The organism is Arthrobacter arabinosi, assembly GCF_054511115.1.
In genome coordinates, this window is the sequence record NZ_JBTNDF010000004.1 from 111588 (window position 1) to 168727 (window position 57140).

Sequence of the window (57140 nt, forward strand, 5' to 3'; positions counted from 1 at the left end):
CCCAGGGAGAGGACGTTCCTCCATCTCCTCAGCATCCGCTGTACCTCCTTCCGATGTCGGAAGCCGGGCATGGGGGATCCCCGACCATGCGGCAGGTCCTGTATCGGACCTGCCGGCGTCAGGGATCCGCCCATGATGAATTCGCCGGAGGCAGGGAATGGTGCGGAGGAATTGTCGGTGAATCGGGCAGGAATGGGCCTGGAATGGGGCATGACGGACTTTCGGCAGGACGGAATTCGGCAGGGATCAGCCATGAATGGCATTGCCGGGGGGAAAAGGATGACAGGAAAGCCGCGCACGGGCACGGGGGACGGTGCTGGGTCGGCCGGCTACCGCCGGTGCGCCGACTTCCTAATGGAGACGGACGACGAAGGCAGGATCGGTCAGGCGGGCAAAGGCTCCGCCGAGCATGGTATTCACGATCTCCACCTCCAGTCCGTCGGGTGACCTGTGGTCATGCGGCCAGGGGTCCCTCGCGGTTCGAGTCCCGAACTGTTCGCGTCGCGAACTGTTCGGGTTGGGAAGACCCAATGGCACGTGGACAAAGCTACCGTATGGAATATGCGCAGGCATAGCCCTTCTGGTGAATTCATCGGGATATTTGCGGGGAGAGGTGGAACCGGGTGCCGGGACCGACGGGTGGGACCTCACGTATCGCGCAGATCGACGCCCTGAGGGGCTTCGCCCTCTTCGGGATCCTCATGGTCAATGTGTGGTTCTTCGCCGACTCGTCCCATCTGGCAGGAGGCCGGGACCCGTCCACCGCCTCACGGGTGGACCTGGGGATCCGGTTCACCGTGGTGATGTTCTTCGAGGGCAAGTTCTACCTGCTGTTCTCGCTGCTGTTCGGCTACGGGTCCGTCGTGCTGGCAGCGGCAGCCGGCAGCGAACGGACGCCCCTCATGACACGGCGCCTCGTCTTCCTCGGGGTCCTCGGCGTCGTTCACGGACTGACCCTGTTCTACGGCGACATCCTCCTGACCTATGCGCTGGCAGGTGTGGTCCTGCTGGCCGCCTGGTCCGCGGCACCGCGTGCACGGCTCGGTCTCGCGCTCGGTATCACGCTGGGGACGGCCCTGCTCCTCGTCGCCACAGCGGCTCTCCTGCTCGTCGATGGTGGGGCCGGTACCGACGCCCCCGGCGCGTCGATCACGCCGACGGCGTCCCCTGCCGCCGCACTCGCCGCCAATGCGGCGACCTACGGCGTCGTCCTTCCGTCCGTCGTGTCCTTCCAGGGGCCGCTCGCCCTCGCGGCCTTCCTGGCGGGTTCCGCCCTGGCGATGCTGGGCATCCTCCGACCGGCGGTGCCGCGGCGTGCCGTGCTGTGGCGCGTCGTCGTCCTGGCCCTCCCCCTCGGCCTGGCCGGCTCGGGATACTCGGCCTACCTCGACGTGTGGGGTGGCGGCGGTGCGGTGCCGCTCCTGTCCACCGCTCTCTCGGTCGTGGTGTCTCCGCTCGTGACCGTGGGCTACGCCGCGTCCCTCCTGCTGGTGCTGGGATCACGCGCCGGACGCGTCGTCACGGCAGTGCTCGCTCCGACCGGCCGCCTGTCCCTGAGCAACTACCTCGCCCAGTCCGCCGTGCTGTGCCTCGTCTTCACGGGCTACGGGTTGGGTCTGATGGACCGCCTCCCGCCCACCGCCGTGGTCGCGGTCGTCGTCGTCCTCTTCGCCGGGCAGGCTGCGGCCAGCTGCGTCCTCCTCATGCGGTACCGGACCGGTCCGCTCGAGTGGGCCCTCCGGCGTGTCGTCCGCGGGCCACCGCACCAGACGTCGGGGCCCGACGGCGCCTAGAGGTTCCAGTGCACGATGGCGGGGGTGTGCTTGTCCCAGCCGAGCGCGCAGACCGCGGCCGTGCCGAGGACGAAGCGCCGGCCCTCGATGCCGCCGAACTGCAGCCAGCGGGCCGCGACGATCCGCAGGAAGTGTCCGTGGGCCACGAGCAGCGCGTTCTGCACGGGCGTCGCCCCGGGATCGTCGTCGGCGGCTGTACCGCACCCCGCCTGGACCCGGGCGATCACGCGGTCCGCCCGCTCAGCCACCTGGTCCAGCGTCTCCCCGTGCGGTGCGCCGTCGTTCCAGATCAGGTAGTCGGGGTTCTCCGCGCGCACCTTGGCACTGTTCAGCCCCTCGTTGTCGCCGTAGTCCCACTCGTGGGCGTAGGGCAGCACCTCGGCGTCGGGGAAGCCCGCGAGCTCGGCCGTGCGGACGGCGCGCTGCAGGGGGGAGGTCACCACGAGGTCGAAGTCGACGCCCTGGAGGTGCTCGCGCGCGGCGAGCGCCTGTTCCTCCCCGTAGCCGGTCAGGGGGAGATCCGTCAGCCCCGTGTAGCGGCCGTCCCTCGACCACTCCGTCTCGCCGTGCCGGAGCAGCCAGAGGCGGGGCAGGGGCGTTCCCGACGGCGTGAGGTCCGGTGCTGCGGCGCCTGACAACGGCTTCATGGTGTGCTCTCCTGGGATTCGGGTTGCTCGCTCCACCACTGCCGGAGCTTGGTCCGTGCGTCGGCGGGGTCCTGCGGCCCGTGCTCCATGCGTTCCTCGAGGAGGAACCGGTAGGCGCGGCCCACCACGGGGCCGGGGCGGACACCGAGCAGCGCCATGATCTGCTCGCCGTCGAGGTCGGGGCGGATCGAGGCCAGCTCCTCCTGGTCGGCGAGCGCGGCGATCCTCGCCTCGAGGTCGTCGTAGGCGAACGCCAACCGTTCGGCCTTGCGCCGGTTGCGGGTGGTGACGTCGGAGCGCGTGAGGCGGTGGAGCCGTTCGAGGAGGGGGCCGGCGTCGTTGACGTAGCGGCGGACCGCGGAGTCGCTCCAGCCCGCCTCGCCGTAGCCGTAGAACCGCATGTGCAGTTCCACGAGGCGCGCGACGGCCTTGATGGTGTCGTTGTCGAACCTCAGCGCCCGCAGCCTCTTCGCGGCGAGCTTCGCGCCGACGGCGTCGTGGTGCCGGAAGCTGACGGCGCCTCCGGGCTCGAACTTCCGGGTCGCGGGCTTGCCGATGTCGTGCAGGAGGGCGGCGAGCCGGAGGACGACGTCGGGCCCCGGGACCGGCCCGGTCTCGTCCGACTCGAGGGAGCACGCCTGCCGCAGGACGGTGAGGGAGTGCTGGTAGACGTCCTTGTGGCGGTGGTGCTCGTCCGTCTCCAGCCGCAGGGCGGACACCTCCGGGATCACGTGGTCCGCGAGACCCGTCTCCACCATCAGGTCGATCCCGGTGTCCGGCGCCCTGCCCTGGAGGAGCTTGACCAGTTCGTCCCGTACGCGCTCGGCGGAGATGATCGAGATCCGCTCCGACATCTGCGTCATCGCCTCGGTCACCTCCGGGGCCACCGCCACACCCAGCTGGGAGACGAAGCGGGCGGCACGCATCATGCGCAGGGGGTCGTCGGAGAACGACGACGACGGCGTGCCGGGGGTGCGGAGGACACCGGCGTGAAGGTCCCGGACCCCGCCGAACGGGTCGACGAGTTCGAGGGAGGGCAGCCTCAGGGCCATGGCGTTGATCGTGAAGTCGCGGCGCTGGAGGTCGTCGTCGAGGTTCGTGCCGAAGGCGACCGTCGGGTTCCTGGAGGAGGGGTCGTAGGCCTCGGCGCGGTACGTGGTGATCTCGATCAGGTACCCGTCCTTGCGGAGACCGATCGTGCCGAACGCCCGGCCGATCTCCCAGTACGCGTCCGCCCAGCGCCTGATGATCGCCAGCGTATGGTCCGGGTCGGCGTCCGTCGTGAAGTCCAGATCGGGCGACACCCTGCCGAGGAAGAGGTCGCGCACCGGTCCGCCGACCAGTGAGAGCTCATGGCCCGCGGCGTCGAAGAGCTCGCCGACCTCGAGGACAACAGGAGGGAGGGGTGCGGTGAGGGTCGAAGTGTCCAGCAGGTGCGCCATAGTCCCTTAAGGGTGCCAGACCCGCACCCGTTTCCCACACCGCGGACCGGGCCGCCCCGGTCCGTGACGCTGCTGCGGAACGGGTGGGCAACGGGCCGTACCGTCATCCCCCGTGGACAAAGATCGTTAGAGTGGTCTGCATGGACCGACCCGTTCCAAGTGCTCCGAAGCGCACCCCGTTGACAGTGTCAATGGGAACCTCGGGCATGCCTGCCGTGCAGCACCAGTTGCCCACGGTGGAGGAGGTGTCAGCGGGGGGCATCGTCGTCGACGCCTCGAAGGACACCCTCGACGTCGCCATCATCGCCCGCCTCAACCGCGGCGGGCGCCTCGAGTGGTGCCTGCCCAAGGGCCACCCCGAGGGCGCGGAGAACAACGAGGAAGCGGCGGTTCGGGAGATCGCCGAGGAGACGGGCATCGAGGGCAGGATCGTCTCCGCGCTCGGCAGCATCGACTACTGGTTCACGGTCAGTGGGCACCGCGTGCACAAGACCGTCCACCACTACCTCCTGATCAGTACCGGCGGGTACCTCACCATCGAGAACGATCCCGACCACGAGGCCGTCGACGTCGCCTGGGTGCCCCTGCAGGACCTCGGCCGCCGCCTGTCCTTCCCCAACGAGCGGCGTATCGCCGATCTCGCCCGCGAGGTCCTGCCCGAGTACCTCTGAACCCGGTGCGCGGCCCCCGCGCCCGGGCCGCGGCGCGCCGTCGTCGTCCCATCGGTGAGACGATGGGGAGCGATGTCTGACACGAACACAGCCTCGGTACCCCTGCAGGACCCCGCCCGCGCCGATCCTTCCGCGCCCCGCGGCGGCTCCACCGCCCGGTCGAGTGCGATCATGGCCGCGGGCACTCTCGTCTCCCGGATCCTGGGCCTCGTCCGCGTGGCCCTCCTGGCGACGGCGATCGGTGCCACCGGGCAGGTGTCGGACCTGTTCACCTCGGCGAACAACCTCCCCAACTTCCTCTATCTCATGCTGGCGGGCGGCGTGTTCAACGCCGTCCTCGTCCCCCAGATCATCCGCGCCAGCAGGCAGCCTGACCGGGGCGCCGACTTCGTCAGCCGGCTCCTCACCCTCACTGCAGCCGCGCTCCTCGTCCTGACCGTGCTCGTCACGCTCGCCGCGCCCGTCATCGTCAGCGTGACCACGAGCTTCACGGGGGCGAACCTCGCCCTCACCACCGCGTTCGCCTTCTGGTGCCTGCCGCAGATCTTCTTCTACGGGATCTACGCGGTGACCGGGCAGATCCTCAACGCCAACGGTTCGTTCGGCCCCTACATGTGGGCGCCCGTCGTCAACAACGTGGTGTCCATCGCGTTCCTGGTGGTCTTCATCGCGCTGATGGGGGGCGAGCAGGCGCAACAGCACCGGCCCGAGACGTGGACGACGGCGCAGACGGCACTGCTGGCCGGCGGGACCACGCTCGGGATCGTGATCCAGGCGCTCGTGCTGCTCGTCCCGCTGAAGCGCCTCGACCTCGGCCTGCGCCCGAAGTTCGGGATCCGCGGGACGGGGCTCGGCCGGACCGGCAAGCTCGCGTCGGTGACGATCGTGACGATGCTCATCGGCAACGGCCTCTACCTCGTGAACCTGCGCGTGGCCACCATCGCCTCCGACGCCCGGCAGAGGTTTCTCGCCCAGGACCCCCCGGTGCAGATCGCCGGCTCCACCAACCTCGAGTTCGGGGCGATGGTGTACCAGCTGCCGCATTCGGTGATCGCGCTGTCGCTGGCCACGGTCATGTTCAACCAGCTCTCGTCCGCGCACGCCGACGGCGACCTGCCGACCGTTCGAACCACCCTCTCCCGGGGGCTGCGCATGATCGGCGTCGCCACCGTCTTCGGTGCGGCGGCACTGCTCACCTTCGCAGGACCCCTGGGGGTCCTGTTCAGCGAGTCCCCGGAGAGCGCCGCCATCAACGGCGTGATCATCGCGATCCTCGCCGTGGGCGCCCCGTTCCTCAGTGCGAACTTCTTCCTCAACCGGGTCTTCTACGCCAGCGAGGACGTCAGGACCCCGCTCAAGATCCAGGTCGTACTGTCCGTCGTCGGGGTCGTCTTCGCCCTCATCGCAAGCACGTTCGACCCCCCGCTGATCGTGCCGATGCTCGCCGTCGCCTACTCGCTCGGCAATGCGATCGCCGTGGTCGTGAGTCATGTGTTCCTCACGCGCGCGATCGGCTCCTATGGTGCGGGGCACGTCTTCGACGTCCATGTCCGCCTCATCCTTGCCGGCATCGTCGCTGCCGTCGCGGGCACCGCGCTGTGCTGGGCGTCCGGCGGGTACAGCGCCGACGGCTTCCTGTGGCAGTCGAAACTCAATGCGTTCGCCGTGCTCGCGCTCGGCGGAGTGCTCATGTCCGTCGTGTACGTCGTCATGCTGAAACTGCTGCGCGTCAGTGAACTCACCGAGCTGGCAGGCCCGCTCCTCGCACGATTCCGCCGGAGCAACGCCTGATCACCAGCCGGGGAATGGGCCGGCCGACCGGTAGCATGGGGACAAATCAGCCAGCGTTTCCGGGGAGGAACACGTGCCAGAAGCAGTAGACGTCGGTTCAGTGCTGGGTGGCCGGTACAAGGTGACCGGCTACGTACTGGCCTCTGCTGAGAAGGATCTCGTGCTCGACGGCGTCGACCAGGTCCTCAACCGGGCCGTCAGCATCCTCGTCGCCTCGCCCGGCAATGCTGCGCAGGTGGCTACGAGCGCCAGGGAACTGGCCACGGGCGACCGCAGTGGAAACATCCAGGTCCTCGACCTCGGTATCACCGACTCCGGCACCTACCTGGTGACCAACCGCGCACCCGCCGCCGACATGCTGGACCTCATCGTCCAGCAGGACGCGCCGTACGTCGAACCGTTCTTCACCGATACGCTCGGTTCCGAGATCTTCGGCCGTCCGCGCTCCACGGAACCCGAGACCTACGACGACGACGACCACTTCGACGATTACGACGACGACCGTCAGCAGCGCCCCTCGCGGCTCGCCGGGCTGGCGCGGCGGTTCAGCCGGCGGACCTCCGGAGACGCGGCGAAGGACGACACCTCCGATCTCCCGCCGGTAACGGCGGGATCTGCCGTCGCGGAGCCGGTCGCCGCGCAGTCGGTCGCCGCGCAGCCCGTGTCCGGCCAGCGCTCGTCCTCGCACCGGGTGCCGCCACCTCCGAGTCGGCGGCCGGGCGGGGCGTCCTCCGCCGGCTCCACTGACGCATCCCGGGAGGACACCCGAGACGGGACCGGTGACGGTAACGGAGGCGGGCGCCTCGGCGCCGCCGCCGTGGCGGCGGGCGCGGGTGCGGTCGGCGCTGCCTCCGCCACCGGGGCGGCCTCCGTCGGTTCGGCTTCCCCCACCGGTACCGCCTCCCCTGCCGATGCCGATTCCCCTGCTCGTGCGGCTTCCCCCGCCCGTGGGCAGAAGGCGGGGCGGGCAGCTTCGATGTTCCCGCTGTCCACGTACAGCGACGAGGACGACCGTTCCTCCGGGTCGGATGATCCCGACGAGTTCGACACGGAGCAGACGGACAGGGACGACGACGACAGCGGTGGGCTGAAGTTCACCCGGATCCTCGTCGGCACGGTGCTCACCGTCGTCCTCGTGGTCGCCGTCGTCCTGGCCGCGACGCATCTGGGGTCCGTCTTCAGCGGTGGAAGTCCCGTGGCCGACGCCGAATCCACCCCCTCCGTGAGCGCACCCGCCGACAGCCCGACGACGGCAGCACCGGCGGCCACACCGTCGGCAGAGCCCACTCCTGCGGCGGTGACTCCCGCGATTGCGGGCATCACCCGACTCGTCCCCGACAATCCCGGACTCGATGCCGGCAACGACGGGACGCTCCCGCTGATCATCGACGGGAACCCCGCCACGTTCTGGGGCAACCAGGTCTACGCAAGCGACACGTTCGGGGGGCTCGCCACGAACCTGGCGCTCGTCGTCGAACTGGAGGAGGAGTCCACCATCACGGAGGTCTCCATCGATCAGTTGAATGCCGCGGGGGGTACCTTCTCGGTGCTCGTGAACGACCGGCCCACCCTCGACGGCGCCGAACAGATCGCGCAGGGCGGGTTCACCGCACCGACCGCGGACCTGCCGATCCCCGCCGGCGCGGACGGCCCCGTCACCGGGAAGTACGTCATCATCAATTTCACGCAGCTGCCGCGGCTCTCCGACATCCAGGCCCAGTTCCCCTTCGGGCTCAGGATCGCCGAGATCACGGTCAGCTGACCCGCCCGTGTGCCGACCGGGGGCATGCTGACAGCACCTCCGGTCATATCCGCATGCCCCGCTCAACGGAATAATCACCTTTGCGGCTCCGTTGACGGAGGTATCCGCGAGAACATCCGGCAGGTCCGGACCAGCGCAGGAGACGACAGAAAGGTCTTTCGACAACGTGACAACGCACACCGAGGTCCAGCTGGAAACACCCACGGCAGACGCCACCGGTGGTGAGCAGAAGATCCACGACGTCATCATCGTCGGCTCCGGTCCTTCGGGTTACACCGCCGCGGTGTACACGGCCCGGGCCAATCTGAAGCCGCTGATGATCGCCAGTTCGGTCAAGGCCGGTGGTGAACTCATGAACACCACCGACGTGGAGAACTTCCCCGGGTTCCCGGAGGGCGTCATGGGCCCGGAGCTGATGGAACAGTTCGAACAGCAGGCCCGTCGGTTCGGCACCGAGATCCTCTACGAGGATGTGGTCTCCGCGGAGCTCTCCGGCGATATCAAGAAGCTCACCATCGCTACGGGCGAAGAATTCCTCGCCCGGGCCGTCATCATCTCGACCGGTTCCGAGTACCGGGAGATCGGGCTCGACGACGAGAAGCGGCTGTCCGGGCACGGGGTGAGCTGGTGCGCGACGTGTGACGGCTTCTTCTTCCGCGACCAGGACATCGCCGTGGTCGGAGGCGGCGACTCGGCGATGGAAGAGGCCCTCTTCCTGACGAAATTCGCCCGTTCCGTGACGGTGATCCACCGACGCGACACCCTTCGAGCATCGAAGATCATGCAGGACCGGGCGTTCGCCCACGAGAAGATCCGTTTCCTGTGGAACTCGGAGGTCGTCGGGATCCACGGCGCGGACAAGGTCACCGGGGTCAGGGTCGCGAGCACTCTCGACGGGTCGACCAGTGACGTGGACGTCACCGGCATCTTCGTTGCCATCGGCAATGACCCACGGGTGGAGCTCGTCAAGGATCAGCTCCAGCTGACCAGCGAAGGTACCATCGCGGTGCTCGGTCGTACGTCCAAGACATCGCTTCCCGGCGTCTTCGCCGCCGGCGACGTCATCGACCCGACCTACCGCCAGGCCATCACGGCCTCGGGAAGCGGCTGTGTCGCGGCCCTCGACGTGGAACACTATCTGGCCGACACCGTCAGCACTGCGATGACCGCCGCTACCGTACCCACCCCGCCCGCCGAAGCCGTGTCGGAGTCGGTCACCCTCTGATCAACCACCTACGCAAGGAGTAACACCATGAGCAACGCAAAGGATGTGACGGACGCGTCGTTCGACGCCGACGTCCTCAAGGCCAGCAAGCCGGTCATCGTCGATTTCTGGGCGGAGTGGTGCGGACCCTGCCGCATGCTCTCGCCGATCCTCGACGACATCGCGGCGGAGCACAGCGAGAAGGTCGACGTCGTGAAGGTCAACGTCGATGACAACCCCGCCATCGCTGCGAAGTACGGCATCACCTCGATCCCCGCGGTGTACGTGTTCAAGGGCGGAGAGGTGGCAGCCACCTCCATCGGCGCCAAGCCGAAGCAAGTCCTCGAGCAGGAATTCGCCGCGTTCATCAACTGATCCATACGCATGTCGTGGGGCCCGCCGGATTGATCCGGCGGGCCCCTGCTGTGTGCACCGAGACGTTCGTGCCTTCGAGGGGCACACCCTCCCTCCCCGACGGGCCCGCCGTGCCTCTTTTGCCTGGTGCGGAGAGCCGGACACCCTCATCCTCCGCAGCGACCCGGATCGGCAGGTAACGGACGGTCGGCGCAGCCGCGCAGACGCACCGGAGCCCGCCGGCACAACCGTCCGATGGAGGAGGAATGAACACGGCGGGGGCAGGGGCCGATCGTACGATCGGGATCGCGGTTCCACGTGAAACCTCCGGCCGCCATCTCGCTCGCCGGGCTCAACCCATATGAGTTGATGATCTGCGATTTTCGGCGCGAAGGATCGCTCCATCAGGGTGGCCGCGCCAGATCGACAGGGACTGGGGGCCGACTATTCGCCACCCGGCGACGTCAGTGGATCCTGACGACTCGCGTCCGAACGGCACGCGAGAGCGCTCGGAGAAGGGTAGGCCGGCCGTTCGGCACCTGATCCTCCCTGACACCCACTGACCGTACGTATGAATCGACGCGGGCGTTTCACGTGGAACGATTGCAGGCGGGCTGCACAGATCGGTCGTCATTCCGCTGCCCCTCGTCCACGGCCGCAGCGGCCTCGCGCTTCCCGGAGCCCCGGATCCTCACGCACGCCGGAGCGTGCATCGCGGCTCCGCACATCCTGCCGTTCCCATAGATCCGTGGTGGGACAGCCCGCAGGAGAGCCGAGCGGCATTCGGTCCGGTCGCAGTAGTGTCCGAGGACATCGTGCCTGGACCACGCCGTCGCGGTTCGTCCCTGAACCACCGCCGTCGCGGTTCGTCATGGGGCAGTGTCGAGGACGCGGGCATCGGCTCCCCGGGAGACGAGTTCTTTGCGTCTCCCTCACCTATGCCTTCAGGTGGACTGATCGTTGCTTGCGAACGTGCCCGCAGGAGGGATCCAGACAGCGGAAAAGAATTCACCCCTCTCAGCCACGCGTGGTACCGGCGACTCCTGAACCTCGATTCCCTGAGCGTTCGGCTGCTCTGGCAGCGCAGGCTCGCAACGTAGCGCTCCGCCCGCCGCCGCACACGAAGGCGTCAGGAGGACGACCCCGTTCCACGTGAAACATCCGAACAGGCGCCGGCCACCGCGAAGACCGACCCGCGGAATCTCGCAGACGGTGGCACAGGCTCTCCAGTCCCGATACTCCTCCGCCCGGCCCGGGCTGTCCTTCCACTTTCTCTCTTCCCGGCTAGCGCGATCCTGATCAACGGGCGGGGCTGCCGTGGATGAGCCCGCCTGCCCTGGTGCAACCCTGACTTGCGCGCCGGTCGAGCTGCCAGGCTTAACGACTGCGCCTACTCCCGGCGACCAGACGCGGGCCGCTCGGTTCGGGTACAGCGCTTGTTCTTGCGCGGGTCGGCGCATCGGGCTTCCTCCCACACTGCCGGTCCGAGCGAACGGCCATTCTCGAGATTCCACGTCGGGCGTGGTCGACCGAGATGCTGTCTCCGACCGCCCGCCCTTGGAGCGGAACGGGCAGGGATCGTCAGTCGCGCTTGGCGGGCCGAGAACCCGACGTTTCACGTGAAACGGCGGAGCGCCGCTGGACCGTGTCTTGGGCCTGCTTCTGGGAGCCCACGATGGGGCGGAATCATCTCCTTCAGGTAGGGGGGAACTGTGCGTGCAGGGGGAGGCGGCCGCCCGTGAACCGGGAGGTGGGTGCAAGACGGCACGTCCCTATTGATCTTAGGAGTGAGGAACAGAACCCCAGGGCCGAAGGACGCCCTGGGATCGACGTCAAGATATCCAGCAGCCTACTCGGTGAGATGGAAAGGGGGAGGACGCACGGCCGGGCGTTGTGCGTATCCTGGGCTCCGTTTCACGTGAAACCCCGACCTGCGCGGACGGATCGGTACCGCTCGGCCGGGCAATGAATCAGACGTCGACCGGCTCCAGGCACACACAGTCGGGACTGATCGGACTCACGCCCGTCGGCAAGACGGCATGGCCGCGTGCACGCCCCGGCTCGAACGTCCGCTCGAACCGAGGCGCTCCGATGATGATCACGCGATTGAATCAGATGTCAGAGAGGGGACACACGGGGGTTCCCGGACTCGCGGGCATGCCGTGCCATGACACGCGCGGCGCCGGCCACCAACAGGATGCCCATATGGGCACAGATACACGGTACGGCAGTGAGGGTCCCGTTTCACGTGAAACGGGACCGCGGCTTACTCTCGATCCTTGGAGGGGGAAAGCACGCCGATGATCCGGTTGAGATCATCCACACTGGCGAACTCGATGCTAACGCGACCCTTCTTTGCTCCCAGAGTGATCTTCACACTGGTGTCGAGGCGGTCGGAGAGCGACGACGCCAGATAGTCGAGCCGCTCGTGGCGGGCCCCATCCCGGGGAGTCGCAGACTTGGTGGCCCGTCGGAGTCCTCCACTGAGGGCCACGATTTCCTCCGTGGATCGCACCGACAGTCCCTCGGCCACGATCCTCTGTGCCAGCTTCTCCATCTCGGCGTGATCCGCGAGTCCGAGCAGGGCGCGGGCGTGGCCCGCAGAGAGCACCCCGGCCGCCAGGCGTCGCTGCACAAGCGGCGGGAGCTTCATCAACCGCAGCGTGTTGGATATTTGCGGCCTTGAGCGTCCGAGCCGCCCGGCGAGTTCGTCGTGCGAGCACCCGAAGTCGTCGAGCAGTTGCTGATAGGCAGCGGCCTCTTCCAGGGGGTTGAGGGCGCTCCTGTGGAGGTTCTCGAGCAGGGCGTCCCGAAGCAGATCGTCGTCGAGGGTCGATCGGATGATCGCCGGGATCGTTTCCATTCCGGCCTCGCGCGATGCCCGGAGTCGCCGCTCTCCCATGACCAGTTCGTACGGGGCGTCTCCGGCTTCCTTGGAGGGGCGCACCACGACCGGCTGCAGCACGCCGATCTCCCGGATCGAATGCACGAGCTCCGCCAATTCGTCCTCGTTGAACTCGACGCGGGGCTGCTTGCGATTCGGATGGATGCTGGCGAGCGAGAGCTCCGCGAAGGTCGCTCCCGGCACTTCGAGAAGTCCGCTGTTCGAACCCGTGTCCTCCACAGGTGCAGCGGGCGGCGTTTCACGTGAAACGGCGGCGGATTCCCCTGACGGTGATACGTCCCCTGACGGCACTCCGGTCTCAGGACGCGCCCTCCGGGAAACGGCCTCGTCCCCCGGCGCAGTAGCGGTGACGGGCTCAGCGTCACCCGGGCGCTTGTTCTCCTGCGGCGACGCCCGATCTGCCTTCTCTGCCTCCGGGGGAGAAGGTCGATCGGCGGAGTCGGCACCAGCGCGGCTCTCCTGGTCCTTCGGCTCGTCCCGGCCGGCACCGCCCTTCGCGGAGGAAGCGGCATCGGGCGCGGCCTTCTCCCCGGCGGACGACGACGAGTCCTGCGCTCGACCGACAGTCGAAGCAGGCTTGCGTCCCGAACCCTTCGCAACCCGTTTCGTTTGGGCCTCGAGGACATTCTTGTTGATGCCACTCCGGAGGGCAGAGGAATAGGATCGAGGCTGCTCGGCTACGTCGTCTTCTGTCACGCGCTCGAAGAACAGGTCCACCGGCCTTCCGCCGGAAGTCCGCGCGTTGGAGGCCCTCTCTGGGCCCCGGGACTTCTGCGCCTCCTCCACCCGCTCGGGCTCGACCTGCTCCACTACCTCTTCAGCAGGAGCACTGGGGATCAAAGCGCCCAATCCCCGGCCCAGGCCACGCCGCTTTTCCGCCATGTCATTCCTTCCACGATTTGGAGCTCTGCTCCAGCTCTACGTCTTGCAAGGCCCAGCGGGGTGCCGGTCGGCCTTGTTCAGGACCGCGCGGCGATTTCCGCCGCAGCCTCCTGGTAGGACAGGGCCCCGCTGGACGACGGGTCGTACGTCATGACGGTCTGCTGGTAGCTCGGCGCCTCGGAGATCCTGACCGAACGTGGGACCACGGCCTTCAGAACCTGCTGGGGGAAGTGCTCCCGCACTTCGGCGGCCACCTGGGCCGCGAGGTTCGTACGCCCGTCGTACATCGTCAGCAGGATCGTCGAGACCGCCAGGTCGGCGTTGAGGTGCTTCTGGATCATCTCGATGTTCTTCAGGAGCTGGCTGAGTCCCTCGAGTGCGTAGTACTCGCACTGGATCGGGATGAGCACTTCCTTCGCAGCCACGAACGCGTTGACCGTCAGGAGACCGAGGCTCGGCGGGCAGTCGATGAAGACGAAGTCGAGGCGGGGTTCACCCTTCTCTTCGCGCTGTTTGGCGTAGACATCGATGGCACGGCGGAGCCGCTGCTCGCGGGCCACGAGGGAGACCAGCTCGATCTCCGCACCCGCGAGGTGGATCGTCGCCGGGGCGCAGATGAGGTTCGGTACATCCGGGCACACCACGACGACGTCGCCCAACGGAACGTCGTCGATCAGGACGTCGTAGATCGAGTCCACATCGGCGTGGTGGTCGATGTTCAGGGCCGTCGACGCGTTCCCCTGCGGATCGATGTCGATCACCAGCACCTGGAGTCCGGCCGTCGCGAGGGCAGCGGCGATGTTGACCGTCGTCGTCGTCTTGCCGACTCCGCCCTTCTGATTGCTGATGGTCATGATGCGCGTGCTCTTCGGCTTGGGGAGTTCCTTGCCGAGGAGCTTCTCACGGCGCCTGGTCTCACTCGCCAGCTCTCGCCCGAGAGGGGATGAATCGTCCATCGCCTCCATCACGCTCTTGCCCTTCGCAGCCTTCCTGGCCGCGGGAGCGTCGCCGGACGCCGGGGAAGCAACGGGTGTTTCACGTGGAACGACCCCCGTGTTTGCGGGGTCGGAAAACACTCCCGGTTGTATTGCGCGCAGTCCAACGGAGGGAGGGGATCCCGGAACCTGCAGCGGCCCGGATTTCTTCGCGGGGGCGTCCTTGATGGTCACTCAGTAGCTCACTCTCACATGCCAGACGTCGTTATCTACAAGGGTAACGGGCGGTCCGCCACGCACGGGACGACGACGCCACGCGTGCTCGGCCGGGACTCACGCAGAACGGACCGGGATCCGGACGACGGTGGTGGGTTCCTGGAGGACATCACTCCCGGCCAGGACGATCTCCGCAGTCCCCCCACCCAGCGTCCGGATGACCCTGCGGGCCTTCTCGATCTCCTCGCCGGCGCTGCGTCCCTTGATCGCGAGGACCTGTCCTCCGGCCTTCGTCAGCGGAATCGTCCATCCCGCGAGCGTCGAGAGTGCGGAGACGGCCCGCGCGGTCACGTAGTCACCCCGGAGGGTGCCCACCATCTGCTCCGCGCGCGCCCGGTGGACGCTCACGTTGTCCAGGTCGAGATCGGCGACGACCTCCTCGAGCCAGATCACGCGCCGCTCGAGCGGTTCCACCAGCTCGAGCTGAAGATCGGGCCGCGCGATCGCGATCGCCAGACCGGGCAGACCTGCCCCGCTTCCGACGTCCACGACCGACGCACCAGGGTCCATGAGCTCCGACACCACGGCGCAATTCAGGACGTGACGGCCCCACAGCCGCGGCACTTCCCGGGGTCCGAGCAGCCCGCGCTCGATGCCGGACGACGCGAGATGAGCGACGAAACCGTGGGCCAGGGCGAGCCGGGCACCGAAGACGGAGGACGCAGCCTCCAGTTCCTCGATCGTCGGCTCGGGAACACCGCCGTCAGGGACGACGGATTCAGTCATCGCTGGGGGACACGACGATGTGCCGTGCCTGTCCCTCCCCCTCGGACTCGCTGACGAATCCGAGGTCGGCGACGACGTCGTGCACGATCTTCCGCTCGTAGGCGGACATCGGTGCGAGTGCGAGGTCCTCCCCGGTCTCCCTGACCTTCTCGACGGCGTCCTGCGCGATCTTCGTCAGCTCGCGCCCGCGCCGATCGCGGTAGCCGTCCACGTCCAGGACCAGCCGCGATCGCGTCTCGGTGGCGGTCAGAACGCTGAGCCTCGTCAACTCCTGGAGCGCCTCCAGCACTTCGCCGTCGCGCCCGACGAGCGAACTCAGCCCGGTGTCGGACGTGTCCTCGGACACGATGGAGATGTACGTGCGGCCGCTGCGGACCTCGATGTCGATGTCCCCGTCGATGTCGGCGATGTCGAGCAGTTCCTCGAGGTAGTCCGCCGCGACGTCGCCTTCCTCGTCGAGCCGGGACGCCTTGCTCGCCGAAGGACCCTCGACGTCGTTGTCGGGCTCCGGCTCGTGCTCGGTGATCTGCTCTCCGTTGTCTACCGTCATCGCTTCTTCCTCTTCTTGCGCTGGGGCTGGACACGCTGGATCCGCGGTTCGGACACCGTCTCCACCGCCGGCTCGGCCTTGCGCTCTCCGAGCAGCGGGACCATGGGCAGGCCCTTCTTGGCGCGCCGGTCGGCGAGGGCCTTGGCAGCAGGGGACCCGGGTGTGGGCATCCTGCGGATCACGTAGAACTGCTGCGCCATGGTCCACACGTTGGTGGTGGTCCAGTACACCAGGACACCGATGGGGAAATTGATCCCACCGATGCCGAACACCAGCGGGAGGATGTACAGCATGATCTTCTGCTGACGCATGAAGGGGCTCTGCATGGCCTCTTCGGACATGTTCTTCGCCATGATCTGCTTCTGCGTGATGAACTGCGACGCCGTCATGGCGATGATCATGATCACGGAGAGGATGATGACGCTGAGGTTGCCGTCGGCGCCGAAACTGCCGAGGAAGGTGGAAGAGAGGGGTGCGCCGAAGATCGTCGCGTCATCGAACTCGCGGACCGAGTCCGGCGAGAGCGCGCCGATCCCCTCATTGTCCTCACTGGCCCGCGAGATCCCGTTGAGGACCGTGAACAGGGCGAAGAAGAACGGCATCTGGATGAGGATGGGAAGGCAGGCGGCGAACGGGTTCGTCCCGTGCTTCTTGTACAGGGCCATCTGTTCCTGCGTCATCGCCTGACGCGAGAGCTGGTCCGTCTTGCCCTTGTACTTCTGCTGCAGCTTGCGCAGGTCCGGCTGCAGCGCCTGCATGCCGCGCTGCGCCTTGATCTGCTTGACGAAGACCGGGATCAGGGCGGCACGGATGACGACGACGAGACCGATGATCGACAGCACCCAGGTCCACCCGGATGCGGGATTCATTCCGAGGAACGTGAAGCCCTCGTGGAACATGAACATGATCCACGACACGAGCCACCTGAACGGTGTCAGGATCGTCTCAAAAAAACCCATAATCAGTCTGCTCCTCGGGCCGCGGGGCGGCATTCATCATCGGCCGGAATCACCGGGTGGTTCAACACAACTATCGCGGGCGCGTTCCCCTCGGGAAAACTCCTGCCACCGGGCGGGACGTGGTCCACCCCACCGTCGTTCCAGGGGTGGCACCTCGCCAGCCGCTTCGAGGCGAGCCAGCTGCCGTGCACGACTCCGTGGACGGTCACGGCCTCGAGGGCATAGGCGGAACAGCTCGGGTAGAACCGACACACCTGTCCGTACAGCGGAGAGACGACCTTCCGGTACGCGATCAGGAGTCCGATCACGCCCAGGCGAGGCAGCCCTACGAGGAAGCCCAGCACCTGAACAGCGACTTTGCTCACGATACTCCGCCCTGCCTTCCCGGTGGTTCGGTGCTCCCCAGCTTCCGGGCCACCGCAGACACGGAGGTCGTGAAGTCCTTGGTCAGGGCCGGCCAGTCGCTGTCCGCCGCCGCCGGTAGTGCCCGGACCACGACGTCGTAACCGCGAGGGTTCGCTGCGACCCACTCCGCCGACAAATGGCGGAGCCTTCGCTTAACGAGGTTGCGGGTGACCGCGTTCCCGACGTTCTTGCCGACGATGAACCCGACCCTCGACGGTGCGGAATCCTCTGTCCGGGAGCCGTATAACACAACGTTCCGGCGCCCTGACCGGGCACCGGAACGTACGGTACGTGCAAAGTCCGCTGCCGTTCGCACCCGGTGGATCATCGGGAGCACGGGGGAAACCTGTCCATTGCTGAGAAAGGAGAACCCGTGCCGACGCGATCATCCGAAGGATGCATGGCGAGGGAGGAACCGCTTATGCCGAGAGTTCGGTACGGCCCTTGCCGCGGCGCGCCGACAGGATGGCACGACCAGCGCGGGTGCGCATGCGAAGACGGAAACCGTGCTTCTTGGCACGACGGCGGTTATTCGGCTGAAAAGTCCGCTTGCTCACTGTAGTTACTCCAGAACGATCTTGAGATGCGTCCGGCCCATTGCAACAAGGGGGAAGAACAGACTGACGCGATGAAGGTGTACATCCGACATTCGCGGAAGAGCTGTCACATCCCGAGGCCTCTTAGTACCCGGGAACACCTGTGATGGCATGCGAAATGCAGACATGTTGGACTACATAACGTTAGGGGACAGCGCTGACGGGCGTCAAACTCGTGCCCGGTGCCCTGTGGATCGCGTTGTCACCAGCCTGTGGACAACCCGACCTCGAATCACCCTACACGCCCCTCCAGGGGGCCCCGGTACCAGCCCCGACCCGGGCCCGGAGACCGCGTCAATCCGCTATCTTCTGTACTTTCCATCCTCTAGTCTTGGCTCTGGTCCGTTTATCCACGACATGTGCACAACCCTGTGGATGACGGACATTTTCGAGCGGAAACGCAGTTCTAGAGGGGTGTTCGTGGGTACAGATGAGGTAAACGACGTCGGGAGCTCCTGGCGTAAAGTCATCCGAACCCTCGAACAGGACGACCGCGTCACCCCCCGCCAGCGCGGCTTCATGGTCCTCGCCCAGGCCCAGGGACTCATCGGGACCACGATGCTCATCGCCGTGCCGAACGAACTGACCCGGGAAGTGCTGCAGACACAACTCAAGGGAGCCCTCGACGAGGCGCTGCGCGACGTGTTCCGCGAGGACATCCAGTGCGCGTTCGTGATCGATCCCGAACTGACGCCCGTCGTCGAGGAGGTTCCAGAGCAGGAACCGATGGAGGCGCCGTCGCCGGAGCCGAAGGGGGAGGCCAAACCGTCACCCACGCCGCCGAGCAATTCGCACGAGTTCGGCCGGCTGAACCCGAAGTACATCTTCGACACCTTCGTCATCGGGTCATCCAACCGCTTCGCCCACGCGGCCGCGGTCGCGGTGGCCGAAGCACCGGCGAAGGCGTACAACCCCTTGTTCATCTACGGCGACTCGGGGTTGGGCAAGACCCACCTCCTGCATGCCATCGGCCACTACGCGAGGCACCTGTACACGGGTATCCGCGTCCGGTACGTGAACTCCGAGGAGTTCACCAACGACTTCATCAACTCGATCCGCGATGACGAGGGCTCGAGCTTCAAGCAGACCTACCGCAATGTCGACATCCTGCTGATCGACGACATCCAGTTCCTGTCCGGCAAGGACCGGACCATGGAGGAGTTCTTCCACACCTTCAACGCGCTGCACAACCACAGCAAGCAGGTGGTCATCACTTCCGATCTGCCACCCAAGCAGCTCATCGGGTTCGAGGAACGCATGCGTTCGCGCTTCGAGTGGGGCCTGCTCACCGACATCCAGCCCCCCGAATTGGAGACACGCATCGCCATTCTCCGGAAGAAGGCGATCAGCGACAGCCTGAGCGCCCCGGATGACGTGCTCGAATACATCGCCTCGAAGATCGCCACGAACATCCGCGAACTGGAGGGAGCCCTCATCAGGGTCACCGCCTTCGCCAGCCTGAACCGCCAGCCCGTGGACGTGAACCTGGCGGAGATCGTCCTGAAGGACCTGATCTCCGACGACGGCGCCCAGGAGATCACCTCGACGGTCATCATGGCCCAGACGGCCGACTACTTCCAGATCAGCATGGAGGAACTGTGCAGCAAGTCGCGCACGAGGACCCTCGTGACCGCACGTCAGATCGCCATGTATCTCTGCCGTGAACTGACGGACATGTCCCTGCCGAAGATCGGCCAGGAGTTGGGTGGACGGGACCACACCACCGTCATCCACGCCGATCGTAAGATCCGTGAGCTCATGGCCGAACGCCGCGCGATCTTCAACCAGGTCACCGAGCTCACCAACCGCATCAAGCACAAGCAGCGCGAAGGCTGACCCGGCGAGTAGGCCTCCCGCAGGTACCCGCGTAATTAACAGGTGTGGACACAACTGTGGATAACCGGGGGAACATGGCGGTGCAGACTGAGGATAACCCCCTACTCGCCTGTGGATCCGCGGAATGACAAGAATCCTGTCCCCACCCCGACCCTGTGGGCCGTCGTCTGGACACACACGTTGTCCACAGGCAAAATCCGCGCCGACGCCCGGCCCCAGCCGGTTATCCACAGAATCCACAGCAGTTATTAACACTACGGACCTTAAACTTCAAAAGCTCGTCAAATAACATTCCACGTCCCGCACACCTCCCCGGGCCTTCCCGGTCCCCGCGTCACGGGACCGCTACCCGGCTGGGCTCGGACCCAGTAGGGTTGTAGTTCCCGTGCCGTGGGACCACCCACCCAGGCATCGGACCCGACCATCCGCCGGCGGTTCGCCGGTGGCTGTTTTTTTGATCTGGCGAAAGGCGGCACTGCTCCGTGAAATTCAGAGTTGAGCGGGATGTACTTGCAGAGGCAGTGTCGTGGACCGCTCGTTCCCTCTCACCGAGGCCACCCGTGCCCGTCCTGGCGGGCCTGCTGATCAAAGCCGAGAACGGCACGCTCAGCCTCTCGAGCTTCGACTACGAGATCTCGGCGCGACTCGAGATCCCCGCGGACGTCCTCGAGGAAGGCACGATCCTCGTGTCCGGACGACTCCTGGCCGACATCTGCCGCAGTCTGCCCTCAGCGCCGGTCGAGGTGGCCACCGACGGCTCGAAGGTGACGCTCACATGCCGCAACAGTCGTTTCAACCTCGCAACTATGCCCGAAGGGGAATATCCCGAACTGCCGAAACTTCCCGCTGTCAGTGGCGTGGTCGACGGCGATGCCTTCTCCCAGGCCGTGTCGCAGGTCATCATCGCCGCGAGCCGCGATGACACCCTGCCCATCCTCACCGGCGTGCGGATGGAGATCGAGGACGACCTCATCACGCTCCTTGCAACGGACCGCTACCGGCTGGCACTTCGCGAAGTCTCCTGGAAACCGACCACTCCCGGCATCTCCACGAGCGCCCTCGTGAAGGCGAAGACCCTCAACGAAGTGGCCAAGACCCTCGGCGGGGCCGGTGAACTGAACATCGCGTTCTCGGACAACTCCGAGCTCATCGGGTTCGAGTCCGGCGGGCGACGCACCACCTCGCTCCTCGTGGACGGTGACTACCCCAAGATCCGGTCGCTGTTTCCCGACACCACGCCGATCCACGCCACAGTGCAGACGAGCGCCCTCGTCGAAGCGGTACGCCGCGTCTCGCTCGTCGCCGAACGCAACACGCCCGTCCGCCTCGCATTCACCGACGGACAGGTGACCCTCGACGCCGGTACCGGGGAGGATGCCCAGGCCTCCGAGGCGATCGAAGCCACACTGGACGGCGACGACATCACCGTTGCGTTCAATCCCCACTACCTCAGTGAGGGACTCGGGGCCTTCCACAGCCCCTACGTGCGGTTCTCCTTCACGTCCCCGCCGAAGCCCGCGGTGCTCTCGGCACAGGAGAACGCGTCCGGGGAGGACAGGGAAGACTACCGCTACCTGCTCATGCCCGTCCGGCTCCCCAATCAGTAGCCGCGTGACCAGTTCCTCCACGCCGGCCGACGGCCGGACGAACACGTCGTCAGAAAGAGAGCTCATGCACATCGGTCTCATCGGTCTCGGGAAAATGGGATTCAACATGAGGGAGCGACTCCGGGCGAAAGGGATCGAAGTCACCGGCTTCGACCGCTCCCCTGATCGAACGGACGTACCGAGCCTCGAGGAACTGGTGGCCGTCCTGCCCACGCCGCGCGTGGTCTGGGTCATGGTGCCGGCCGGGGAGATCACCCACGGCGTCGTCACCGAGCTGTCCCAGCTGCTGGCCGAAGGCGACCTCGTGATCGACGGCGGCAATTCGAAGTTCACCGACGACCAGCTCCATGCCACGCTGCTCGCCCAGAAGGGAATCCGCTTCCTCGACTGCGGCGTCTCGGGTGGAGTGTGGGGCCTGGAGAACGGCTACGGCCTCATGGCGGGCGGGACCGATGAGGACGTGGAACTCGCCATGCCGATCTTCGACGCACTGCGCCCCGAAGGGGAGCGCGCCGAGAGCTTCGTCCATGTCGGAGACGTCGGAGCCGGTCACTACGCCAAGATGGTCCACAACGGGATCGAGTACGGGCTCATGCAGTCCTACGCTGAAGGCTACGAACTGCTCGAGGCCAAGGACATCGTGAAGGATGTCCACGGCACCTTCGCGGCCTGGCAGAAGGGCACCGTGGTCCGTTCCTGGCTGCTGGACCTCGTGGTCAAGGCACTGCAGGAAGACCCGGGCCTCGCGCGGATCGCGGGATACGTGGAGGATTCGGGCGAGGGCCGATGGACCGTCGAGGAGGCGATCGCCAACTCGGTGCCCGCTCCCGCGATCACTGCAGCCCTGTTCGCCCGGTTCAGTTCGCGGCAGGCGGACTCCCCGTCCATGAAGATGGTGGCTGCGCTACGCAACCAGTTCGGCGGCCATGCCGTCAGGCCCGCTCAGCCGAAGCCCGAGTAAGCGGCGCTCCGGTGTACGTCGAGCACCTCTCGCTCACCGGCTTCCGGAGCTATGAGCAGCTCGACACCGCCCTGGAGCCGGGGATCACTGTCTTCGTCGGACCCAACGGCGTGGGTAAGACCAACATCGTCGAGGCCATCGGCTACCTCGCGACTCTTTCATCGCACCGGGTCAGCACGGACAAACCACTCATCGCCTTCGGCGAGGAACGGGCGATCATCAGGGGCCGGCTGGTCCGGGGTGCGCAGCGCACGAGCGTGGAAGTCGAGATCAATGCCGACGCCGCGAACCGTGCGCGGATCAACCGGTCCAATCCCGTGCGGGCCAGGGACGCCGCGGGCATCCTGAAGACCGTGCTCTTCGCACCGGAGGACCTGACCCTCGTCAAGGGCGACCCGTCCGTGCGGCGGCGGTACCTCGATGACGTCATGGTGTCACTGCTGCCGCACCACTCCGCGCTCCGGGCGGACTACGAGCGGGTCCTCAAGCAACGTAACGCCCTGCTGAAATCGGCCCGTGCGGCGGGCCGGTTCTCGACGGGGCACGAGGCGACCCTCGATGTGTGGGACCAGCACCTCGCTGAATCCGGTGCCCGCCTCCTGTCCGCGCGGGTGGTCCTCGTCGACAAACTCCGTCCCCATGTCCAGCGGGCCTACCAGGAGCTGACGGACGGTTCGAAATCCGTCGACCTCGCCTACGTCTCCAGCGTCTCGCCGTCGTCGGACCCCACGGCGCACGACGGCGCCGCGGATCCGATGCGCCACGACGAGGACGACAGCCTGCGGGGGCTCGACGAGGCCTCACTCATCCAGTTGTTCCTCAAGGGTCTCCTGCGCCACCGCCGGAAGGAACTGGACCGCGGAATCTCCCTCGTCGGACCGCATCGTGACGAGCTCGCGCTGCTGCTCGGCGGGGCACCCGTCAAGGGTTATGCCTCCCACGGGGAGAGCTGGTCCACGGCCCTGGCACTGCGGCTGGCGTCCTACTACCTCCTGCTCGAGGAGGACCGGACACCCGGGGGTGACCCGGTGCTCATCCTCGACGATGTCTTCGCCGAACTCGATGCCCAGCGGCGCACCCGCCTCGCGGCCATCGTGGCACCGGCGGAGCAGGTCCTGGTCACCGCGGCCGTGGGCGACGATATTCCCTCGGCACTCGTCGGCCGGCAACTCCGGGTCGTTCCCGGGGCCGTCGAAGGGGGCGGCGGCACCCGCGGAAGCGGCGACCCCGCCGTTCCAGGGCCGAACCGTGAACTCCCCGCAGGCGATACACATGCCCTCGGAGGAATAGATGTCTGACGGTTCGTCCGGGGGGAGCCCGCCCGCGGACGGACAGGAGCCGGAATCCACCGGTGCCCGGCCGCCCGCGCCCCGGCAGGAGGGCGGCAACCTGGCGGACACGCCGGATGCCGCAGAGGAATTCCCGGAACAGGACGCGCCGCAGGCCCTGCTCAACCGGCTGCGAAGCGCCTCGCAGGCGAGGGGCACACCACGGGAGGGCGCGTCGAAGCGCACACCGAAGACGAGCCGACGGCGGTACTCCCCGGAGCCGGTGTACGGCGGCCGGGATCCGGAGGGCGTCGGGAATGTCTTCTCGCGGATGCTTGCCGAGCGGGGATGGAAGTCGCCCGTCGCCGTCGGATCGGTGCTGTCACGCTGGAGCGAGATCGTGGGGGTGGACATCGCCGCGCACTGCGTGCCCGAGAGCTTCGACGCGGACACCGTGCTGGTCCGGTGCGATTCGACCGCCTGGGCCACGCAGCTCCGCCTCATCACCCCCCAGGTCCTGCAGCGGTTCGAAGCCGAACTCGGTCCCGGGGTCGTCACCCGGCTGTCGGTCATCGGACCCGCCGCCCCCAGCTGGCGCAAGGGTGGACGCTCCGTGAAGGGCCGCGGACCCAGGGACACCTACGGGTGACATCGGCTCCGAACGGCCATCGGCTGAACGGCCTGTAGGGCAATCAGGGTCCCGGCGGTCGTATCCGGGCTCATGGGCGGGACTGCCGTCCACTCTGACACGGCTTTATTGGCCAGTGAAGGGGTGTTCGCGAAGGACCGCGGCCCTCCCCGGGGTAGAATAGTGAAGATTGTTTTGGTCGATCCAGCTGAGGAGCCGTCTACGCCTGTGGCACACGAGAACGAGTTGAATGCAAGCGACGTGAGAATAGGCGACGGCGAGTCCCCGATCCTCGAGGCGGCCACGGAACACGCCTACGGTGCCAGTGAGATCACAGTGCTCGAAGGTCTGGAAGCGGTCCGGAAGCGCCCGGGGATGTACATCGGATCGACCGGTCCTCGCGGTCTCCACCACCTCGTCTACGAAGTCGTGGACAACTCCGTCGACGAGGCGCTGGCGGGGTACTGCGACCACATCGAGATCTCGCTCCAGTCCGACGGCGGCGTCAAGGTCGTCGACAACGGCCGAGGAATCCCCGTGGACATGCATCCCACTGAGGGCCGGCCGACCGTCGAAGTGGTCATGACCATCCTCCACGCGGGCGGCAAGTTCGGCGGTGGCGGCTACGCGGTCTCCGGCGGCCTGCACGGCGTCGGCATCTCCGTCGTCAACGCCCTGTCCAAGCGCGTCGAGACCGAGGTGCGCCGCCAGGGCCACGTATGGCGCCAGTCCTTCGGGGACGGTGGCAAGCCGGTCGGTGAGCTGCGGAAGGGCGAGGAGACGTCGGAGACGGGAACCACGCAGACGTTCTACCCCGACGACACCATCTTCGAGAGCACGGAGTTCGACTTCGAGACGCTCCGCGCGCGCTTCCAGCAGATGGCTTTCCTCAACAAGGGACTGCGCATCACGCTCACCGACGAGCGCGTCGACGCTGTGGAGACCACCGAGGTCGCGGAGGTCGACAGCGCCCAGGAGTCCGACGGACAGCCGAAGCACCGCTCCGTCGTGTACCTGTACGAGAACGGGCTGCTGGACTACGTCCACCACCTCAACTCCTCCAAGCGCGTGGACGTCATCCACCCCGACGTGATCGCCTTCGAGACCGAGGACACGGACCGCAAGATGGCCGTGGAAGTGGCCCTGCAGTGGACATCGGCGTACTCCGAGAGCGTGCACACCTACGCGAACACGATCAACACCCATGAGGGCGGCACGCACGAAGAGGGATTCCGTGCGGCGATGACCACGCTGATCAACAAGTACGCGCGCGAGAAGAACATCATCAAGGAGAAGGACGACAACCTCACGGGTGACGACATCCGCGAGGGCCTCACCGCCGTCATCTCCGTCAAGCTGTCGGAGCCGCAGTTCGAGGGCCAGACGAAGACCAAGCTCGGCAACTCCGAGGCGAAGGGCTTCGTGCAGCGCGTGGTCACCGACCAGCTCGGGGACTGGCTGGAGCGCAACCCCGGACCGGCCCGCGATGTCATCCGCAAGTCGATCCAGGCCTCGCAGGCACGCCTCGCGGCCCGGAAGGCGCGTGAGTCCACGCGCCGCAAGGGACTGCTGGAGTCCGGCGGGATGCCGGGCAAGCTGAAGGACTGCCAGTCCAAGGATCCCGCGCGGTCGGAGATCTACATCGTCGAGGGTGACTCGGCCGGCGGCTCCGCGGTCCGGGGACGGAATCCCGAGACCCAGGCGATCCTCCCCCTCCGCGGGAAGATCCTGAACGTGGAGCGGGCCCGCCTCGACCGCGCGCTCGGCAACAGCGAGGTCCAGGCCATGATTACCGCGTTCGGTGCGGGGATCGGCGAGGACTTCAACGTGGACAAGGCGCGGTACCACAAGATCGTGCTCATGGCCGATGCCGACGTGGACGGCCAGCACATCACCACGCTTCTGCTGACCCTGCTGTTCCGCTACATGCGGCCGCTCATCGAGAACGGCTTCGTGTACCTCGCACAGCCCCCGCTGTACCGGATCAAGTGGTCCAACGCGAAGCACGACTACGTGTTCAGCGACCGGGAACGCGACGAGGTCATCAGGATGGGCGTCGCGAACAACCAGCGGCTCCCGAAGGACAACGGGATCCAGCGGTACAAGGGTCTCGGCGAGATGGACTACACCGAGCTGTGGGACACCACCATGGATCCGGACCACCGCACCCTGCTGCAGGTGACCATGGACGACGCCGCCGCCGCCGACCAGGTGTTCTCCGTGCTCATGGGCGAGGACGTCGAGTCCCGCCGCAACTTCATCCAGCAGAACGCCAAGGATGTGCGTTTCCTCGACATCTGAGGTCCTACACCCGGCATCCTGCCGGCGCAATGAGATTCGCTCGTTCCCCGCGAATATCAAGGCGCCTCCACAGGACGCCGTGTACCGGCCTGCAGTCGAGCGACCTTTGTGGCTGAAAACCATCACGAACGGAACTGATTCATGAGTGACGACATCACCGGCAACGGACCTGACGAGCCCATCGAGGGCGAGGTCCTGACGGACCGCGTCGAGCAGGTCGACCTGCAGACGGAGATGCAGCGGTCCTACCTCGACTACGCGATGGCGGTCATCGTGGGCCGGGCGCTGCCCGACGTACGCGACGGGCTGAAGCCCGTGCACCGCCGCGTGCTCTACGCGATGTTCGACGGCGGCTACCGGCCGGACCGCTCGTTCAACAAGTGCGCCCGCGTGGTCGGTGAGGTCATGGGCCAGTACCACCCGCACGGCGACTCGGCGATCTACGACGCCCTGGTGCGCCTCATCCAGGACTGGACGATGCGCTACCCGCTCGCGCTCGGCCAGGGTAACTTCGGATCGCCGGGCAACGACGGCGCCGCCGCGCCCCGGTACACCGAGACGAAGATGGCACCGCTCGCCATGGAGATGGTGCGCGACATCGACGAGGAGACCGTCGACTTCCAGGACAACTACGACGGCAAGAACCAGGAGCCGACGATCCTCCCGTCGCGTTTCCCGAACCTGCTCGTCAACGGGTCCTCCGGCATCGCCGTCGGCATGGCCACGAACATCCCCCCGCACAACCTCCGCGAAGTGGCCGACGGCGTCCAGTGGTACCTCGAGAACCCGGACGCCACGAAGGAGGAGCTCCTCGAAGCGCTCATCCTGCGGATCAAGGGACCTGATTTCCCTACCGGCGCCCAGATCCTCGGCCACAAGGGTATAGAGGACGCCTACCGCACGGGCCGCGGATCCGTCACCATGCGCGCCGTCGTCAACGTCGAGGAGATCCAGAACCGGACGTGCCTGGTCGTCACGGAGCTGCCGTACCAGGCCAACCCCGACAACCTCGCCATCAAGATCGCGGAACTCGTCAAGGACGGCAAGGTCAGCGGCATCGCCGACCTCCGTGACGAGACGTCGGGGCGCACCGGCCAGCGCCTCGTGATCGTGCTGAAGCGTGACGCCGTCGCGAAGGTGGTGCTCAACAACCTCTACAAGCACACGCAGCTGCAGGACAACTTCAGCGCGAACATGCTCGCGATCGTCGACGACGTGCCCCGCACCCTCAGCCTCGACGCGTTCATCCGCCACTGGGTGACCCACCAGCTCGAGGTCATCGTGCGCCGCACCCGGTACCGGCTGCGCAAGGCGGAGGAGGAGGCCCACATCCTCCGCGGCCTGCTGAAGGCCCTCGACGCCCTCGACGAGGTCATCGCCCTGATCCGCGCCTCGTCCACGACGGACGAGGCCCGCGACGGCCTGATGGGGCTGCTCTCGATCGACGAGCTCCAGGCCACCGCCATCCTCAACATGCAGCTCCGGCGCCTCGCGGCCCTCGAGCGGCAGAAGATCCAGGACCGCCACGCCGAACTGGAAGCGATGATCACGGAGTTCAACCGGATCCTCGCTTCCGAGGACGTGCAGCGTGGCATCGTCAGCACGGAGCTCACGGAGATCGTGGCCAAGTTCGGCGACGACCGCCGCACCGAGATCCTCAGGGGCTACGACGGCGACATGAGCATGGAGGACCTGATCCCCGAGGAGGAGATGGTCGTCACCATCACCCGCGGCGGGTACGTGAAGCGCACGCGGAGTGACAACTACCGCCAGCAGGCACGAGGAGGCAAGGGCATCAGGGGCGCGCAGCTGCGCGGGGACGACGTCGTCGAGCATTTCTTCGTCACCACCACCCACCACTGGCTCCTGTTCTTCACCAACCTGGGCCGCGTGTACCGCGCGAAGGCGTACGAGCTCGTCGAGGCCGCACGGGATGCCAAGGGCCAGCACGTCGCCAATCTCCTGGCCTTCCAGCCCGACGAGACGATCGCCCAGGTCCTGGACCTGCGGGACTACCAGCAGTCGCCGTACCTGGTCCTCGCGACCAAGCGCGGACTGGTGAAGAAGACCCGTCTCGAGGACTACGACACGAACCGCACAGCCGGCGTGATCGCCATCAACCTGCGGGACAACGACGAACTGGTCTCCGCACAACTGGTGTCCGGTGACGACGACATCATGCTCGTCTCCCGCAAGGGGCAGTCGCTGCGGTTCACGGCCGACGACGACGCCCTGCGGCCCATGGGGCGCGCCACTTCGGGCGTGACCGGCATGAAGTTCCGCGCGGACGACGAACTGCTTGCCGCGAACGTGGTCAAGGACGACTCCTACGTCTTCATCGTCACCGAGGGCGGCTTCGCGAAGCGGACCAGGGTGGACGACTACCGCGTGCAGGGCCGCGGCGGCCTGGGCATCAAGGTCGCGAAGCTGGCCGAGGAGCGCGGGGACCTCGTCGGGGCGCTCGTCGTCCAGGAGGAGGACGAGGTCCTCGTGGTCATGGGCGGCGGCAAGGTGGTGCGGTCGGCGGTGGCCGGCGTACCCGCGAAGGGCCGCGACACCATGGGAGTCATCTTCGCGAAGCCCGACAGGACCGACCGCATCATCGCGGTCGCACGGAACAGCGAACGGAGCGTCGCGGTCGAGGAGGGCCTCATCGAGGATCCCGCCGAGGCGAGCCCGGACGTCGACGTGATCGGCACGCTCACCCCGCAGGACGATCCTGCAGAGTTCACAGCCGATGAAGTACGGTTGTCGACAGAGGAAACGGCTGAGCCAGACGCTGAGTCGCCGGAACACGGAGGTAGCGAGTGAGCTCGGCCAACACCAACCCGCGGTCACCCAGCGGTCAAGTGCGAACGTCCGGGGCGCCGCCGCGCGTGGGTGCTCCCGCTCGCCCCGCCCAGCGGCCAGCATCCGGCGGACAGCCCGTCCGTCCGGGACAGCGCCCCGGCCTCGTGAAGCCGGCCCCGAAGGCCAAGGCCCGCAAGGCGCGGCTGCTCGTCAGCAAGGTCGATCCGTGGTCGGTCCTGAAGATGTCGTTCCTGCTGTCGGTCTCCCTCGGCATCGTCACCGTCGTCGCGTCCTTCGTCATCTGGACCGTCCTCGACCTGACGGGCATCTTCGACGGCGTGAACGAACTGCTCCGCGAGATCGGAGGATCGGAGAGCGGTGGCTTCGACCTCCGCCAGTTCGCCTCACTGCCGCAGGTGCTGTCCTTCGCGACGATCATCGCCGTCGTGAACGTCGTCCTCCTGACCGCGCTCGCCATGCTCTCGGCCGTGCTGTACAACATCTCGTCCACGCTCGTCGGGGGCATCGGCGTCACGCTGACCGACGACTAGGAGACCGGCCCCTTCGGCGCCTGGAGGGCGATTTGAAGAATGCCGAGACACTACTGTAAAGTCGTATCTCGGCCCGAAGAGGTATCGGGGCGTATAGCTCAGGCGGTTAGAGCGCTTCGCTGATAACGAAGAGGTCCCAGGTTCAAGTCCTGGTACGCCCACGGATCCACCACTCGCAGGTGACTGCAAGGAGACTGTCGTGAAGAAGTTGCTCGTTGCAGCAGCGGCTGCCGCAAGTGTCCTCGTGTACAAGCGGTGGATGGATTCGGAGAAGAGCAAGAGTGTCTGGAGCAATGCGACGGACGAGGTCGCTTAGCTCCAGGGAACGACGTCCGATGTGAAGACATCGGGCGGAGCCGCATTCGGGGGCATGGCGCAATTGGTAGCGCACCTGCTTTGCAAGCAGGGGGTTCGGGGTTCGAGTCCCCGTGCCTCCACCGAAGAGGAAAGTCCCGGCCGGTGGCCGGGACTTTCCGCGTTCAGAGGGTGAGTGACGGGCTGCCGACGCGTTGCCCTACAGTTGCCGGGTGACCATTTTCCTCTCGATCCTCGGCGTCATCGGGGTGTCGGCTTCCGGACCGATCATGGCGGCGACGGCGGCCCCGGTCCTCGCCATCGCGTTCTGGCGCAACCTGCTCGGCGCCGTCCTGATGGGAGGGCCGGCGGTCATCTCCCGGAGGTCCGAATTCGCCTCGCTGACCCGGGCGGAGTACCGACAGCTGGGCATCGCGGCCGTGGCCCTCGCCCTCCACTTCGCGTGCTTCATCACGGCTTTGAAGCTGACGTCCGTCGCGGCAGCCACGGCCCTGGTGTGCCTGCAGGTCGCATGGATCGCGCTGTTCAACGCCCTGCTGGGATCCAAGCCGCAGGCGGCGGTGGTGGCAGGGCTGGGAGTGGCCTTCGTCGGCGTCCTCATCATCACCGGCTTCGATCTCTCGCTCTCGCGGGAGGCTCTCCTGGGCGACCTGCTGGCCCTCGCCGGGGGCGCCCTCGCCGCGGTCTACCAGATGGCCGGGGCGTCCGCCCGACGCACCATGTCCACGGGAACGTACACCACGCTCTGCTACGGCGCCTGCGCGGTGATCCTGGTGGTCCTGTGCGCCGCCACCGGGCAGCCCCTCGTTGGTTTCAGCCCGGCGGCCTGGCTGGGGATCCTCGGTGTGACGCTGCTGGCGCAGATCATGGGACACTCCGTCTTCAACCATCTCCTTGCAGTCATGAGTCCGCTGGTGGTCTCGATGATCATCCTGCTCGAGATCCCGGGAGCCGCCATCCTCGCCGCCGTGTTCCTCGATGAGCAGCTTCCGGTGGGGACCTACGGCGGGCTCGTCCTCATCCTGGTGGGTCTCGCCGTCGTCATCCGGGGCCAGCAGCGCCGGAAGGCACGGCGCCTGTCCGCCGAAGCAGAGGCGGCGACCCCGCCGCCGGGCCTGGGCGGCGAGTAAAATGTCTCCCACGGAATATACGATGCCGTAACCGCCATCGGGCAGAAAGGAACCCCCGGTCGACGACCGGGGGTTCCTCGATGCAGGGTGTGCTCGGGTCAGGCCTTCGGCTCGTCCGTCGTGGCGGAGCGCTTGGCCGTCTCCGTGACGTCCTTCGCCTTGTCGGCGACCTTCTTGGCGGCGTCAGCGGCATTCGCCTTGGCGTCATCCTTGGCGTCGTTCGCGGCCTTGGCCTTGTCGTCGCTCTTGGCAGTGGTCTTGCTCTGACCCTCGGAGGTCGCGGCGCGGTCGGCCGCCTCCTTGATGGAGGTGACGACATCCTTGGGCTCTCCGGTCTTCCCGCTCGACACGGGGGCAGACGTCGGCTTGACCGGTGCCGGCGTCGCCTTGATGGGAGCCGGTGTCTTCCAGGGATCCTCGACCGGCTTCGATGCCCGCCAGGCGGCGACCCCGGCAATCACGGCGCTCGCGATGATCCCGAAGAGCAGCCAACCCTTGCCCTTCTTCTTGCGGGAGCCGCTCTTCTTCAGGTCCTTGGACGCCTGGAGTGTGGCGGCGACCAGGCGCTTCTGCGCATTCTTGACCGCCTTCTTGTCACCCGTGATCCTGATGACGACATTCTCGACGGCGGTCGGAACCTCCGCGGAGGCGAGCGAGCGGGACGCGGTGTCCGCCGCCTCACCCAGCCTGGTGGACAGGGCAGGCAGGTAACCGTCGACCACCTTGACCTTCGCCGAGTTGAGCGCCGGGGTGGCCTTGTCCAGAGTTCCCTGGATCTTCGGCGTGGTGTCATCGATGACCTGCGAGATACGCGGGCCGACCTTGTCGATCCCGTCCTGGATCTTCGGGGTCACGACGGCGATTCCGCCGACGATACCGTCCGTGGCCTTGCGGACGGTGTCCTGGAGTGCGGGCCCGGCGGTCTCGATGCCCTTGTCCCACCGGGGCTTCGCCCAATCGTAGGCGGCATCGACGCGAGGCGTGGCCCAATCCCGGGCGGCTGCCAGGCCGGCAGCGGCCGCCAGGCCGAGAGCGACGCCTTCCTCGAGTTCGTGGGTAGTGCGTACGTTCTTCTTCACAAAAACCTCCAAGGGGTGGTTACTCGTTTTGATCAGCCTACGTTGCATGGGCAGAGCGTGCTATCCGGCGGCAGGCGGGGCGCTCCGCGTGATGGCCGTTTCACTGTGCGCTGAAAGGCCACACCCCAGCTTATTGTCAGATACCGCATGGAAGAATGGCCTGATGACTGCTATTCCGACAGCTAAAGCGACCATCCATACCAACCAGGGCGACATCGAGGTGAACCTCTTCGGCAACCATGCGCCGAAGACGGTCAGGAACTTCGTGGGACTCGCGACGGGCGAGATCGCCTGGACCCACCCGCAGACCGGCGAGGAGAGCAGCGCTCCCCTGTACAACGGGACCATCTTCCACCGGATCATCAAGGATTTCATGATCCAGGGCGGGGACCCGCTGGGCCAGGGCGCCGGCGGCCCCGGCTACAAGTTCGACGACGAGATCAATCCGGATCTCTCCTTCAAGGAGCCCTACAAGCTGGCGATGGCCAACGCCGGCACCCAGGGCGGGCGAGGTACGAACGGCTCCCAGTTCTTCATCACCTCCGTCCCCACCACGTGGCTGCAGGGCAAGCACACCATCTTCGGTGACGTCACCGACGAGGCGTCGCGCTCGGTGGTCGACAAGCTGAACGCGATCGCCACCGACATGCGGGACAAGCCCCTCGAGGACGTCGTCGTCAAGAGCATCACCGTGGAACAGCTCTAACCCTGATGTCCTACGGTGTCCCCGCGCCCGACGCCGGCAGTCGGCAGGCACCGGTCTGCCCGCGGCACCCTGATCGCACCAGCTATGTGAGGTGCCAGAGGTGTGAGAGGCCTGCGTGCGCCGAGTGCCAGCGGCCTGCGGCGGTCGGGTTCCAGTGCGTGGACTGCGTGCGGGAGCAGGCTGCCCGTGCTCCGGTCCACAGGACCGCCTTCGGCGGCGTCGTGCGCGGGGACGGAACCGTCGTGACCTACACGCTGATCGGGATCTGCGTGGTGGTCTTCCTGCTGCAGCTGGTGCTGCCGGGGATGACCAGTGCCTTCGTCTACGCTCCGTTCTTCACCGCCGGGGTGGACGGTGCGGTTCCGGCCCAGCCCTGGCGCATGCTGACGGCGGCGTTCCTCCACTCGCAGGGTTCGTTCCTGCACATCGCCTTCAACATGTATGCGCTCTACATCCTCGGCAGGGTCCTCGAGCCGGCTCTGGGACGGGCGAGGTTCCTCGCCCTGTACCTGATCTCGGCCGTCGGCGGATCCGTCGGCGTCCTGCTGTTGTCGGGGAATCCCGTCCAGGGGGTGGTCGGCGCCTCCGGCGCGGTGTTCGGCCTGTTCGGGGCGCTGTTCATCGTCCAGCGGAAGCGTGGCGGGGACGTGCGCCAGATCGTCGTCCTGATCGCGATCAATGCGGCACTGGGGTTCCTGGTGCCGTCGATCGCCTGGCAGGCACATCTCGGCGGCCTCGTGGTCGGCGCTGCGTGCGCCGCAGTGATCGCCTACGCCCCGCGCGGTCCGCGTCAGGCGGGCCTCCAGTGGCTGGGACTCGGGGTCGTCGTCGTGTTCCTGGTCCTGCTCACCCTCCTGGGGGTCTCGCTCCTGCCGTTCTAGGCGGGTGCCTCGGTGGACGGATTCGGGGAGGGTCGGTGCGTACAGCACCGGCCCTCCCCGAGTTTTCCACAGGGCTTATCCACATAGGGGATAACTTACACACATGTAATTCCACACCTGTGGATAAGCGGCGCCCGGATTTTCGGGGCTATCCCTGAACCATCAACAATCCTGTGCACATCTGTGGATAACTTTCTGCACACCGTGTGCACAACGCGGGGAGGGGACCGGTGCCCCACGGCGGAACCGCCGGCACGGCGTCGCTAGCGCCAGCGCGTCGTCATGAGGAACCCGACGATCGCGATGCCGAAACCGGCGAGGATGTTCCACGACCCCCAGGCCTCGACGGGGAAGCGCGATTCCGAGATGTAGAACGTGATGATCCAGAGCAGCCCGATGATCATGAGCCCGAACATGACGGGCTTGTACCAGGCGGGGTTCGGTTTGGGCTGTGAGGACGTCACGGCGGGGACCGCGGCTCGGGCTCTCTTGCGGGGCTTCGATTCGGGCACTGTTTCTCCTCGACAGGGCACGGCTGCGATCAGCCGCGCCGGTGGTCATACCGGCCGCCGCGGCGTGCCCGGACCCGCAGGCTATCCTGAAGGAGAACAACGTCCGGCGGCCCGGTCATCCCCCTGATTCTAGCCAAGAACCGTCCGTGACCCGTGCAACCCAGGGCAGGAGCGGCAGTGGCAAGATCAGCCGTCGACGTCGCACCGCGCAGCCCGGTCGGGGCGCGGACGCAGCGCCGCCGTCGTACGGCGTTCCAGGTCGCCGCCCAGGTGATCGGGGAACTGCTGATCACGGCCGGGGTGATCCTCCTGCTGTTCGTCGGGTGGGAACTGTGGTGGACCAACATCGATTCCGGGATCAGGCAGGAGCAGGCGCTCGGGGAGTTCCTGTCCGACGTGCCGGACATCGAGGAAACTCCTCCGTCCTCGGCGGACGGCGGGGACCCACCGGTTCCCGGGGACTTCGGCGAGCCCGTCGTCCTTCCGCAGGAAGACCTCACCGGCACCTTCGGGGCCGTCTACATCCCCCGATTCGGCGAGGACTACTCGCGGCCGGTCACATCCGGCGTCGGGCCCGACGTCCTGGACAACCTCGGGCTCGGGCACTACCCGGGCTCCGGTGCTCCGGGGGCCCTCGGGAACGTCGCCCTCGCCGGCCACCGCCAGACGCACGGACAGGTGCTCGACCGGATCCACACGCTCGTCCCGGGCGACAGGATCCACGTCCAGACGCGGGACGGCTACTACACCTACGTCTTCCGCAACACGGAGATCGTGCTGCCCGACCGCGTGGACGTGATCGCCCCTGTGCCCGCCGATCCGGGCGCGGAGCCGGTGGACCGCATCCTCACCCTGACGAGCTGCAATCCGAGGTTCGGGGCGCAGGAGCGTATTATTGCTTACTCGGTGCTGGAATCCTGGCGTCCCTCGGATGCTGGGCCTCCGCCCGAGATCGCGGAGCAGGTAGCCCGCGCGGCAGGACAGGGATAACCAGGATGTATGGATGGGTCTTCCGGGCGCTCCCCGGGCCACTGTGGCTGCGCGTCATCCTCTCCGTGGTCCTGGCCCTTCTGGCCGTCGCGGTGCTGATGGTCTTCGTGTTCCCCTGGGTCTCCCAGTTCAACCCGCTCACCGATTCAACGATTGGTTCCCCGTAACTCATGGCTGACACCACCAGAATCCTCGTCGTCGACAATTACGACAGCTTCGTCTACACGCTCGTCGGCTACCTCCAGGAGCTCGGTGCCGAGACGACGGTGGTCCGCAACGACGACGTCACGCTCGCCGAGGCGCAGGAGATGGCCGCTTCACGCGACGGTGTCCTGATCTCCCCGGGCCCGGGTACGCCGGCCGACGCGGGGGTGTGCGTCGACCTCATCCGGTGGTGCGGAGACAACGGGAAGCCGATGCTCGGGGTCTGCCTCGGACACCAGGCACTGGCGGAGGCCTACGGCGGAACGGTCACCCACGCCCCCGAGCTGATGCACGGCAAGACCTCCCTGGTGGAACACGACGCCACCAGCGTGTTCGCCGGCCTTCCCTCCCCGGTGACTGCCACGCGGTACCACTCGCTCGCGGCCGTCAGCGACGACGTCCCGGACGAGCTGACGGTCACGGCCCGCACGGCCAGCGGGATCATCATGGGCCTCGAACACAGGAGTGCACCGCTGTGCGGCGTCCAGTTCCACCCGGAATCGGTCCTCACCGAGGGGGGATACCGGATGCTCGGCAACTGGCTCGAGTCACTGGGCCTCGAGGGCGCGTCGGCGATGTCGGACGGACTCAGCCCGCTGATCGCCCGTTAGCCGCCACCCTGGGTCGGCCTCGGCTGTGACTGATCCTTCTTCGGTCCGCCGCGCGGCGTGTCGCTCGGTTTCCCTCCCGGCTCGCTCGACGGTTCCTGGGTCGGTTCCTGGGTCGGCTCGCTCGACGGTTCCTGGGTCGGTTCCTGGGTCGGTGCCTGTGCGGGTGCCGGCGGTGCCTTCGCGACGGTGAGGACGATCTCCGTCCCCTGCGAGACCTCCGAGCGGGCCGGCTCGGACTGCGCTGTGATGATCCCGGGCTCCACGACGCTGTTCTCGGCCTCGCGGACACTGAAGGGCAGTTGGACCGCCGGGTCCTCGAGCAGGGCCTGCGCCTGGGCGACCGTGAGGTCGGTGAGCAGGGGAACCGCCACCCGGCCGTTGGAGAGCACGAGGTCCACCGCACTGCCGACCGGCACGGACTGCCCTGTCCGTGGGTTCGTGGTGATCACGCGGCCCTGCGGGACGGTGGCGCTGGTCTCCTCGGTGACCGCCCCACCCTTCATGCCGAGGTCTTCCAGCGCGTCGCGCGCCGAGGACTCCGTGAGTCCGAGCAGGCTCTCCGGAAGCACCACATTCGCCGGACCGCGGGAGACCGTGATGTTCACGCGGGAGTCCGGTTCGACGGAGGCACCTGCGGAGGGATCCGACGCGATGACGTCCCCCGCATCGACCGTCGCGTTGAATTCCTCGTCCGTGGAGGGAATCAGGCCGGCGTCCACGATGGCGTCCGTCGCGTCCGCCTCCGGCATGCCGACCAGGTCCGGCACGCTCACCGTCGCCACCTCCTGGACCGGCCGGTCGCTCATGGAGGTGATGACGAAGTAGCCGGCCGCGAGCACGAGCAGCACCGCCGCGAAGAACACCGTGGTCCAGGCCAACCGGGAGGCTCTGCGCCGTTGCTCCTGCCGGTCCTCCGGCTCGTCCCTGTCCCCCCAAAGGTCCAGCGGGCCGTCGGGGTCATCCGGCTGCTCCCGGTCGGCCGGTGGCTGTTCGCCGACCCTGTCCATGGCCCGCGTGCCCGGCCCGCCTGCTGTCGTCGTTGCCGCGACGGCACCGACGGTGGCCGGTCGTGTCCGTGATGCCGTGACGTCCATCGGCTCGGTCGTGGCACCCGCACCGGCGAGCACCACGCCGCGGCCGGCGTCGAGGAGTGCCTTCCGGAAGGTACCGGCATCCTGGAACCGGTGGTCGCGGTCCTTCTGGAGCGCCCTGGCGAGAACGGAGTCGAGTGCAGGGGTCACCTCCGGGCTGAGGCTGCTGGCGAGGGGCGGCGCTTCGCGCACGTGCTGGTAGGCCACGGAGACGGGGCTGTCGCCGACGAACGGCGGCCGGCTGGTCAGCAACTCGAACAGCAGGCAGCCGGCGGAGTACAGATCGCTGCGGGCGTCGACGGTCTCGCCGCGTGCCTGTTCGGGGGAGAGGTACTGCGCCGTTCCGAGCACGGCCTGCGTCTGCGTCATGGTGGCCTGCGAATCGGCGATGGCCCGGGCGATGCCGAAATCCATCACCTTGACGGCGCCGGCGGGCGTGATCATCACGTTGGCGGGTTTGATGTCTCGGTGGACGATGCCCGCCCGATGGCTGTACTCGAGTGCGCCGAGGACACCCGCCACATAGGTGACGCTGTCCTGCGGGGTGAGGTCGCCGGCCTTGACGTGGTCGCGCAGGGTGCGCCCCTCCACGTACTCCATCACGATGAACGGGACCCGCACCTCATGCTGCGGCCGGTCCGGGTTCTCCTCCTGGCCGGTGTCGTACACAGCGACGATGCTGGGGTGGTTGAGCCCCGCCACTGCCTGGGCCTCACGCCGGAAGCGCGCCTGGAAGAGCGGGTCCCGTGCCAGGTCCGCGCGGAGCACCTTGATCGCCACCGAACGCCCGAGCCGCAGGTCGACGCCCAGGTGCACGTCGGCCATGCCGCCGCGGCCGATCAGCTGCCGGACCTCGTACCTCCCGTTCAGGACGCGCTGGGTGGTGGTCACGGCCTGTCCTTCCCTCGCCGTCCCGACGTGCCGGTCACGGGGCGGACGTGGACGTTGCTGTCGGCGCCGGTGCAGGAGTCGGCGCCGCCGCCGCAGCCGTCGCGGGCGGCGTCGTCGGAGCTGCCGGCTGGGACGGTGGCGGGGGCGCCTGGGTCGGGGCGGGCCCGGACGAGACGATGTAGCGCACCACGCTGTCGACCGGCACCTCCGCCCCGGCCCCGGGGTCCGTGCGGAGGACGGTTCCCTCGGGTTGCTGCGACTCCTCGCTGCCGCCGTTCTCGGGTCGCAGCCCGAGGTCCACGAGGGCGGCCTCGACCTCGGCCACCGTCCGTCCCTGCAGTCCCGCCGGGACCGTGACCTGCTCCGGTCCGGTCGACACGGTCAGTGTGACGGTCTCCCCGGGGCTGAGCGCACCCACGGGGGCGAGGCCGATGACCAGACCCGCGGCGTACTCGGAGGAGGCCTGCCGCCGGGATTCCACGCGGAACCCGAGGCCCCCGAGCTCCGCGGACACCTCCGCCTCGGGACGGCCCAGGTACTGGCTCGGGGTGATGACGACCTGTTCGGCTTCGGTCGTGCTGGGAGAGGGAGAGGGTGAGGGCGATGCGGAGGTGGGCGACGGCGAGGGAGTGCGGGACGTCGCAGGGGCAGCCGTCGGGGAGACGCTCGTCTGCACCGGCGCAGGGTCCGCGCCACCGGCCAGCAGGGGCTGCAGGACGAGGAAGGCGATGGCGCCGAGGGCCAGCAGGAGAAGCACGATCAACGGGATGAGCCATGGGCTCCGGCGGTTCTCGTTCTCGTCACGGTACGGCGGGCTGGGGGCGTCGATGTCGTCCTCCGACCAGTTCCGCGACGCCGCGATGCCGGCAGCCGCACCGGCCGCGGCGGGCGCGGCGACCGTGGGCAGGGCCGACGTCGTCGGCGCCGGGACGGCCGTCGTCGCCTGCGTGTCCTGGCGCGGGACGGCGGCCGTGGCAATGCCCGTGTCCGCGGCGAAGGACAGCAGGCCCGGGACCGCCGCCTCCGCGGCACGGATGTCACCGGCGCGGATGGCGTCCACGGCGCGTGCGAGGGATTCGGCGTCGCGCGGTCGATCCGCGGGGTCCTTGGCCAGCATGGATCCGATGAGTGCCCGGACCGGACGCGGGATGGACTGCGGGAGCGGCGGCGGGGCGTCGTTGACCTGGGCGAGGGCGATTGCGATCTGCGATTCGCCGGAGAACGGGCGCCGTCCGGCGAGCAGTTCGTACCCGATCACGCCGAGCGCGTAGATGTCGGACGAGCCCGTCGCAGGCTGGCCGGTCGCCTGCTCCGGAGCGAGGTACTGCGCCGTGCCCATGACCTGGCCGGTGGCGGTCAGCGGTACCTGGTCGGCGAGCCGGGCGATCCCGAAGTCGGTGATCTTGACGCGGTTGTCCGGCATCACGAGGATGTTGCCCGGTTTCACGTCGCGGTGCACGAGCCCCTGGCGGTGCGCGACGGCGAGGGCCGTGGCGGTCTGCCCGACGATGGAGAGCGTACGGTCGGGCGAGAGCACCTGCTCCTTCTCGATGACCGCCGAGAGCGGCTGCCCGGGGACGAGTTCCATCACGAGGTAGGCGGAGCCGCCCTCCTCGCCGTAGTCGAAGACGTTCGCGATGCCCTCGTGGTTCAGCAGCGCCGTATGCCGCGCCTCGGCCCGGAAGCGGTTGAGGAACGCGGGATCGCCCGAGTACTCCTCCTTGAGGATCTTGATCGCGACGGCGCGGCCGAGGATCTGGTCCCGGGCCTTCCACACCTCGCCCATCCCCCCGATGGCGATCCGCTCGGTCAGTTCGAATCTGCCGCCCAGGGTGATGCCTGATGTGGGCCTCATCTGTTCAACACCGCCTCTATGAGTCTCTTGGCACTGGGTGAGGTCAGTTGCTGACCAGTGGGGATGTCCACGTTCTCCATCACGATCGAAAGTGCTACCTGGGGGTCGTCGGCGGGCGCGAAGCCCGTGAACCACGCGTTGTCGCCCGTCGAGGAGACCTCCGCGGTCCCGGTCTTGCCGGCCACCCGGACGCCCGGTACCTGCGCGGCGGTCGCCGTGCCGTTGTCCACCACGTTGACCATCCATTCCGTGAGCTGGTCCGCGGTGTCCCGGCTGACCGACTGGCGCAGCGACTCCGGCTGGGGGGACTCGATGAGTTCGAGATCCGCGGCCCTGATCGACTTCACGAGCTGCGGTTTCATCTGCTGGCCGTCGTTCGCTATCGCCGCGGACACCATCGCGATCTGGAGGGGGGTCACCCGTGTGTCGAACTGCCCGACGGCGGACTGCGCCAGTTCGGGTTCGCTCAGGTCCGAGGGGAAGGTACTCGCGATGACGTCGGTGGGGATGGTCATCTCCTCGCCGAAGCCGAACTTCGCTGCCTGCTCCTGGATGGCCTCCTCACCGAGATCCAGTGCGATCTGCGCGAAGGGTGTGTTGCACGACTGCTCCAGCGCGAACTCCAGGTCCGCCGTCGTCCTGCTCGAACAGCCGCCGGTGACATAGTTCGGGAGGGTGTACTCGATCCCGGGGAACTCCAGGGCGGGAGGATTCGGGATCTCCGACTGGGCGTCGTACTCCCCGGACTCGAGGGCGGCGGCCGCGTCGATGAGCTTGAACACGGACCCGGGCGAGACGAGGGACTCGGTGGCGGGGTTCGTGTAGATCGACAGGCCCGGCTGCTCGGAGAGGCTCGCCGCGTTCTCCGCGATGATCGCGGTGTCGTGCCCGGACAGGAGGTTGGGGTCGTAGGAGGGCTTCGAGACCATCGCGAGGATGTTGCCGGTCGCCGGCTCCATCACCACGATCGAGCCGCGCTGGCCGTCGGGGATCAGGTCCCAGGCGAGCTGCTGGATCTCCGGATCGATCGTGAGCTCGATGGACGCGCCCTGCGGATCGACGCCGGAGAAGAGCGTCACCACGCGGTCGTAGAACAGGGAGCTGCTGGTGCCCGCCAGGATGTCCGCCTCCGCCTTCTCGAGCTGCGACGACCCGAGGGAGAGGGAGTAGTACCCGCTCAGATGGGCATACAGTTCCGGCTTGTTGTACACACGCTGGTAGTTGAACTGGTCGTTCGAGGGCACCGACTCGGCGATGGCACGGCCGTCGACGAGGATCGCGCCGCGCTGCCGGCCGAAGTCCTGGTACAGCTGGCGGCTGTTCCAGGGGTTGTCCCTCAGTTCCTGCGCCTGGAAGAACTGCACGTAGGTGAGGGATCCCAGCACGAGGGCGAACATGCTGATCGCCACGACCCACGCCCTGCGGATGGCCTGGTTCATCGGGTGGCCTCCTTCGCGGTCCGCTTCTTGACGGGCTTGCCGCTGACTCCGAGCGCCTCGGGGAACGAATCCTTCATGGGTGCCGTCGGCGCGGGGCGGCGCGCGGCTTCGGAGATGAGCAGGATCAGGGCCACGATGAGCCAGTTCGCCAGCAGCGACGAGCCGCCGGCGGACATGAACGGGGTGGTGAGACCCGTGAGGGGGATCAGGCGCGTGATACCGCCGATGACCACGAAGCACTGCAGGGCGATCGTGAAGGAGAGGCCGCAGGCGAGGAGCTTGCCGAACCCGTCCTTCGTGCCGAGGGCGGCGCGGATGCCCCGGGAGACCAGGAGCACGTACAACATCACGATGGCGACGACGCCGATGAGCCCCAGCTCCTCTCCCAGCGCGGCGATGATCATGTCGCTGTTGGCGTAGGTCACGAGGTCGGGGCGTCCCACCCCGAAGCCCGTGCCGGCGAGCCCGCCGTTGGCCAGGCCGAACAGGCCCTGCACCACCTGCCGACTGCCGCCCGGCGCGCGGTCGTAGACCTCCGGGGCGAAGGCGTTGAGCCAGGAATCGAACCGCAGCGCGACGTGACTGAACAGCTCGAGGGCCACGAAGACGCCGACGCCGATCATGGTGAGACCGATCAGCACCCAGCTGACGCGGCTCGTGGCGACGTAGATCATGACCATGAACAGTCCGAAGAAGAGGATGGACGAACCGAGATCCCGCTGGAAGATCAGCACGCCGATGCTGACGAGCCAGGCGGCGGCCATGGGAGCGAGGTCCCTGAAACGCGGCAGCTGGAGCGGGCCGATCTTCTTGCCCGCGAGCAGGATCAGGTCCCGGTTCGTCGAGAGATACCCCGCGAAGAATATGGCGAGGGTGATCTTCGCGATCTCGCCCGGCTGGAAGGTGCCGACTCCCACCGAGATCCAGATCCTCGCGCCGTTGATCTCCAGGCCGATGGGGGGCGGGGCGAGCGGCAGCAGGAGGAGGACGGCGCTGACGATGAGTGAGATGTACGTGAAGCGGCGCAGCAGCCTGTGGTCCCGCAGCAGGATCAGGAGGACGGCGGCGGCGCCCATCGCGACAGCCGTCCACATCACCTGTTGCGGTGCGACCGGGTCGATGTCCGGGTTGACCTGGATTGCCGAGAGATCCAGCCGGTGGATCATGGCCAGACCGATCCCGTTCAGTGCAACGACGATCGGAAGGATGAGCGGATCCGCATACTTCGCCCGGAAGCGCAGGAGGACGTGCAGGAAGAGGCTCATGAGGGTGAGCGTCAGGGTCTGGGTCCAGAAGAACTCACTGAACGCCTCCTCGCGATCGACGCCGGCGAGGTAGCTGGCGGTGCTCGCGACGACGAGCGCGAGGAGGAGCAGGAGCAGTTCGACGTTGCGCCGCGACCGGGGCACGGTCAGGACATCACTCATCTGCTGCACCTTCACATTCGACGGCTGGGGACGACGCAGTCGCCTGGGGTGAGGCGGCCGCGGTGGCGGGCCGGGGCGACGAGGACGACGACGTCGACGGGGACGCAGTCGCGGTGGGCCGGGCCGTGGGGGTGGGCCGGGCTGTCGTGGTGGGTCCGGCGGTCGGGGTGGGCCGGGCTGTCGGGGCGGCCGACGCCGAGCCGGACGGCCCCTGGCGCGGGGACGCCGTGCCGGACGGCGCGGGGCCGCCGGCTGCGGCGCTGCCCGTCGAGCGCGGCGAGGGGGAGGTCGGGGACGGTGCCGGGTCGCAGCTGACGGCCCGCAGTTCACTGCGCAGGTCGCCGACGATCCGTTCGGCCTCCTCCAGGCTCACCGCCGGAAGCGTGTTCGCCAGTTGGGACCGCTGGTACTCGGGCAGGTTGGACACCGGGATGTCCGTCACCTCGTACAGCTCGCTGAGGCTGATCGGCCCGACCCGCTGGGGGACGCCCGTGTAGATCGCGACCCGGTTGTCGGAGTCCGCCACGTAGTAGCGCGTCTGGGTCCAGGTGTATCCCAGGCCGACGACGGCGATCAGGATGAGGGTCATGAGGGACAGGAGCGCGGGCACGAACCAGCGCCGCTTCCGTGCGGGTGCCTCGTCCTCGGGCTCCTCCGTGGCTTCCGGCTCCGCCCTGTGGGTCAGCATCATGGCAGCGCGCCGCTCGGTGGACCGCTGAGTCACGATCGGGATCTGGCCCGTCTCGGTCGCGAGGGCCGCGGAGCCCACGAGCACGTGGGGCCGCGTGAGCAGGTCCTGGCGGATGACGTCGGCCCGGATCGCGGCGCCGGGAAGGTCGCCGTTCCGGTCGACCCCCTGGGCGGCCGCGCCCGCGTCTGCCGGGGTCGGCGTGTCCCGTTCGCCCGCGGCCTGCCGTGCGGGCGGGATGAAGGCTGGGGGCGACGCGTCGTCGTCGTCCGCTTCGATGACCTCGACGACGGCGACGGTGATGTTGTCCGGCGAGCCGCCGGCGAGCGTCAGGTCGACGAGGGTGTCGACGCATTCGCGGATGGTGCCGGCCCGGCGCATGACCCGCTCCACCGCGCCGTCCTGGAGGACTGCGTTCAGCCCGTCCGAGCACAGCAGCCAGCGTTCGCCGGGCTCGGCGTCGAACTGCGCGAGGTCCAGCTCGGGGCTCGCGTCGACGTCGCCGAGCACCCGCATGAGGACGTTCTTGTGGGGGTGTGTCTCCGCTTCCTCGGGCCGGAGCCGCCCTTCCTCGATGAGGCGCTGGACGAACGTGTGATCCGTGGTGATCTGCTCGAAGACGCCGTTCTTGAGACGGTACGCCCGGGAGTCGCCGATGTGGGCGAGATGCAGGGTGCTGCCCTCGAGCAGGATCGCCGTGACCGTCGTTCCCATGCCGGCGAGCTGCGGGTTGGTGGCGACGAGTTCGGAGAGCAGCGAGTTCGCGGTCTGTATCTCGTCGGCCAGGTGCGTCCCGGCGTCACCGTCGTGTCCCCCGTGATCGAGGTGGACCAGGTCGAGCACGGTGGAGGCCGAGGCGACGTTGCCGCCGGCATGTCCGCCCATGCCATCGGCGACCACGGCCAGGTGGCGGCCCACGTACGCCGAGTCGTCGTTCTTCGCCCGCACCATGCCCACGTCGGAGCGGGCGGCGAACCTCAGGGCAAACGGCACGCCTAAGGCCTCAATTCGATGACCGTCTTACCGATCCTGATGGGGACGTTCGGCTCGACGGGCAGGGCGCGCGTCAGTTGGGCTCCCGCCAGGTAGGTGCCGTTGGTGGACCCGAGATCCTCGATGAACCAGCGGCTGCCCTGGGGGAAGAGGCGGGCGTGGCGGCCGGAGGCGTAGTCGTCCTCGAGCACGAGCGTGGCTTCCTGCGCCCGGCCGAGGAGGATGGGGCTCGCTGCGAGCTCGAGGCTGGTGCCGGTGTGGGGCCCCTCCGTGACGACCAGCCGGCGGGCGGCGGTACGCACGGGGGCGGGCTCCTCCACGAGCCCGGGATTCCTGCGGATCTCGCGGGCGGTGGGCGCTCCCACCCGGTTGCGGCGGCCGACGGCGAGGTCGCGTCGCAGGGCGCCGACCGTGCTGAGGACGAGGACCCACAGCAGGATCAGGAAACCGTAGCGGAACAGGGTGACGGTGAGTTCTCCGGCTTCGCTCATCGGTGGCCACCGCCGTCCTGCATGGGGAGGAGGTGGAACGTCATGCGGGAGCGTCCCATGGTGATCGTGGAACCGTCGGTGAGTTCCGCCTGCCCGACAACACGCTGCCCGTTGACGTAGCTGCCGTTCGTGGAGCCGAGGTCGACGGCGTGGATCCGGCCTCCCTGTGTCCGGATCTCGAGGTGGCGCCGGGAGACCCCGGTGTCGTCGACGAGGATGTCGGCTTCGGAGGAGCGGCCGAGGACGATGGACCCGGAGTTGATCGAATACCGTTGTCCGTCGATCTCGAGGATGGGCTGGTAGCGCGTGGGTTGGTGGCGCGGAGCCACAGGATCGGCCGGGCCGGGGGACCGCCGTGCTGCGGCCTGCTTCTTGATGGAGGAATCGATCTCGAAGACGCCGGCCTTGAGCTCCGGATCGTGTTCGAAGGACACGCGGACGGGCCCCTGGAGGCTGTACTGCTGGCTGTGCACGTGGGCGATGACGACGTCGCAGAGTTCCTCGGCGAGGGCGGAGCCCCACTGCTGCGCGAGCTCGAAATCGGAGTCGGACAGCCGCGCGGTGAACACGTTGGGTGCGAGCGTGCGGCCCTGCGCGAGGACGAGGGAGCGGGTGTCCAGTTCCTTGCGGAGGGCGCTGGCGATCTCGAGGGGCTGTACCTGGGAGCGTGATCCCGTGGTGAAGGCTCCGCGGACCAGCTTTTCGAGTCCCCGCTCCACATTGTCGAGAATGCCCATCGTCCGCCTCCTCCCCCGTCGCACAGATGTTCAGGGCCCGGTCAGCAGGTGCTGCAGGGCATTTCCCGGTCCTGGCCATGGCGAGGCCCAGCCGGGCATGTTCCCTCCGATACTACTGGGAGGCTCTGGTAATGGGCTTCAAGCCCGCCCGGCGAGGATTACTTTGTCCTAACGATTCCCCCGGCCGTTCCGGTCTGTCCGACGCGTCACGGGGGTGCCCGGGGGGCGGTTTAGGTAATTGCCGCCGGGCTCCGTTATGCTTGTCTCTGCTGTTCACAACACCTGCCGAGGGGCAGATGTTGGAACCTCGAAATTGCGCGAGTGGCGGAACGGCAGACGCGCTGGCTTCAGGTGCCAGTATCCGAAAGGGTGTGGGGGTTCAAATCCCCCCTCGCGCACACTGCAGGACATGAAGGGCCTCCGCCCGGCGGGGGCCCTTCGTCGTACCCGCGCCGGTCAGCGGAAGTCACGGGATCTGGTGGTCGCCTTGAGCTGCAGGACCTCGATGCGGTCAGCGACCACATTGACGACCCCCTCGGGGGACCGCTCGAGGATACCCCGCACGATCACGCTGCTGGCTTCCCGGGCGACGCGGCGGTGACGCTGCCACACCCCCACGGAGCAGATGACGTTCACCAGTCCCGTCTCGTCCTCCAGGTTCATGAAGGTGATCCCGCTCGCCGTCGCCGGGCGTTGCCGGTGGGTCACGACTCCCGCCACCTCGATCCTCCGGCCGGGCTCGGACGTCCTGAGCTCCTGCGCCGTCAGGGCGCCGCGGCGCTTCAGCCGGGCCCTGGCATGGCGTACGGGGTGGTCGTCGGGGGTGATGCCCGTGGACCACAGGTCGGAGCCCACCGTGTCGATGTCCGAGAGCTCGGGCATCAGGGGAGGCTGGATGTAGACGGCGGTGCCCCTGATCTGGCCGTCGCGCTCCGTCGACGCCGGCCCGGCGTTCCAGAGTGCCTCGCGGCGGCTCAGTCCCATCGAGTCGAACGCACCGGACGCCGCGAGGGCCTCGAGCTGGCCCGCCGTGACGCCCGTGCGGCGCGCGAGGTCCGGCATGTCCTCGTAGGGTCCGTTGCGGTCCCGCTCGGCGACGATCCTCTCGGCGAGCTTCACACCGACGGATTCGACGCCGGCGAGTCCCAACCGCACCGCGTAATTGCCGTCGCGGCGGTGCGGCGTGGAATCGAACGGCGTGTCCGGGTCGAAATACCCGACCGGGGGCTGCTCGTCCTCCGTGCAGCAGTCCATGCCGGTGGTGCGCGCCGACGGATCGTCGCCGGGCTCGTAGCCCTCGAGCGGTTCGAGGTCGGCGTGCACCCCGGAGTGCAGGATGTCGGGCCGCAGGACCACGGCGCCGTGCCGCCGGGCGTCGGCCACGAGCGTCTGCGGTGAATAGAACCCCATGGGCTGCGCCCGCAGGAGCGCGGCGAGGAACGCCCCGGGGTAATGCAGGCGCAGCCAGGCACTCACGTAGACCAGCAGGGCGAAACTGATCGAATGGCTCTCCGCGAACCCGAAGTTCGCGAAGGCGTGGATCTTGTCGTAGATGGTGTCCGCGACGTCTCCGGTGATCCCGTTGGCCGCCATGCCCTCGTACAGCGTGGCCTTGAGGGAGTCGATCCGCTCCTCGCCGCGTTTGGACCCCATGGCGCGGCGCAGGAGATCCGCATCCGCTCCGGAGCAGCCACCCACCACCATCGCCATCTGCATGAGCTGTTCCTGGAAGAGCGGCACGCCGAGGGTCCGCTCGAGGACCGGTTCGAGGTCGGGGTGCAGGTACCGGACCTCCTCCTCACCCATCTTCCGTTTGATGTAGGGATGCACGGCACCACCCTGGATCGGTCCGGGCCGCACGAGGGCCACCTCGATGACGAGGTCGTAGAACTGCCGGGGCTGCAGCCTCGGCAGCATGCCCATCTGGGCGCGGCTCTCCACCTGGAAGACGCCCACCGAGTCCGCGAAGCACAGCATGTCGTACACACCCTGCTCCTCCTTGGGGATCGTGTGCAGCTCCCATTTCTCCCCGAAATGCCGCTCCACCAGGTCGAAGTTGTACTGGATCGCCGCGAGGATGCCGAGGCCCAGCAGGTCGAACTTCACCAGCCCCATCCAGGCGCAGTCGTCCTTGTCCCACTGCAGGACCGTCCGCCCCTCCATCCGCCCATGCTCGATGGGGCATACTTCTCCCACCGGCCGATCTGTGAGGACCATCCCCCCGGAGTGGATCCCCATGTGGCGGGGGAACTTCAGGACCTCCTGTGCCAGATTGACCACGGAATCCGGGATGTCGTGGTCGCTGCTGGAGACGAGCCCGCCCCACCGCTCGATCTGCCGGGACCAGGCGTCCTGCTGGCCGGGACTGTGGCCGAGGGCCTTCGCCATGTCCCGGACGGCGAACTTGGGGCGGTAGGTGATGACGTTGGCCACCTGGGCGGCGTTGAAGCGCCCGTACTTCCGGTAGACGTACTGGATGACCTCCTCGCGGCGGTCCGAATCGAAGTCCACGTCGATGTCCGGTTCTTCGTCGCGCATGCTCGAGAGGAACCGCTCGAAGGGGAGCCGGTACTTGATGGAGTCGACGGCGGTGATCTCCAGCAGGTAGCAGACCGCCGAGTTGGCGGCCGATCCCCGCCCCTGGCACAGGATGCCGTTGCGGCGCGCGTAGTGCACGAGGTCGTGGACGATCAGGAAGTAGCCGGGGAAGTTCTTGTTCTCGATGACGTCCAGCTCGCGTTCGATGCGGTCGCGGACGTCGGTCCGGCCCCCGTAGAGCTTGTCCGCCCCCTGCCGGACGAGCTCGCGGAGGTAGCTCATCTGGGTGTGGCCTTCGGGCAGGTCGATGTTCGGCAGCCCGGGCTTGACGCTGCGCAGGGTGAAGGAGAGATCCGCGGCGATGTCCACCGTCCGCTCCACCGCCCCGGGATAGTGCCGGAACCGCCGCGCCATCTCCGCACCGCTGCGCAGATGGGCGGCACCGGCCGCGGGGAGCCAGCCGTCCATCTGGTCCAGGCTCCGGCGGGCCCTGACCGCGGCCAGGGCGGAGGCGAGCCGGTGCTGCTTCGGCGTGGCGTAGTGCACGTTGTTGGTAGCCACGGTGGGCAGCCCCACACGGGCCGCGACGGCGCTCAGGGCGTCGTTGTGCGCCGTGTCCAGGGGGTTGCCCTGGTTGATGAGTTCGACGGCGACCGAGTCCCTGCCGAACAGCTCCACGAGTCCCCGGAGCTCGGCCTCCGCCGCGGCCTCGCCCGCCGCGAGGAGCGCCGAGCGGACCGCACCCTTCCGGCAGCCCGTGAGGATCATCCATTGGCCCCCGGCATGCCCGGCGAGGCGCTCCAGCTCGTAACGGGGTTTCCCCTTCTCGGCGCCCGCCTCGAGCTGGGCCTCGGTGATGGCCGTGGACAGGCGGTGGTAACCGGCCGATCCGCGCGCGAGGACCAGCAGGTGCTGCCCCTCCGGGTCAGCCTCCCCGTTCTGTGGCCTGGACAGGCCGAGTGAGAGTTCCGTGCCGTACATGGTCAGGATCCCGGGGTGCTTCTCGGCGGCCTCCGCGAAGTGCACGGCCCCGTACAGGCCGTCGTGGTCGGTGAGCGCCAGGCCTGTGAGCCCCAGCCGCCGGGCCTCCTCGGTGAGGTGCTCGGGGCTGGAGGCGCCGTCGAGGAAACTGAAGTTGGAGTGGACGTGCAGCTCCGCGTAGGGCACCACGGGACCTTCGGGAGCAGGGATCGCGTCCGGAGCCGTGTAGGGCTGCCGCTTCCGCGACCAGGCGGGGCTGTCTCCGCCGTCGGCCCCGACGGGCTGCGCCCCGGGCCGGGTGCCGGAGAGATTCCGTTCGAAGTCGGACCAGGGGATGGGCGGGTTGTTCCAGCCCATCAGTCGTAGCTCGCCTCGACCCACCACGCATGGTCCTCGAGCAGCAGCAGCCAGGCCGATCCGGAGTGGTCCACCAGCTGGAAGCGGTCGAGGACGCGCCCCATGGGGTCCCACCAGCGTTCGTCGATCGGCCACGGGCCGGCCCAGGAGTGCACGGGCCGCCGGTCGTCGTCGGGCCCCGCGCTGAAGAAGGAGGGGTCCGCGGTCACCTGGCCCCGGGGGTCGACGTCCACCGGGTTGCCCCGGGAATCGACGACGACGGCGGGCACCGGCTCGGCGAACACCGTGGCGGGTGCCGGGCCGGGCAGGCGGCCCGGCCAGGGCTGCGTGCGGTCCCTGACCCGTGCCGTCGGGGAGTGCTGGCGGGTCAGGGGCGCGTCTCCCCAGGGGATGAGGACCCGGCGGTCCGCGAGGAGCCGACCCCCCGCGATGATCGCGGTCAGGACGGCGCCGTGGCCGAGCATGCTCTGCACGCGGGCCAGGCCGTGGTGGATCCCCTCGTCCGGTCCCGTCCCCCACAGGCCGTCCGCATGGTCGCCGAGGTCCTCCACGATGTCGGGCACGATCTGGACCCGCGTGATGCCGGAGGTCAGGCCGTGGTCCGACGTGTCGGTGCCCTGGAGCTGCCAGCGCACGCGGTCCACGACGTCGTCGGCGTCGAACCAGCGCGGGTGCCGCCAGAGGCGCTCGGACACCTCGCCCGACTCCGTGTGCAGCGAGACCTGCAGCGCCGTGCACACCAGTCCCGCGTCGCGCAGCCCGTCGACGAACTCGCCGGCCCGGGTGCGGAACGCGAAGGCCAGCTGGTCGATGCGCGCGAGCGGTGGCTCGAAATCGGCGGTGGCGTCGAGGTGCGGTGGAGGTGTCCGGGCGACGACGTCCCGGTGGTCGAGTCCGCTCGCCTGCCGGTGCGCGAGGGCGCCTTCGACGCCGAAGCGGTTGCGGACGTCGGACGCCCGGAGGGCTGCGAAGTCGGCGAGGGAGCGGATGCCGAGGCGCTTGAGGAGCACGGTGAGCTTCGGCTGTTCGAGGACCTCCACGGGGTAGCTGCCGAGGAACCAGGGCGAGCCCCCTTCCGGGATGACGACCAGCTGCTCGACGTCGTCGTCCAGTTCATCGGTGGCCCTGGCTGCCAGCTCGGCCGCGAACGGGCCGTCCGCGATGCCGATCCGCAGGTCGGTGAGGCCGATGGCCGTGAGGGTCCGGAAGACCACGTCAGCGGCCCCGCGCTCGCCGCCGTAATAGCGTGAGGGGCCCTTGACCCTGACCGCGCACAGTCCGGGACGGATGACCTGGACGCCCGGCATGATGGTCTCCACGGCCGCGGTCACCGGTTCGAAGGTGCGCTCGTCCAGCGACGGGTCGTACGGGAGGGACACGAGTCCCGTGCTGCGGGCCTGGGCCTCCCGGATGCGCAGCCCCCTCCTCACGCCGTCCTGCCGTGCCGCGGGGGAGCATGCGAACACCTCCCCCCGGTCCACGAGGACGAGTGCCGTGTCGGCGGGCAGCGCATGCTCGCGCAGGGCCGCCGTGATGGGCCAGTCGGGGCACCAGAGCATCATGGTCCGGGTGGCGGATGCCGTCCCCGCAGGCGATGTGGCGGTCATGAGGACTTCATCAGCCGCGGCTCGAACAGGGCGGGGGCGGTGTCGGGGCGGGAGGGGGTTCCGGGCTGCGCGGGGGCGAACACCGGCGCTTCCGACGGGGTGCCCTGCAGATCCGACAGCCCCACGTAGGCATGGCGGAGCCGTCCGGAGGGCTGCGTCGCGGTGATCTTCAGGCGCCGCGCCCTCAGGTGGCCCGATCCTGCACCCAGGCCCTCCCACGCGCTCTCCGCCACGCCGAGCGTGGAATCGCTCTGCTTCCAGTTGCCGAGGGTGATCAGTGCCGCTCCGCGCTGCCGGAGGCGCGCCTTGAGGCGGGCCCATTCCGTGGGCGCCAGGTGCTCCGGGGCGCGGGTCAGGACGACGGAGACGACGTCCACGAGGGCTGCCGTGACCGTGAGCCATTGGGACCCCGGATCGGGGACCAGGATGAGGCGTTCCAGGTTGATGCCGAAGCCCTGCGCCGCCTCCACGCTGAAGTCCGGCATCCCGATGACGCTGCACCACGCCCCGGTCGAGGAGGGGCCGGCGAGCAGGGCCATGGCGAGCGTGGTGGAGTTGCGGACGGTGTAGGAGCCCCCCGACTGGAGGCCTCCGCCCGGCAGGATGTGCGCCAGGGCCGGAACCGTGGGCAGGCGGCGGGAGTCCAGCGTGCCGGCCTGCATGCTGTTGATGCGGGCCTGGAGGTCGAGGGTGGTGTCCGCCGCCCGAGTCCCCCGCCGGCCGGCAGCCCCCGGGCGGGTCGGCTCGTCGTCGGGGGAGGGCCCATCCCCTTCGAGGGCACGACCGGCAGCTGGAGGCGTCACTCGTCAATATTCGAACACGTGTTCGATTAAGTCAATCGGCGTGTCTGCGCAGAAAACCGGGCCTCGTGTGGTACCTGAAGCCCGGTTCGTGGGGTGGAATCAGGCGTCGGACGCCTTGCGCGCGGCGTCGCGCTCCTTCACCCGCGCCGCCTCCGCACGGACGGCCGCCTGGGTGGCCCGCTCCGTGACCAGCCACGCGGGCGGATCCTGGAGCAGGGCGGTGATCTGCTCGCTCGTCAGGGGATCGGTGAGGCCGCCGCGGGTCAGCCCGCCGTTGGAGATGCCGAGCTTCTGCGCGACGACGGGACGCGGGTGCGGTCCGGTGCGGCGCAGTTCGGCGAGCCACTCGGGCGGGGTCTGCTGCAGTTCGTTGAACTCCGCGCGCGTCAGCTCGGTCTCCTGGAAGTCCTGGGGGGCGGCGGGCAGGTAGATTCCCAGTTTCCTGGCCGCCGTGGCGGGCTTCAGGGTCTGGGGGGTCTTCGGGGGAGTCATGGTCCCAGCTTAACCGTCCGCCTCACCGGAGCGGGGCAGGCGCTACTGTGATCAGATGCCCGCAGACCAGCCCAGAATCCTGTCCGTCGGCTTCGTGCCGGGCGTGACGCCGGGGAAGTGGGTGGCCAGGTGGCGTGAGCGCCACCCCGAGGTGGGTCTCGTCCTCCACCAGCACGACGACGCCCTGGCGGCGCTGCTGGACGCCTCCGACGACCTCGCCTTCGTCCGCCTGCCGGTGGAACGGGCGGGGATCCACCTGATCCCCCTCTACGAGGAGCAGCCCGTCGCCGTCATGTCGCGGGACAACGAACTGTCCCTCTACGACGACGTGCCGCTCGAGGAGCTCGAGGGGGAGACCCTGCTCGACGTCGACGGGTGCGGGGGGCCGAGGGCGGCCGTGGAGGTCGCCGCGACCGGTGCCGGCGTCGTCGTCCTGCCGATGTCCCTCGCCCGCCTGTATGCCCGCAAGGATGCCGTCCACCGCCCCGTCCCGGGGCTCCCCGTGACCACCATCGGGATCGCCTGGCGCGTGGAGGACGGGTCCGACGACGTCGAGGAGTTCATCGGGATCGTGCGGGGACGCACGGCCCGGAGTTCACGGCAGCCCTCGCAGCGCGAGGCGCCCAAGAAGACCGCGTCCCAGAAGGCCGCCGCGAAGAAGGCCGCGGCCGGCCCCCGGGAGCAGAAGGGTGCGGGAAAGACGCAGCCGCGAAAAGCCACCCGTCCCGCCGGATCGCGCGGGAAACGGCGCTGACCCCTCCGTGGCAACCCGCTCGATGCGCAGTCGTGGCGGGTGTAGGGCGCGTCGACCCGCCACGGCTGCGCACCGAAGCGCCGAAGCACATGGAAAGGCCCGCCCCGCACGAGTGCGGGGCGGGCCTTTCGGTGATGTTGTGGTTCGTCAGGCCGCGGAGGCGAGGCCGAAGACCGCGGTGGCGATGGCGAAGCCCATGAGCCCGATCGTCGTCTCCATGACCGTCCACGTCTTCAGGGTGGTCTTGACGTCCATGTTGAAGAAGCGGCCCACGAGCCAGAAGCCGGAGTCGTTGACGTGGCTCGCCACCACGGAACCGCCGGCGACGGCGACGACGAGGGCTGCCAGTTGCAGGCTGTTGTAGTCGCCCGCGAGGATCGCGGGGGAGATGAGGCCGGCGGCGGTGGTCAGTGCCACGGTCGCCGAGCCCTGGGCGATGCGGAGGATCGCGGCGATCAGGAAGCCGGCGAGGATGATCGGGATCCCGAGATCGCCGAGGACGTCGGCGAGTGCGTCGCCGATGCCGCTGGCCCGGAGGACACCGCCGAACATGCCGCCCGCGCCGGTGATGAGGATGACGGAGCAGACCGGGCCGAGCGCCGATTCCAGCGTGCCCTCCAGGACGGTCTTGTCGATCCCACGGCGGCGGCCGAGCACGTAGGACGCCACGAGGAGGGTGATCAGCAGGGCCACGGGGGTCTCCCCGAGCATGCGCAGGAGCTGGAACCATCCCTGTTCCGTCACACTCTCGTCCACGGCACCCGAGCGGGCCAGCGTGTTCAGGCCCGTGTTGAGGAAGATCAGCACCAGGGGCAGCAGCAGGATCCCGACGACGGTGCCGAATTTGGGCGGGTTCGCCTCGGCGTGCTCGTCGGCCGTGCCGAGCAGCTCAGGGACGGGCAGGACGTACTTCCTGCCGGCCCAGAGACCGTACAGGTAGGAGGTCACGTACCACGTGGGGATCGCGGCCAGGAGGCCGACCAGGATGACGATGCCGACGTTCGCGCCGAAGAACTCGGACGCGGCGACGGGTCCCGGGTGCGGCGGGACGAAGATGTGCATGACGGAGAAGGCGCCGGCAGCGGGGAGTCCGTAGCGCAGCACGCCGCCGCCGAGGCGTCGGGCGACGGAGAAGACGATGGGCAGCATGACCACGAGGCCGGCGTCGAAGAAGATGGGGAAGCCGAAGATCAGCGAGGCGACGCCGAGGGCGAGGGGTGCCCGCTTCTCGCCGAAGGCCCGGATGAGGTAGTCGGCGAGCACCCTCGCGCCGCCGCTGGTCTCGACCAGGCGCCCCAGCATCGCGCCGAGGCCCACCAGCAGCGCCACGGCGCCGAGCGTGGTCCCGAAGCTGCTGACCAGCACGGGGACGATCTGCGACGTGGGGATCCCGGTGGCGAAGGCGGTGGCGAGGCTGATGAGGATCAGGGCGACGAACGCGTGGATGCGGAGCTTGATGATCAGGAACAGCAGCGCGAGGATGGCCGCTGCAGCGATCAGGAGGAGCGGACCGGCGGTGAGGCTCTGGGTCCATCCTTCGATGGGCATATTTTCTCCGTTGAAAGTGGTGCGGATCGGGGGTGGGGGTCAGGTGCTGTGTAGGTCGAGCTGGTCGATGACGTAGGTCGTGACGTCGTCGGGCGTACCGGTGTTCTGGATGCGGATACCGAGCTCATCGGGTTCCAGGGGTTCGAGCGTGCTGAGCTGCGAGGGCAGGAGCGACTCCGGCATGAAGTGACCGCTGCGGGTCTTCATGCGCTCGAGGATGAGATCGGTGTCGCCGAGCAGGTGCACGAACCGCACCCGACCCTCTGCACCGGTGAGGAGATCCCGGTAGGAACGCTTCAGGGCCGAGCAGGTGACCACGGTGCTGCGGCCGGCCTGCGCCTGAAGGGTCATCCAGTTCCGCATGGACTCCAGCCAGGGCCAGCGGTCCTCGTCGGTGAGCGCCGTGCCGGCGGTCATCTTCGCGATGTTCGCCGCGGGGTGGAAGTCGTCCGCCTCGGCGAACACCCAGCCGAGCCGTTCCGTGAGGCGGGTGGCGATGGTGGTCTTCCCGGATCCGGAGATACCCATGACGACCACATGGTGTGGCTGTGCATCCATGCTGACTCCCTTGTCGGTGCTGTGGAACGGTTCGCGATCGGAGTAAAGGTAACACCTTTCACGTCAAAGGTAGTACCTTTCCGGGTTTGCGCGATCGCTCTATCGTTAGGGGATCGGCCGGGTGGCCGCCGGCGCATGGAGGAGGACGATGACGTCGCAGTCAGTACCGGCGGGCTCACCGGGGGAGGCAGCCGCGGTGTTCCACACGCGGATCATCGACGCGCTGGGCCAGGACATCGCGGACGGCGTGCTGCCCGAGGGCACGCGCCTGACGATCGAGGGCCTGCAGCAGCAGTTCGGGGTCTCTCGCACCGTGGTGCGGGACTGCATGCGGGTGCTGGAGTCCATGAACCTGATCGTGCCCAAGCGTCGCGTGGGGCTCGTGGTACAGGGGCCGGGGCGGTGGAACGTCTACGATCCGCGGGTGATCCGCTGGCGGCTCAATGGTCCGGGGCGCGCGGACCAGTTCCGTTCCCTCACGCACCTGCGCCGCGCCGTCGAACCCGTCGCTGCGGCGCTCGCGGCCCGGCATGCATCTGCCGAGCAGCGCCTGCGGATCTCGGCGCTCGGCGAGGACCTGCGACGACTGGGTGAAGCGGGACGGCTCGAGGACTTCCTGGCGGTGGACATCGAGTTCCACACGCTCCTCCTCGAGGCGAGCGGCAACGAGATGTTCCTCGCCCTGCGCGAGGTGATCGCGGAGGTGCTGTCGGGCCGGACACACCAGGGCCTCATGCCGCACACTCCGAAGGAGCACGCACTCCGGACGCACGAGCAGGTGGCGTCCGCGGTCAGGAGTGGTGACGGGGCGACGGCGGAGGAGTGCATGGCCTCGCTGCTCGCCGAGGTCAGCCAGGCCATCGACTAGCGGGACGGTCGGCGGGACGCGAGGTACGGGCCCGCCGGCCGGGCCCGTCACCGGCGCGGGAGGAGGACGGCGTGCGTTCCTCCCGCGCCCGGTCGGACGGGTTCGTCAGACGGTGGCCTTCTCGGTGCCGGCGGGGGTGACGACCTCCGCGGTGGGCTCCATGTTCTCGGCGTCGACCATCCACGCGTACTGCTCGAGCTTGGCGATGAAGCCGTGCAGCAGGTCCGCGGTGGTGGGGTCCTCCTCGTCGATCTGGTCGTGGACGTCGCGCATGGTCTTGACGCTGGCATTCAGCATCCGGACCACGAGGCCCACGGTGTCCTTGGTCGAGACGAGGCCGGCCGGGAACGGCTCGATCTTGGTCCCCTCGGCCACCGCCACGCTGCGGCCGTCGGGAACGGCGTGCAGGGCGCGCATCCGCTCCGCCATCTCGTCCGCGAACAGGCGGGCGTCGTCGATGATCTCGTCCAGCTGCAGGTGGAGGTCACGGAAGTTCTTGCCGACCACGTTCCAGTGGGCCTGCTTGCCCTGCAGGTGCAGCTCGATCAGGTCGACCAGGACGGCCTGCATGTTGTCCGTGAGGGTGGATGAAGCCTTCATGAGTCCTCCAGTACTAGGGAAAATTCTTCCCTCCAGCCGTGCGCCCGAGGCACTGATTCCGGCCGGAAGGACCTCTTTCACCCTAGCCCTGCGCGTTGGCCAATTCCACCCGACCTGCCTACGCTAAGGGGACTTACGGTTTCGCCGTGCCGCA

At 68.0% G+C, this 57140-nt stretch carries 50 protein-coding genes and 3 tRNA genes; 27 read left to right on the forward strand and 26 right to left on the reverse strand.

The window, feature by feature from the left end:
• Window positions 1–132: 132 nt before the first annotated feature.
• Entirely contained in the window at window positions 133–447 is a 315-nt protein-coding gene (locus ACX80P_RS11915) for a hypothetical protein (RefSeq protein WP_459278313.1), read from the forward strand.
• 176 nt (window positions 448–623) lie between these two features.
• The gene (locus tag ACX80P_RS11920; RefSeq protein WP_459278314.1) at window positions 624–1793 is read left to right on the forward strand and encodes a DUF418 domain-containing protein; all 1170 of its coding nucleotides are present in this window, start codon (window positions 624–626) and stop codon (window positions 1791–1793) included.
• Here ACX80P_RS11920 and ACX80P_RS11925 read toward each other — a convergent pair.
• Window positions 1790–2440 carry a histidine phosphatase family protein gene (locus tag ACX80P_RS11925; protein WP_459278315.1) on the reverse strand — a complete coding sequence of 217 codons (651 nt, stop codon included), beginning with the start codon at window positions 2438–2440 and terminating at the stop codon, window positions 1790–1792. The genes ACX80P_RS11920 and ACX80P_RS11925 overlap by 4 nt on opposite strands.
• On the reverse strand, window positions 2437–3882 hold the full coding sequence (locus tag ACX80P_RS11930; RefSeq protein ID WP_459278316.1) for a CCA tRNA nucleotidyltransferase: 1446 nt from the start codon (window positions 3880–3882) through the stop codon (window positions 2437–2439). The genes ACX80P_RS11925 and ACX80P_RS11930 overlap by 4 nt, the downstream gene beginning before the upstream one ends.
• Before the next feature lie 140 nt (window positions 3883–4022).
• On the opposite strand from ACX80P_RS11930, the gene ACX80P_RS11935 reads away from it, so the two are divergent.
• The 5 genes from ACX80P_RS11935 to trxA all read left to right on the forward strand — a co-directional run bounded on the left by ACX80P_RS11935 (window position 4023) and on the right by trxA (window position 9685).
• Window positions 4023–4553, forward strand: a complete 531-nt coding sequence (locus tag ACX80P_RS11935; RefSeq protein ID WP_459278317.1) for an NUDIX hydrolase — start codon at window positions 4023–4025, stop codon at window positions 4551–4553.
• A 72-nt stretch (window positions 4554–4625) separates the two neighbouring features.
• Window positions 4626–6344 (forward strand): murein biosynthesis integral membrane protein MurJ, encoded by a 1719-nt coding sequence (murJ, locus tag ACX80P_RS11940; protein WP_459278318.1) that lies wholly within the window; start codon window positions 4626–4628, stop codon window positions 6342–6344.
• Between the two features lie 73 nt (window positions 6345–6417).
• Window positions 6418–8106: an ABC transporter substrate-binding protein gene (locus tag ACX80P_RS11945; protein ID WP_459278319.1), complete on the forward strand. Its 1689-nt coding sequence runs from the start codon at window positions 6418–6420 to the stop codon at window positions 8104–8106.
• A 232-nt stretch (window positions 8107–8338) separates the two neighbouring features.
• Window positions 8339–9331, forward strand: coding sequence for a thioredoxin-disulfide reductase (trxB, locus tag ACX80P_RS11950; RefSeq protein ID WP_459278520.1), 993 nt, complete (start codon window positions 8339–8341; stop codon window positions 9329–9331).
• A gap of 27 nt (window positions 9332–9358) precedes the next feature.
• Window positions 9359–9685 (forward strand): thioredoxin, encoded by a 327-nt coding sequence (gene trxA / locus ACX80P_RS11955; RefSeq protein ID WP_459278320.1) that lies wholly within the window; start codon window positions 9359–9361, stop codon window positions 9683–9685.
• 2245 nt (window positions 9686–11930) lie between these two features.
• Here the strand turns inward: trxA and ACX80P_RS11960 are convergent.
• The 8 genes from ACX80P_RS11960 to rpmH form a co-directional block, all read right to left on the reverse strand.
• Window positions 11931–13451 (reverse strand): ParB/RepB/Spo0J family partition protein, encoded by a 1521-nt coding sequence (locus tag ACX80P_RS11960; protein WP_459278321.1) that lies wholly within the window; start codon window positions 13449–13451, stop codon window positions 11931–11933.
• 77 nt (window positions 13452–13528) lie between these two features.
• A complete protein-coding gene (locus tag ACX80P_RS11965; RefSeq protein ID WP_459278521.1) occupies window positions 13529–14416 on the reverse strand; it encodes a ParA family protein in 888 nt (295 codons plus the stop codon).
• Between the two features lie 303 nt (window positions 14417–14719).
• Window positions 14720–15388, reverse strand: coding sequence for a 16S rRNA (guanine(527)-N(7))-methyltransferase RsmG (gene rsmG / locus ACX80P_RS11970; RefSeq protein ID WP_459278322.1), 669 nt, complete (start codon window positions 15386–15388; stop codon window positions 14720–14722).
• A complete protein-coding gene (locus ACX80P_RS11975) occupies window positions 15381–15938 on the reverse strand; it encodes a Jag family protein (RefSeq protein WP_459278323.1) in 558 nt (185 codons plus the stop codon). The genes rsmG and ACX80P_RS11975 overlap by 8 nt, the downstream gene beginning before the upstream one ends.
• Entirely contained in the window at window positions 15935–16897 is a 963-nt protein-coding gene (gene yidC / locus ACX80P_RS11980) for a membrane protein insertase YidC (RefSeq protein WP_459278324.1), read from the reverse strand. Before yidC ends, ACX80P_RS11975 begins: the two co-directional genes overlap by 4 nt.
• A 2-nt stretch (window positions 16898–16899) precedes the next feature.
• Window positions 16900–17262, reverse strand: a complete 363-nt coding sequence (gene yidD / locus ACX80P_RS11985; RefSeq protein WP_459278325.1) for a membrane protein insertion efficiency factor YidD — start codon at window positions 17260–17262, stop codon at window positions 16900–16902.
• Window positions 17259–17630 carry a ribonuclease P protein component gene (gene rnpA, locus ACX80P_RS11990; protein ID WP_459278522.1) on the reverse strand — a complete coding sequence of 124 codons (372 nt, stop codon included), beginning with the start codon at window positions 17628–17630 and terminating at the stop codon, window positions 17259–17261. Before rnpA ends, yidD begins: the two co-directional genes overlap by 4 nt.
• Window positions 17631–17721: 91 nt before the next feature.
• Complete coding sequence (gene rpmH, locus ACX80P_RS11995) at window positions 17722–17859, reverse strand: 50S ribosomal protein L34 (RefSeq protein WP_022892375.1); 138 nt, start codon at window positions 17857–17859, stop codon at window positions 17722–17724.
• 414 nt (window positions 17860–18273) lie between these two features.
• Here rpmH and dnaA point away from each other — a divergent pair, with 414 nt between their 5' ends.
• The 12 genes from dnaA to ACX80P_RS12055 all read left to right on the forward strand — a co-directional run bounded on the left by dnaA (window position 18274) and on the right by ACX80P_RS12055 (window position 31285).
• The gene (gene dnaA / locus ACX80P_RS12000) at window positions 18274–19734 is read left to right on the forward strand and encodes a chromosomal replication initiator protein DnaA (protein WP_459278326.1); all 1461 of its coding nucleotides are present in this window, start codon (window positions 18274–18276) and stop codon (window positions 19732–19734) included.
• A 482-nt stretch (window positions 19735–20216) separates the two neighbouring features.
• Window positions 20217–21341, forward strand: a complete 1125-nt coding sequence (gene dnaN / locus ACX80P_RS12005; RefSeq protein ID WP_459278327.1) for a DNA polymerase III subunit beta — start codon at window positions 20217–20219, stop codon at window positions 21339–21341.
• Between the two features lie 4 nt (window positions 21342–21345).
• Window positions 21346–22302: a phosphogluconate dehydrogenase (NAD(+)-dependent, decarboxylating) gene (gnd, locus tag ACX80P_RS12010; protein ID WP_459278328.1), complete on the forward strand. Its 957-nt coding sequence runs from the start codon at window positions 21346–21348 to the stop codon at window positions 22300–22302.
• Between the two features lie 11 nt (window positions 22303–22313).
• A complete protein-coding gene (gene recF / locus ACX80P_RS12015; RefSeq protein ID WP_459278329.1) occupies window positions 22314–23600 on the forward strand; it encodes a DNA replication/repair protein RecF in 1287 nt (428 codons plus the stop codon).
• Entirely contained in the window at window positions 23593–24219 is a 627-nt protein-coding gene (locus ACX80P_RS12020) for a DciA family protein (protein ID WP_459278331.1), read from the forward strand. Before recF ends, ACX80P_RS12020 begins: the two co-directional genes overlap by 8 nt.
• Window positions 24220–24459: 240 nt before the next feature.
• The gene (gene gyrB / locus ACX80P_RS12025) at window positions 24460–26499 is read left to right on the forward strand and encodes a DNA topoisomerase (ATP-hydrolyzing) subunit B (RefSeq protein ID WP_459278332.1); all 2040 of its coding nucleotides are present in this window, start codon (window positions 24460–24462) and stop codon (window positions 26497–26499) included.
• A 141-nt stretch (window positions 26500–26640) separates the two neighbouring features.
• The gene (gene gyrA / locus ACX80P_RS12030) at window positions 26641–29310 is read left to right on the forward strand and encodes a DNA gyrase subunit A (protein ID WP_459278333.1); all 2670 of its coding nucleotides are present in this window, start codon (window positions 26641–26643) and stop codon (window positions 29308–29310) included.
• Window positions 29307–29840 (forward strand): DUF3566 domain-containing protein, encoded by a 534-nt coding sequence (locus ACX80P_RS12035; protein WP_459278335.1) that lies wholly within the window; start codon window positions 29307–29309, stop codon window positions 29838–29840. The genes gyrA and ACX80P_RS12035 overlap by 4 nt, the downstream gene beginning before the upstream one ends.
• Window positions 29841–29927: 87 nt before the next feature.
• Window positions 29928–30001: transfer RNA gene (locus ACX80P_RS12040), tRNA-Ile, on the forward strand.
• Between the two features lie 38 nt (window positions 30002–30039).
• Entirely contained in the window at window positions 30040–30156 is a 117-nt protein-coding gene (locus tag ACX80P_RS12045) for a DLW-39 family protein (RefSeq protein ID WP_459278336.1), read from the forward strand.
• Between the two features lie 48 nt (window positions 30157–30204).
• Window positions 30205–30277: transfer RNA gene (locus tag ACX80P_RS12050), tRNA-Ala, on the forward strand.
• A gap of 90 nt (window positions 30278–30367) precedes the next feature.
• Window positions 30368–31285, forward strand: a complete 918-nt coding sequence (locus tag ACX80P_RS12055) for a DMT family transporter (protein ID WP_459278337.1) — start codon at window positions 30368–30370, stop codon at window positions 31283–31285.
• 98 nt (window positions 31286–31383) lie between these two features.
• On the opposite strand, the gene ACX80P_RS12060 is transcribed toward ACX80P_RS12055, so the two are convergent.
• Window positions 31384–32364: a hypothetical protein gene (locus ACX80P_RS12060; protein ID WP_459278338.1), complete on the reverse strand. Its 981-nt coding sequence runs from the start codon at window positions 32362–32364 to the stop codon at window positions 31384–31386.
• Between the two features lie 163 nt (window positions 32365–32527).
• Here ACX80P_RS12060 and ACX80P_RS12065 point away from each other — a divergent pair, with 163 nt between their 5' ends.
• Window positions 32528–33070, forward strand: coding sequence for a peptidylprolyl isomerase (locus tag ACX80P_RS12065; protein ID WP_459278339.1), 543 nt, complete (start codon window positions 32528–32530; stop codon window positions 33068–33070).
• 242 nt (window positions 33071–33312) lie between these two features.
• Window positions 33313–33951: a rhomboid family intramembrane serine protease gene (locus ACX80P_RS12070; RefSeq protein ID WP_459278340.1), complete on the forward strand. Its 639-nt coding sequence runs from the start codon at window positions 33313–33315 to the stop codon at window positions 33949–33951.
• Window positions 33952–34214: 263 nt separating this feature from the next.
• On the opposite strand, the gene ACX80P_RS12075 is transcribed toward ACX80P_RS12070, so the two are convergent.
• A complete protein-coding gene (locus ACX80P_RS12075; RefSeq protein ID WP_459278341.1) occupies window positions 34215–34463 on the reverse strand; it encodes a cell division protein CrgA in 249 nt (82 codons plus the stop codon).
• Between the two features lie 177 nt (window positions 34464–34640).
• Between ACX80P_RS12075 and ACX80P_RS12080 the strand changes: the two genes are divergently transcribed.
• Genes ACX80P_RS12080 through ACX80P_RS12090 form a run of 3 tightly spaced genes read left to right on the forward strand, consistent with a single transcriptional unit; the run spans window position 34641 to window position 36268 of the window.
• The gene (locus ACX80P_RS12080; protein ID WP_459278343.1) at window positions 34641–35453 is read left to right on the forward strand and encodes a class E sortase; all 813 of its coding nucleotides are present in this window, start codon (window positions 34641–34643) and stop codon (window positions 35451–35453) included.
• A gap of 5 nt (window positions 35454–35458) precedes the next feature.
• Complete coding sequence (locus ACX80P_RS12085; protein WP_459278344.1) at window positions 35459–35620, forward strand: hypothetical protein; 162 nt, start codon at window positions 35459–35461, stop codon at window positions 35618–35620.
• A gap of 3 nt (window positions 35621–35623) precedes the next feature.
• Window positions 35624–36268 carry an aminodeoxychorismate/anthranilate synthase component II gene (locus tag ACX80P_RS12090; RefSeq protein ID WP_459278345.1) on the forward strand — a complete coding sequence of 215 codons (645 nt, stop codon included), beginning with the start codon at window positions 35624–35626 and terminating at the stop codon, window positions 36266–36268.
• Here ACX80P_RS12090 and pknB read toward each other — a convergent pair.
• The 7 genes from pknB to ACX80P_RS12125 are packed head-to-tail and all read right to left on the reverse strand — an operon-like array spanning window position 36265 to window position 45880.
• A complete protein-coding gene (pknB, locus tag ACX80P_RS12095) occupies window positions 36265–38250 on the reverse strand; it encodes a Stk1 family PASTA domain-containing Ser/Thr kinase (protein ID WP_459278346.1) in 1986 nt (661 codons plus the stop codon). The genes ACX80P_RS12090 and pknB overlap by 4 nt on opposite strands.
• Before the next feature lie 34 nt (window positions 38251–38284).
• The gene (locus ACX80P_RS12100; protein ID WP_459278347.1) at window positions 38285–40105 is read right to left on the reverse strand and encodes a protein kinase domain-containing protein; all 1821 of its coding nucleotides are present in this window, start codon (window positions 40103–40105) and stop codon (window positions 38285–38287) included.
• Window positions 40102–41544 (reverse strand): peptidoglycan D,D-transpeptidase FtsI family protein, encoded by a 1443-nt coding sequence (locus tag ACX80P_RS12105; RefSeq protein ID WP_459278348.1) that lies wholly within the window; start codon window positions 41542–41544, stop codon window positions 40102–40104. The genes ACX80P_RS12100 and ACX80P_RS12105 overlap by 4 nt, the downstream gene beginning before the upstream one ends.
• On the reverse strand, window positions 41541–42971 hold the full coding sequence (locus ACX80P_RS12110) for an FtsW/RodA/SpoVE family cell cycle protein (protein WP_459278349.1): 1431 nt from the start codon (window positions 42969–42971) through the stop codon (window positions 41541–41543). The genes ACX80P_RS12105 and ACX80P_RS12110 overlap by 4 nt, the downstream gene beginning before the upstream one ends.
• A complete protein-coding gene (locus ACX80P_RS12115) occupies window positions 42964–44610 on the reverse strand; it encodes a PP2C family protein-serine/threonine phosphatase (protein WP_459278523.1) in 1647 nt (548 codons plus the stop codon). Before ACX80P_RS12115 ends, ACX80P_RS12110 begins: the two co-directional genes overlap by 8 nt.
• A 44-nt stretch (window positions 44611–44654) precedes the next feature.
• Window positions 44655–45143 (reverse strand): FHA domain-containing protein FhaB/FipA, encoded by a 489-nt coding sequence (locus tag ACX80P_RS12120; protein WP_459278350.1) that lies wholly within the window; start codon window positions 45141–45143, stop codon window positions 44655–44657.
• On the reverse strand, window positions 45140–45880 hold the full coding sequence (locus tag ACX80P_RS12125) for an FHA domain-containing protein (RefSeq protein WP_459278351.1): 741 nt from the start codon (window positions 45878–45880) through the stop codon (window positions 45140–45142). The genes ACX80P_RS12120 and ACX80P_RS12125 overlap by 4 nt, the downstream gene beginning before the upstream one ends.
• A 315-nt stretch (window positions 45881–46195) precedes the next feature.
• On the opposite strand from ACX80P_RS12125, the gene ACX80P_RS12130 reads away from it, so the two are divergent.
• A tRNA-Leu gene (locus ACX80P_RS12130) sits at window positions 46196–46278 on the forward strand.
• A 58-nt stretch (window positions 46279–46336) separates the two neighbouring features.
• Here the strand turns inward: ACX80P_RS12130 and ACX80P_RS12135 are convergent.
• From ACX80P_RS12135 to ACX80P_RS12150, 4 genes are all read right to left on the reverse strand, one after another.
• A complete protein-coding gene (locus ACX80P_RS12135) occupies window positions 46337–49756 on the reverse strand; it encodes an error-prone DNA polymerase (RefSeq protein WP_459278524.1) in 3420 nt (1139 codons plus the stop codon).
• Window positions 49756–51363: a DNA polymerase Y family protein gene (locus ACX80P_RS12140; RefSeq protein WP_459278352.1), complete on the reverse strand. Its 1608-nt coding sequence runs from the start codon at window positions 51361–51363 to the stop codon at window positions 49756–49758. Before ACX80P_RS12140 ends, ACX80P_RS12135 begins: the two co-directional genes overlap by 1 nt.
• On the reverse strand, window positions 51360–52166 hold the full coding sequence (imuA', locus tag ACX80P_RS12145; protein ID WP_459278353.1) for a DnaE2-dependent mutagenesis accessory factor ImuA': 807 nt from the start codon (window positions 52164–52166) through the stop codon (window positions 51360–51362). Before imuA' ends, ACX80P_RS12140 begins: the two co-directional genes overlap by 4 nt.
• A 99-nt stretch (window positions 52167–52265) precedes the next feature.
• Window positions 52266–52658 (reverse strand): DUF5997 family protein, encoded by a 393-nt coding sequence (locus tag ACX80P_RS12150; protein ID WP_459278354.1) that lies wholly within the window; start codon window positions 52656–52658, stop codon window positions 52266–52268.
• Window positions 52659–52713: 55 nt separating this feature from the next.
• Between ACX80P_RS12150 and ACX80P_RS12155 the strand changes: the two genes are divergently transcribed.
• On the forward strand, window positions 52714–53412 hold the full coding sequence (locus ACX80P_RS12155; RefSeq protein ID WP_459278355.1) for a LysR substrate-binding domain-containing protein: 699 nt from the start codon (window positions 52714–52716) through the stop codon (window positions 53410–53412).
• 147 nt (window positions 53413–53559) lie between these two features.
• Here ACX80P_RS12155 and ACX80P_RS12160 read toward each other — a convergent pair whose 3' ends face one another.
• A complete protein-coding gene (locus ACX80P_RS12160; RefSeq protein ID WP_459278356.1) occupies window positions 53560–54960 on the reverse strand; it encodes a GntP family permease in 1401 nt (466 codons plus the stop codon).
• Window positions 54961–54999: 39 nt separating this feature from the next.
• Window positions 55000–55518: a gluconokinase gene (locus ACX80P_RS12165; protein ID WP_459278357.1), complete on the reverse strand. Its 519-nt coding sequence runs from the start codon at window positions 55516–55518 to the stop codon at window positions 55000–55002.
• Between the two features lie 148 nt (window positions 55519–55666).
• Between ACX80P_RS12165 and ACX80P_RS12170 the strand changes: the two genes are divergently transcribed.
• The gene (locus ACX80P_RS12170) at window positions 55667–56386 is read left to right on the forward strand and encodes a FadR/GntR family transcriptional regulator (protein WP_459278358.1); all 720 of its coding nucleotides are present in this window, start codon (window positions 55667–55669) and stop codon (window positions 56384–56386) included.
• Between the two features lie 105 nt (window positions 56387–56491).
• Here the strand turns inward: ACX80P_RS12170 and ACX80P_RS12175 are convergent, their stop codons facing one another.
• On the reverse strand, window positions 56492–56986 hold the full coding sequence (locus ACX80P_RS12175) for a Dps family protein (RefSeq protein ID WP_459278359.1): 495 nt from the start codon (window positions 56984–56986) through the stop codon (window positions 56492–56494).
• Window positions 56987–57140 lie beyond the last annotated feature (154 nt).

What these genes read in the sequence shown, in the direction of transcription:
- ACX80P_RS11915 (WP_459278313.1), top strand. Translation starts at nt 133, where the DNA reads ATGATGAATTCGCCGGAGGCAGGGAATGGTGCGGAGGAATTGTCGGTG.
- ACX80P_RS11925 (WP_459278315.1), bottom strand. Translation starts at nt 2,440, where the DNA reads ATGAAGCCGTTGTCAGGCGCCGCAGCACCGGACCTCACGCCGTCGGGA.
- ACX80P_RS11930 (WP_459278316.1), bottom strand. Translation starts at nt 3,882, where the DNA reads ATGGCGCACCTGCTGGACACTTCGACCCTCACCGCACCCCTCCCTCCT.
- ACX80P_RS11935 (WP_459278317.1), top strand. Translation starts at nt 4,023, where the DNA reads ATGGACCGACCCGTTCCAAGTGCTCCGAAGCGCACCCCGTTGACAGTG.
- murJ (WP_459278318.1), top strand. Translation starts at nt 4,626, where the DNA reads ATGTCTGACACGAACACAGCCTCGGTACCCCTGCAGGACCCCGCCCGC.
- trxA (WP_459278320.1), top strand. Translation starts at nt 9,359, where the DNA reads ATGAGCAACGCAAAGGATGTGACGGACGCGTCGTTCGACGCCGACGTC.
- ACX80P_RS11960 (WP_459278321.1), bottom strand. Translation starts at nt 13,451, where the DNA reads ATGGCGGAAAAGCGGCGTGGCCTGGGCCGGGGATTGGGCGCTTTGATC.
- ACX80P_RS11965 (WP_459278521.1), bottom strand. Translation starts at nt 14,416, where the DNA reads ATGGAGGCGATGGACGATTCATCCCCTCTCGGGCGAGAGCTGGCGAGT.
- rsmG (WP_459278322.1), bottom strand. Translation starts at nt 15,388, where the DNA reads ATGACTGAATCCGTCGTCCCTGACGGCGGTGTTCCCGAGCCGACGATC.
- ACX80P_RS11975 (WP_459278323.1), bottom strand. Translation starts at nt 15,938, where the DNA reads ATGACGGTAGACAACGGAGAGCAGATCACCGAGCACGAGCCGGAGCCC.
- yidC (WP_459278324.1), bottom strand. Translation starts at nt 16,897, where the DNA reads ATGGGTTTTTTTGAGACGATCCTGACACCGTTCAGGTGGCTCGTGTCG.
- rnpA (WP_459278522.1), bottom strand. Translation starts at nt 17,630, where the DNA reads ATGATCCACCGGGTGCGAACGGCAGCGGACTTTGCACGTACCGTACGT.
- dnaA (WP_459278326.1), top strand. Translation starts at nt 18,274, where the DNA reads ATGACGGACATTTTCGAGCGGAAACGCAGTTCTAGAGGGGTGTTCGTG.
- ACX80P_RS12020 (WP_459278331.1), top strand. Translation starts at nt 23,593, where the DNA reads ATGTCTGACGGTTCGTCCGGGGGGAGCCCGCCCGCGGACGGACAGGAG.
- gyrA (WP_459278333.1), top strand. Translation starts at nt 26,641, where the DNA reads ATGAGTGACGACATCACCGGCAACGGACCTGACGAGCCCATCGAGGGC.
- ACX80P_RS12065 (WP_459278339.1), top strand. Translation starts at nt 32,528, where the DNA reads ATGACTGCTATTCCGACAGCTAAAGCGACCATCCATACCAACCAGGGC.
- ACX80P_RS12085 (WP_459278344.1), top strand. Translation starts at nt 35,459, where the DNA reads ATGTATGGATGGGTCTTCCGGGCGCTCCCCGGGCCACTGTGGCTGCGC.
- ACX80P_RS12090 (WP_459278345.1), top strand. Translation starts at nt 35,624, where the DNA reads ATGGCTGACACCACCAGAATCCTCGTCGTCGACAATTACGACAGCTTC.
- ACX80P_RS12100 (WP_459278347.1), bottom strand. Translation starts at nt 40,105, where the DNA reads ATGAGGCCCACATCAGGCATCACCCTGGGCGGCAGATTCGAACTGACC.
- ACX80P_RS12105 (WP_459278348.1), bottom strand. Translation starts at nt 41,544, where the DNA reads ATGAACCAGGCCATCCGCAGGGCGTGGGTCGTGGCGATCAGCATGTTC.
- ACX80P_RS12110 (WP_459278349.1), bottom strand. Translation starts at nt 42,971, where the DNA reads ATGAGTGATGTCCTGACCGTGCCCCGGTCGCGGCGCAACGTCGAACTG.
- ACX80P_RS12115 (WP_459278523.1), bottom strand. Translation starts at nt 44,610, where the DNA reads ATGGTGCGGGCGAAGAACGACGACTCGGCGTACGTGGGCCGCCACCTG.
- ACX80P_RS12120 (WP_459278350.1), bottom strand. Translation starts at nt 45,143, where the DNA reads ATGAGCGAAGCCGGAGAACTCACCGTCACCCTGTTCCGCTACGGTTTC.
- ACX80P_RS12125 (WP_459278351.1), bottom strand. Translation starts at nt 45,880, where the DNA reads ATGGGCATTCTCGACAATGTGGAGCGGGGACTCGAAAAGCTGGTCCGC.
- ACX80P_RS12135 (WP_459278524.1), bottom strand. Translation starts at nt 49,756, where the DNA reads ATGGGCTGGAACAACCCGCCCATCCCCTGGTCCGACTTCGAACGGAAT.
- ACX80P_RS12140 (WP_459278352.1), bottom strand. Translation starts at nt 51,363, where the DNA reads ATGACCGCCACATCGCCTGCGGGGACGGCATCCGCCACCCGGACCATG.
- ACX80P_RS12150 (WP_459278354.1), bottom strand. Translation starts at nt 52,658, where the DNA reads ATGACTCCCCCGAAGACCCCCCAGACCCTGAAGCCCGCCACGGCGGCC.
- ACX80P_RS12155 (WP_459278355.1), top strand. Translation starts at nt 52,714, where the DNA reads ATGCCCGCAGACCAGCCCAGAATCCTGTCCGTCGGCTTCGTGCCGGGC.
- ACX80P_RS12160 (WP_459278356.1), bottom strand. Translation starts at nt 54,960, where the DNA reads ATGCCCATCGAAGGATGGACCCAGAGCCTCACCGCCGGTCCGCTCCTC.
- ACX80P_RS12165 (WP_459278357.1), bottom strand. Translation starts at nt 55,518, where the DNA reads ATGGATGCACAGCCACACCATGTGGTCGTCATGGGTATCTCCGGATCC.
- ACX80P_RS12170 (WP_459278358.1), top strand. Translation starts at nt 55,667, where the DNA reads ATGACGTCGCAGTCAGTACCGGCGGGCTCACCGGGGGAGGCAGCCGCG.
- ACX80P_RS12175 (WP_459278359.1), bottom strand. Translation starts at nt 56,986, where the DNA reads ATGAAGGCTTCATCCACCCTCACGGACAACATGCAGGCCGTCCTGGTC.